Here is a 49,038-nt window from a genome sequence, read left to right on the forward strand (position 1 = left end):
CGCTCCACCGTGTTCGTGGTGTCCGACTTCATCAGCGAGCCCGGCTGGGAGAAACCGCTGGGCGAACTCGCGCGGCGCCACGACGTGGTGGCGGTGCGCCTGCTCGATCCGCTGGAGCTCGAACTGCCCGACCTGGGGCTGATCCCCATCCGAGACGCCGAAACCGGCGAACAGCTGATGGTGGACACCGCCGACAAGGGCTTTCGCCAGCGCTTTGCCCGCATCGCCGCGCAGCGCGAGGCCGTGCTGTTCGAAAGCCTGGGCCGTGCCGGTGTGGACACACTGGAGCTGTCCACCGGCGACGACCTGGCCGACGCCATCCTGCGTTTCGTGGACCTGCGCAAGCGCCGCAGCAGTCTGCGGCAGGGCCGCCCCGCCCACCTTGCGCCCACGCCTTCCGGAGCCGCCGCATGAAGGACCTGCCCGTCAACTTCCTCTGGCCGCAGCTGCTCTGGCTGCTGGCCGTGCTGCCCCTGCTGGTGCTGCTGTACTGGTGGATCTTGCGCCGCCGCAGGAAGGTGGCGCTGCGCTACGCCAGCCTGTCCATCGTGCGCGAGGCCATGGGCCGCACGGCCGGCTGGCGGCGCCATGTGCCGCCCGTCCTGTTGCTGCTCGCGTTCACCGCCATGCTGCTGGCCGCGGCGCGTCCGGTGGCCACCATCACGCTGCCATCGACCCAGCAGACCATCATCCTGGCCATGGACGTCTCCGGCAGCATGCGCGCCACCGACGTGCAGCCCAACCGCCTGGTGGCCTCGCAGAACGCGGCCAAAGCCTTTCTCCAGGAGCTGCCGCGGCATGTGAAGGTGGGCATCGTGGCGTTCGCCGGTTCGGCCCAGGTGGTGCAGCCGGTCACGCTCAGCCGCGAGGACCTCAACGCCGCCATCGACAAGTTCCAGATGCAGCGCGCCACCGCCATCGGCAGCGCCATCGTGGTGGCGCTGTCCGAGCTGTTTCCCGGCGAGGTGGACCTGGCCAGCGTGACCTACGGCCGCGCCAGCAACGACCCGTTTGCGCCGCAGGGCCGGGCGATCGACCAGCCGCAGACCGAGAAAAAGCCCTTCGAGCCGGTGCCACCCGGTTCCTACGGCTCGGCCGCGATCATCCTGCTCACCGACGGCCAGCGCACCACCGGGGTCGACACCGCCGAGGCGGCCAAGATGGCGGCCGACCGGGGCGTGCGGGTCTACACCGTGGGCGTGGGCACGGTGGACGGTGAGGTGATCGGTTTCGAGGGCTGGTCGATGCGGGTGCGGCTGGACGAGGACACGCTCAAGGCCGTGGCGCGCGACACCAAGGGCGAGTACTTCTACGCCGGCACCGCCGAGAACCTCAAGCAGGTGTACGAGTCGCTGAGCACTCGGCTGACGGTGGAAAAGAAGGAGACGGAGGTGTCGGGTCTGCTGGCGCTGGCGGCGGCTGTCCTCGTCCTGATGTCGGCGGGTCTCTCCCTGCTCTGGTTCAACAGAGTCCTGTAGATAACCCTGACCTTCGTCAACGTCGGCGGGTGGCGGGCCGGCACAATCGCCGCCATGAATCAAAAGGTCGTCGTCGCCGGTGGCGGCATTGGTGGGCTGGCGTGCGCGCTGGCCCTGTCGCGCGCGGGCGTGGAGGTGGACCTGCTGGAGCAGGCCAGCGCGTTCGGGGAGGTGGGGGCGGGCCTGCAGCTCGGCCCCAACGCCGTGCGGGTGCTCGATGCCTGGGGCCTGTCCCGCGCGCTGCACGCCTGCGCGGCGTTTCCCGAGTCGCTGCAGGTGCGCGATGCGCACAACGCGGTCCCGCTGGGCAAGCTGCGCCTGGGCGCCTTCAGCCGGGCCCACTACGGCGCGCCCTACGCCACCATCCACCGCGCCGACCTGCACGGTCTGCTGCTGGAAGCGGTGCAGCGCGAGCCCCGCGTGCGCCTGCACCTGGACACCCGGCTGGCCCGCTACGAGGAAACGACCTCGGGCCTGCGCGTGACATGCGAGAACGACGCCGGCTACGAGGCCGATGCCCTGGTCGGTGCCGACGGGCTCTGGAGCCGGGTGCGCATCGGACTGCTGGGCAACCGGCCGGCCCGGGTGAGCGGTCACCTGGCCTACCGGGGCATGGTGGCGGCCGAAGACCTGCCGGGCGTGATGCGCGAGCCGGTGGTCACTGCCTGGCTCGGGCCGCGCCTGCACGTGGTGCATTACCCCGTGCGGCGCGGCGAGTGGTTCAACGTGGTCGCGGTGGTCGAGGGCCTGCTCGGCCGCGGCCACGGCGGGCCACCGGGCAGCGACCCGCAAAGCTGGAGCCACGAGGCGCGGCAGGCCGACCTGCTGCGCGCGCTCGGTCCTGTCTGCCCGGACCTCAAGGCCATGCTCGACCGGGTGGGCGAATGGAAGCTCTGGGCGCTCAACGACCGCTCGCCGGTGGCCAGCCCGGAGGAACATGCCCGAGGGCGCGTGGCGCTGCTGGGTGATGCGGCGCACCCGCTGCGGCCCTACCTGGCCCAGGGCGCGGCCATGGCGATCGAGGACGCCTGGACACTGGGCCGGCTGGCAGAAGCGGCCCAGGGTGCCATCGACTGGACCGCGCTGTTCGCGCGCTACGCCCAGACCCGCTGGCAGCGCAACGCGCGCGTGCAGACCCGTTCCCAGCGCAACGGCACCATCTTCCACGCCAGCGGCGCGCTGCGCCTGGCACGCAACGCGGCCATGGCGGTGCTGGGTGAATCGCTGATGGACAATCCCTGGCTCTACAGCGGTCCACCCGACCCGCTGGCGTGACGTTCCAGGAGACACCATGTTCAAGCCTTTCCGCCGCCTCACCCTCGCCGCTGCCGCCGTGGCACTTGCCTGCGGTGTCTCGACCTCCCTGGCCCAGACAGGCAGCTGGCCCAGCCGGCCGCTGAAGATGGTGGTGGGTTTTCCGGCCGGGTCCTCGCCCGACCTGACCGCGCGACTGCTGGCCGAGCCGCTGTCGCAGGCGCTGGGCCAGCCGGTGATTGTCGAGAACAAGACCGGTGCTGGCGGCAACATCGGCGCCGACGCGGTGGCCCGCGCCACCGACGACCACACCATCGGCCTGATGATCAACGGCAACCTGACCATCGCCAAGATCCTCAACCCCGCCACCACCTACGACCCGCTCAAGGACCTGCAGCCGGTCTCGCTGATCGCCGTGTCGCCGCTGGTGCTGGCTGCGCCCGCGGGTGCTCCCGTCGGCAAGGCCTTTTTCGACCAGGCCAAGGCCCAGGGCGGCCAGCTCAACTACGGCACCCCCGGTGTGGGCACCGTGGCCCACCTGGGCATGGAACTGCTCAAGGCCAAGGCCGGCATCGCGCCGGTGCACGTGCCCTACCCGGGCAACCCGCAGGTGATCACGGCGCTGATCGGCGGCCAGATCCAGATGGCGCTGCTGCCGCCCGGGCTGGCCATGCCCCAGGTCCAGGGCGGCAAGCTCCGGGCCATTGGCGTCACGTCCACCGGCCGCAGCCCGGTGGTGCCCGAGGTGGCGAGCCTGGCCGACGCGGGTGTGCAGGGCCTGCAGCTGGAGATCTGGAACGCGGTGGCCGCGCCGGTGGGCATGCCCAAGGCCCATGTGCTGAAGCTGGCCGCGCTGCTGGCCGAGATCGTGCGACGCCCAGAGATCCGCCAGAAGATTCTCCAGCAGGGCTGGCAGGTGGCGGGCACCTCGCCGGAAGGTCTGGCCCGTCGCATCGCGCTGGATACAGCGGCGATGTCTGAAGTGATTCAGAAGAACAGCATCAAACCCAACTGACACCGAGACAGGCGGCCATGTCCGCCAGTTCGGCGTCCAGCGCCCGCCGGAAATCCCGGTCTTTCGGTGGTGTTCCGTTGACGTAGCCCAGGTCGGCGCGCAGCCGTCCGCCCGCCACCGACAGGTTGCCCCAGCCGATCACTTCGTCGCGCCAGAGCAGGGGCAGGGCGTAGTAGCCGCGCACCCGTTTGGCCGGTGGCGTGTAGGCCTCGAAGCGGTACGCCCAGCCCCAGAGGCGTTCGAAGCGGTCGCGGTCCCAGACCACGGGGTCGAAGGGGGCGAGCAGGCGCACCCGTTCATCGGTTTTCCAGCGGCGTGAGGCCGGGTCTTCGCCTTCCGGCCAGAACCAGCGCACACCGTCCAGCTCGGTATTCGGCAGGCGCTGTGTGGCGCGTTGCAGCGCGGCGCGCAGCTGGCCCTTCCACTGCGGCACCGCGTGCTGGAGCATGGCCACCAGCTGGCGCAGCCCGGGCTGGGGCAGCGGGGCGTATTTGTTGACCAATACGTCCACCAGGCGGTCCAGGGTCGCCGCCACGTCCTCGGGTGGGGTGTGCGGCTGGCGCGCGGCGTAGAGGCGGATGCCGTTGTCGCGCCGGGCCACGCGCAGCAGACCGCGGTAGTGCATGGCATCCAGCAACTCGGTGCTGGCCTTGGACCGGCCACCGAAGCCGTTGATGGTGTGGCCGTGGGCGAACTGGGCGTCGACCTCGCGCGGGTGGGCCGCGCCGCGCGCCTGCACGAAGTGCCAGACCGCCTCGGCCTGCGCCCAGCGGTCGGCCGGCCATTCGCGCAGCGCGCTGCGTGGGTGCATCAGCGCGTGCAGCTCGGGCGTGACGAAGCCGTAGTTGACGAAGAAGTCCTCTTCGACCGCGAGCCGGGTGTAACGCCGCTCCAGCTCGCCCACGCGGTAGTCCCGCACACGGTGGCGCAGCGTCAGGTCCTGCGCCCGCGCGGGCGCGCGGATCGGATCGGCCTGCACGAAGCCGAGCCGCGCAAGGGCCCGGGGCAGGGTGGTGGGTGTGAAGAGGCTGCGCGCCACGGCGTGGCGGCGCAGGTGGTCAAGGGTGATGGCGGCCATGCGCCATGATGCCGCAGCCCGTCGCAGGGCGCCGCCACCGCCCTCAGGCGGCCGTCGCCATCTCCCGGCAGGCACTGGCGCACGCGCGGCAGGCCTCGGCGCAGGCCTGGCAGTGGTCCATCTCGTGCCGCGCGCATTCGGCACCACAGGCGTCGCAGAGGTCGGCACACAGTGCGCAGAACGCTTGCGCGTGCTCACTGTCGCGGGCCATGGCGGCCGCGGCGAGTTCGCAGATCGCAGCGCAGTCCATGTCCAGCGCGATGCACCGTGCCATGTGCTTCACATCGTCCTCCTTCAGGCAGGCGGCCGAGCAGTGGTGGCAGGCCAGGGCGCACTTCACACAGGCGTCGATGCAGCTGGCGTAACGTTGGGGTGTCATGGGTCGTCCTTTCGGGGTTGTCGGGGGCAGGGAGTGCCCCGAGGCAATCCGGACGCCTGACCCGGAAATTCAGAGGTCTGTGCGAAGCTTCCAGATCTCCGGGAACAAAACCACGTCCAGCATTTTTCGCAGGTAGCTCACGCCGCCGGTGCCGCCGGTGCCGCGCTTGAAACCGATCACGCGTTCCACCGTGGTCACGTGGCGGAAGCGCCAGAGGCGGAAGGCGTCTTCCAGGTCGGTCAGTTCCTCGCCCAGCTGGTAGAGGTCCCAGTGCCGCTTCGGGTCGCGGTAGACCTGGAGCCAGGCCTGTTCGACCGCGTCGCTGGGCTCGTAGGGTTTCGTCCAGTCGCGCGCGGTGTGCGAGGCCGGCACGGCGATGCCGCGGCGCGCCAGCAGGCGCAGGGACTCGTCGTACAGGGAGGGCGCCTCGTAGGCCGCCTGCACCATGGCCGCGCGCTCCGGGTGGTGTGCGTGCGGCTGAAGCATGGCGGCGTTCTTGTTGCCCATCGAGAACTCGATGCAGCGGTACTGGAAGCTCTGGAAGCCGCTGGAGTGGCCCAGGTAGGGGCGGATGGCGCTGTACTCCGGCGGCGTCATGGTGGCCAGTACATCCCAGGCGTGCACCAGCTGTTCCATGATCTTGGACACGCGCGCCATCTGCTTGAAGGCCGGGTTGAGCTGGTCGTCCGCGATGTTGCGGATGGCCGCGGTCAGCTCGTGCAGCATCAGCTTCATCCAGAGTTCGCTGGTCTGGTGCTGCACGATGAACAGCAGTTCGTCGTGCGCGGGCGACAGCGGTTTCTGGGCGTTCAGGATGGCGTCGAGCTGCAGGTAGTCGCCGTAGCTCATGTCGCGGCTGAAATCCAGGCGCGCCTTCTCGTCGCGAACGATGGCTTCGGTGGCCGAGGTGGCGGGCTGGTCGTGGGGGGTGTGATGGGGGCAGGCCATGGCGTCTCCTCTCAGGTCACCGCGTGCTTCTGGTGGAACTCGGGGCGTTTCCACTCGCCCGATTCGAGCACCTGCTTCAGGTGTTCGACCGCGTTCCAGACGTCGACGAAACCGATGTAGAGCGGCGTGAAGCCGAAACGCAGGATGTCCTGGTGGCGCCCACCGTCTCCGGCGCGGAAGTCGCCGATCACGCCGCGCGCGATCAGGGCCTGCACGATGGCGTAGGCGCCTTCGTCGCGCGTGAGGCAGATCTGCGAGCCGCGCAGCGCATGCTCACGCGGCGTCGCCAGGCCCAGACCATGGCCGGCGCAGCGCTCTTCCACGAGCTGGATGAACAGGTCGGTCAGCGCCAGCGACTTGGTGCGCAGCGCGGCCATGCCGCCGAAGGGCTCGGCGCCCAGCACGGTGTCCACGCCGCATTCGAGCGCGGCCAGGCTGATCATGGGTTGCGTGCCGCACTGGTAGCGCGTGATGCCTGGGGCGGGCTGGTAGTCGGGCGTGAAGGCGAACGGCGCCGCGTGGCCCCACCAGCCGGCCAGCGGCTGCCAGAAGCGGTCGGCGTGCAGCGGGTTCACCCACACGAAGGCCGGTGCACCGGGGCCGCCGTTGAGGTATTTGTAGCCGCAGCCGACGGCAAAGTCGGCCTTGGCCATTTTCAGTTCCACCGGCACCGCGCCCGCGCTGTGCGCCAGGTCCCACACGGTCAGGATGCCCTCGGCGTGCGCAGCGGCCGTCACGGCCGCCATGTCGTGCATGGCGCCGGTGCGGTAGTTGACGTGCGTGAGCATCAGGATGGCGACCTCGGCGGTGAGCGCGTCGTCGATCTCTTCGGGCTCGACCAGCACCAGTTCCATGCCGTGCTGTTTGCACAGGGCCTCGGCGATGTAGAGGTCGGTCGGGAAGTTGCTGCGCTCGCTCACGATGCGTTTGCGCTGCGGCGCATCGGCGGCGGCGACGTTCATGGCCGCGCTCAGCACCTTGAACAGGTTGACCGAGGTGCTGTCGGTGGCCACCACCTCGCCGGGGCCGGCGCCGATCAGGCGCGCGATCTTGTCGCCCACCTTGCCCGGCATCTGGAACCAGCCGTGCTTGTTCCAGCTCTGGATCAGGTCGGTGCCCCACTCCTGCGTCACCACCTGGGCCACACGGCCGGGCGCGGCGCGCGGCATCACGCCCAGCGAGTTGCCGTCGAGGTAGATGGTGTCGACCGGCAGGTTGAACTCGTCGCGCAGGTCGCGCAGCGGGTCCTGGGTGTCCATCTGCAGGCAGTCTTCTTTTGTGGTCATCGGTGTCTCCTTGGGGTTCACACTTCACGCAGCACCGCGCGCACCGGGCTGGCGTCGGCGGTGGTCAGTTTCAGGGGCAGGGCGATCAACTCGTAGTCGCCCTCGGGCACGTCGTCCAGCAGCAGGTTCTCCAGCACGCGCAGGCCGCGGCGCCGGATGGTCTGGTGGCTGTCCAGGATCTTGCTGTCGGCCGGGTCGATGCTGGCGCTGTCGATGCCGATCAGCACCACGCCACGGTCGGCCAGCAGGGTCACGGTCTCGGGCGCGAAAGCGGGCAGGGCGTTGTCGAACGCGGCCTGCGGCATGTGTTCGTACACCCGCACCAGAACCCTGGGCGGGAGGTCGTTCATGGCGTGCGCCAGATGCTCAGGCTGCACGAGCGGCCCGCAGCCGATGGCGTGGATCACCCGGCACGGGCCGATGAAGGCCTGCAGGTCTACGGCGCCGATGGCCGCGCCGTCGGGGTCGTAGTGCAGCGGCGCGTCGGCGTGGGCGCCCACGTGAGGGCTCAGTGTGATGGCGCTGACATTGACCGGGCAGCCGGGCGAGATGTTCGCCACCCACTGCTGCTGGTAGGCCGTGTCGCCCGGAAACACGGGCGAGCCGGCGTGCACAGGAGGGGAAATGTCCCAGAGCTTTTTGGGGCGTGGGGGATTGCTTTTCATCGTCCGGGGAAGGTAGCACCCGCGAAAAAACCGTGGTGTCGGTTATTCCCAACGATCGGAAAATAATTCAGGCCTAAAGCAAATGGGTGCGATTGACGAAGAAATCGGTCGGACCTTGATCAAAAGCAAATGAGAAACACTCTCGTTTAGCTACATTGAAACCTTCCTTGTTTCAGGAGTCGGGTTTCACCATGTCCACCGCATCGTCCCCCACCTGTGCCGGCGCCTGTCCGGACGCCCGCGACACCACGCCCCGCACGCTCGATGCCTGGCCCCTGCGCACATCTGCGGTGTTGCAGGGCTTCGCGCCGGTGCACGACTCCGAAATCCGTCGTACCCTGCACCGCCTGGCGGAACTGGGTTTCCTGCCCGGCGAGGCGGTGGAGATCGTGGCGCGTGCCGGTGGCCGGGGCGGGCCCATCGCCGTGCGCGTGGGCGGCGCCACCTTTGCGCTGCGCGCCCACGAGGCGGCCCTGCTGCGCGTGCGGGAGCTCGCATGAACGACGCCGTGGCACTGCCCCGCCTGGCGTTGCTGGGCAACCCGAACTGCGGCAAGACCGCACTGTTCAACCTGCTCACCGGCGCTCGCCAGAAGGTCGCCAACTACGCGGGCGTGACGGTCGAGCGCAAGCAGGGCTGGCTGGAAACGCCGCAGGGCCGGCGCGCCCAGGTGCTGGACCTGCCGGGCACTTACAGCCTCGAACCGCTGAGCCAGGACGAGTCGGTCACGCGCGACGTGGTCACCGGCCGGCTGCCCGGCCAGGCGCGGCCCGACCTGCTGGTCTGCGTGGTCGACGCCACCCACCTGCGGCTGAACCTGCGCCTGGTGCTCGAAGCCCAGGCCCTGGGCCTGCCCATGGTGCTGGTGCTGAACATGGCCGATGTGGCGCAGGCGCGGGGCGTGCGCATCGACACCGGCCGGCTGGCCGAGGAGCTGGGCATGTCGGTGGTCCCGGCCGTGGGCGTGCAGCGCGACGGCGCGCAGGCCCTGTTGCGCCAGCTCGACGAACTGATGGCGGCCGGCCTGCCGCCACCCCGGCCGCCCGGCAACCTGGACGACGCCACCGATCCCGGGCAGCTGAACCTGCGGGTGCGCACGCTGCTGGCCGCGGTGCTGGACGAGCCGCAGCGCCGATGGACCGCCGACGACCGCATCGACCGCTGGGCGCTGCACCCGGTCTGGGGCTATGCGCTGCTCGCGGGGCTGTTGCTGCTGATGTTCCAGGCCGTATTCGCCTGGGCGGCCTGGCCCATGGACCTGATCGAGGCCGGCATGGGCTGGCTGGGCGAACAGGTGGCCGCGCACATGGCCGAGGGGCCGTTGCGCAGCCTGCTGGTGGACGGTGTGATTGCGGGCGTGGGCGGGGTGCTGGTGTTCCTGCCGCAGATCCTGGTGCTGTTCCTGTTCATCTTCCTGCTCGAAGACTCGGGCTACCTGCCGCGCGCGGCCTTCCTGATGGACCGGCTGATGGGCAGCGTGGGGCTCTCGGGCCGCTCGTTCATCCCGCTGCTGTCCAGCTTCGCCTGTGCGGTGCCCGGCATCATGGCCACGCGCACCATCAGCCACTGGCGCGACCGCTGGCTGACCATCCTGGTGGCGCCGCTGATGACCTGCTCGGCGCGGCTGCCGGTGTATGCGCTGCTGATCGGCGCCTTCGTGCCGCAGCGCACGGTGGCGGGCCTGTTCAACCTGCAGGGTCTGGTGCTGTTCGGCCTGTATGCGATGGGCATCGCCAGCGCGATGGCGGTGGCCTTCATCGTGTCCCGCCGCGGCGCCGGCCGCCGTTCGACGCCGCTGCTGATGGAGTTGCCGGCCTACCGCTGGCCCAGCGCGCGCAGCGTCGCTCGCGGGCTCTGGGAACGCACTCTGATCTTCGTGAAGCGTGTGGGCGGGATCATCCTGGCGCTGATGGTGCTGTTGTGGTTCCTGTCCAGCTACCCGGCGCCGCCCGAGGGCTTCACCGGTGCACCGGTCGAGGCCAGCTTCGCCGGCCGCCTGGGCCTGTTCCTGGCGCCGCTGTTTGCTCCCCTGGGCTTCGACTGGCGCATCGTCGTGGCGTTGATCCCGGCCATGGCGGCGCGCGAGGTCGTGGTTGCTGCGCTGGGCACGGTCTACGCGCTGAGCGCCACCGGGGATCAGGTGGCCGAGGCGCTGGGCGGCCTGATCGGCAGTCAGTGGTCCCTGGCCACGGCGTTGTCGCTGCTGGTCTGGTTCGTCTACGCGCCGCAATGCGTGGCCACGCTGGCCGCCATCCGCCGCGAGGCGGGCAGTTGGCGCCACGCCGGCATCGTCACAGTCTACCTGTTCGTCCTGGCCTGGGTGGCCTCGTGGCTCACCTACCGGCTGGTGCTGGCCTGGAGCGGTGCATGAACCTCCAGCTTGTGATCGTGTTGCTGTGCGTGGGGGCTGCGCTGATGTACCTGCTGCGGCCGTGGTGGGGACGGGTGCGCGCAAGGGCTGCGGTCGCCCGCACGGCAGGCGGCGAGACCTCGCAGCCCTCTGCCTGCGGCGCCTGCAGGGGCTGCAGTGGCCGCAGCAGCGGCTGCCACTGACGGACGTCAGGCCAGCGTCGGCAGCCGCGCCACCAGCACCTTGAGCGCGCGGTCGGAGGACAAGTCGGCGAAAGCGGCGGGGTTGGGCAGGCGCTGCTCCACCACCAGTTCGGGCGCTTCGGCGGCCAGCTGCTCGCGCAGGTACTGCTCGGGAATCTCGGGCGCGTTCAGGCAGAGCAGGGCGCGGCCACCGGGCTTGAGCAGGTCGGGCAGGCGGCGCAGCAGGCGCGGCCAGTCCTTGGTCGCGACGAAGCTGCCCTTCTGGTAGCTCGGCGGATCGGCGATCACCAGGTCGTAGGGCCCCATGCGCGTCACCTTGCCCCAGGAGCTGAACAGGTCGTGCGCGAGGAACCTGGCGCCGCCCGACAGTCCGTTGAGCTGGTGGTTCTGCTGGCCGGTGGTGAGTGCGCCCTGCGCCATGTCGAGGTTGACCACCTCTTTCGCGCCGCCCTGCAGCGCGGCCACCGAAAACGCGCAGGTGTAGGCGAAGAGGTTGAGCACCTTGGCGCCGTTCGCGTGCGCGCGCACCCAGCGCCGGCCTTCGGCCATGTCGAGGAACAGGCCGTGGTTCTGGCCGCGCAGCAGGTGGACGCGGTACTGCGCGCCGTCTTCACGCACCACGTGCGGCTCGGGCACGCTTCCGGCCAGCACGGTGGTTTCGCTGCGGCCCTCATGCCGCGTCTGCAACACGGCGTTCAGCGGCTGGTCGGGCGCGAGCTGTGCCTGCCGCACCCGCAGGGCCTCCGTCAGCTGCGCCCGTTCCTCTGGCGAGGCCAGACCGAACTTGGTGACCAGCCAGACTGGCGGGTAAGCGTCCAGCGCCCAGGCTTCGTGGCCCGGGAACAGGCCGCCGCGGCCGTGGAACAGGCGCTGTGCGTCGCTGGGCATGACGGCGGTGGCGAGGGTGTCGAGCAGGGCGTGCATGAAGTGACGTTTCAAAGGGGCAGGTCGTCGCCCAGGGCGGCCAGGCCGTGGCGGGCGCGGGCCTTGTCGCAGGCGTAGCTGCCTTCGGTCAGCTCGCGGCAGGGCGCGGGGCGCTGGCTGTACACGGTGCAGCCCACCGACACGCCGACCATGCCGGTGAGCGCCACGCAGCGGATTGGCACCTCGCCCGTGCCCCGCATGCGGCAGGTGGCGCCGTTGACCGGTTCGGTCATCGATGCCGGAACGGTGCCGCCGGCGTCGTCGAGCTCGTAGACGGAAAACTGCACGCGGTAGGCGGCGCAGCAGGCGCCGCAGGTCTGGCAGGCCGACATGGCGCTCAGAGCGCGGCCAGCCCGTGGCGGCGGCGGGCCTGCGCGCAGGCGTCGCTGCCTTCCTCGAACTCGCGGCAGGGGCTGGGACGCCACTCGTAGATGCCGCAGCTGGCCTTTTCGCCGACCGGGCCGTAGAGCGCGGCGCAGCGCGGGCGGCCGTGGTCGGTGCCGCGCATGCGGGCGGTGTGGTCGGTCACCGGCACCCACAGCCCGTCGGGCACGCTGCCGCCTTCGGACTGGGTCTCGAACACCGAGAAGTCCACACGGAAACTGGCGCAGCAGGCGCCGCAGGTCGTGCAGGCGCTCACGGCTTCGCTCAGGCCAGGTGGCCCAGCAGCAGGTACTCCATCAGCGCCTTCTGTACGTGCATGCGGTTCTCGGCCTCGTCCCAGACCACGCTCTGCGGGCCGTCGATGACCTCGGCGGTCACTTCCTCGCCTCGGTGGGCGGGCAGGCAGTGCATGAACAGCGCATCGGGCTGGGCCACAGCCATCATGGCCTCGTCCACGCACCACTGCTTGAAGGCCGCACGGCGGACTTCGTTCTCGGCCTCGTAGCCCATGCTGGTCCACACGTCGGTGGTCACCAGGTCCGCGCCCTTGCAGGCTTCCTTCGGGTCGCTGAACACCTTGTAGCAGGCCGGGTTGCCGATGCCGGCCAGCTGGGCGTCCACCTCGTAGCCGCTGGGCGTGCTCACGTGCACGGTGAAGCCCAGCAGTTCGGCGGCCTGCAGCCAGGTGTTGGCCATGTTGTTGCCGTCGCCCACCCAGGCCACCACCTTGCCACGGAGGGCGTCCAGCGGGTCGCCGCTGGCGGCCGGGCGGTACTCGGTCAGCGTGAACAGATCGGCCAGGATCTGGCAGGGGTGGAACTCGTTGGTCAGGCCGTTGATGACCGGCACCCGCGAGTACCTGGCGAACGTCTCCAGCTTGTCCTGGCCGAAGGTGCGGATCATCACGATGTCGACCATGCGGCTGATCACGCGCGCGCTGTCTTCGATGGGTTCTGCCCGCCCAAGCTGGCTGTCGCCGGTGGTCAGGTGCACCACCGAGCCGCCCATCTGGTACATGCCGGCCTCGAAGCTCACACGGGTGCGCGTGCTGGCCTTCTCGAAGATCATGGCCAGGGTGCGGTCCGGGTCGGCGAAGGGCTGGTACTTCTCGACCGCCTTGAACCTGGCCTTGATGAAGGCCGCGCGGCGCAGCAGGTAGCCGTATTCGGCGGCCGAGAAGTCCTTGAACTGCAGGTAGTGGCGGATGCTCATGCGGTGCGCTCCGGGCGGTCAGCCCTGTTCCTTGAGGAAGGTCTCGATGATCGGCAGCAGGCGGGCGACGATCTCGTCGGCCTCGGCGCCGCTGATGATCAGCGGCGGCACCAGTCGGATCACGTTGTCGGCCGTCACCGACAGCAGCAGGCCGGCGTCGGCCGCGCGCTGGGTGATCACGCCGCAGGGCTTCTCCAGCTCGACGCCGATCATCAGGCCCTGGCCGCGCACTTCCTTCACGCCCTTCTTGCCCATCAGCGCGGTGACCAGCCGGGTCTGGATCAGGGTGCCCATCTTGGCGGCGTTCTGCAGCAGGCCGTCCTCTTCCATGATGCGGATGGTCTCGATGCCCGCGCGCATGGACAGCGGGTTGCCGCCGAAGGTGGTGCCGTGGTTGCCCGGGCCAAAGATGGCGGCGGCCTTGGGGCCGGCGACGACGGCGCCGATCGGCACGCCCGAGCCGAGGCCCTTGGCCAGCGGCATGACGTCCGGCTGGATGCCGGCCCACTGGTGGGCGAACCACTTGCCGGTGCGGCCCATGCCGCACTGCACCTCGTCGATCATCATCAGCCAGTCGTTGGCGTCGCACAGCGCACGCACGCCCTGCAGATACTCGGCGCGCATGGGGTTGATGCCGCCCTCGCCCTGGATGGTCTCGAAGAACACGGCCACCACGTTCGGATTGCCCTCGGTGGCCTTTTTCAGGGCCTCCAGATCGTTGGCCGGCACACGGATGAAGCCTTCGACCAGCGGGCCGAAGCCGGCCTGCACCTTGGGGTTGCCGGTGGCCGACAGGGTGGCGATGGAGCGGCCGTGGAAGGCCTTCTCGTACACCACGATCTGCGGCTTCTCGATGCCCTTGTCGTGACCATACTTGCGCGCCAGCTTGAGCGCGGCCTCGTTGGCCTCCAGGCCGGTGGAGCAGAAGAAGGCGTTGGTCAGACCGGAGCGTTCCACCAGCAGCTTGGCCAGTTCCTCCTGGCCAGGCACGTGGTAGTAGTTGCAGCAGTGGATCATGTCCGCCACCTGCTGCTGCAGCGCCTTCACCAGCTTGGGGTGACCGTGTCCCAGGGTGTTCACGGCGATGCCGGCCAGCGCGTCCAGGTATTCCTTTCCGTTGACGTCCCAGACTCGGCAGCCCTTGCCGTGCGTCAGCGCGATCGGCAGGCGGCCGTAGGTGTTCATCACATGGGGCGAAGACGGGACGACGGGGGCGGCTTTCATGAGGCAACTCCAGAGGCCAGGGGCCGGAAAAAAGAAGCGGCTCAACGCAGGTTGAGCCGTTGAGCGGCGATTTTAGGGGCAGGCACCGGCATCTTCTTTGCTTGTTGTGCATCAGAGAGATGCGGCACAGTAGCGCTGCCGGCCCCCGGCCGGGTTAACCCTGAGCTCAAGTCTTATATAAGATAGAATACCGCCATCCGCAACGGCATTCCATTTCATGGTCGACCGCCCCACCACCAAGCAAGTGTTCATCCAGGGAATCACCCGGGGTGGGCGCACGTTCCGCCCCAGCGACTGGGCGGAGCGGCTGGCGGGCGTGATGAGCCAATTCGGCCCGGGCGGTGCATCCGGCCGCATCGGCAGCCACATTGCGTACTCGCCCTGGTGCGTGCCGACCGTGATGAACGGCACCAAGGTGGTGATCGTGCACACCGACCTGCGCGAGGCCGAACCCATGGCCTGGGACTTCGTGATGAACTTCGCCAAGGACAACGACCTGCAGGTCGTCGAAGGCTGCCTTCTCCCCGAGCCGCCCACCAAGGGCTGAGCCCGCTGTTCTTCGCGGGTATGCTCCCGCTCCGGATTTCTTCCCAACCGAATCAGGAGCGTGTTCCCATGGCAATGGACGTTGTTGACTACTACCTGCACGGCGACGACATGCAGTTCGTCGAAATCGAGCTGGACCCGGGTGAGGCCGCGATCGGCGAGGCCGGCAGCATGATGTACATGGAGGACGGCATCGCCATGACCACCGTCTTCGGCGACGGCTCCGCCGGCTCGTCCGGCGGCGGCCTGTTCGGCAAGCTGCTGGGCGCCGGCAAGCGCCTGATCACCGGCGAGTCGCTGTTCACCACGGTCTACACCAACCAGGGCAGCGGCAAGCGCAAAGTCGGCTTCGCTGCGCCCTACACGGGCAAGATCATTCCCTTCGACCTGTCCCAGATCGGCGGCACCCTGATCTGTCAGCGCGACGCCTTCCTCTGCGCGGCCAAGGGGGTGTCGCTGGGCATTGCCTTCCAGCGCAAGCTGGGCACCGGCTTCTTCGGCGGCGAGGGCTTCATCATGCAGAAGCTCGAAGGCGACGGGCTGGCCTTCGTGCACTCGGGCGGCACCGTGCTCAAGCGCGATCTGGCGCCGGGCGAGGTGCTGCGGGTCGACACCGGCTGCGTGGTGGCCTACACCACCGGCATCGACTTCGACATCCAGTTCGTGGGCGGTGTGAAAACCGCGCTGTTCGGCGGCGAGGGTCTGTTCTTCGCAACGCTGCGCGGCCCGGGCACGGTCTGGATCCAGTCGCTGCCGTTCGCCCGCCTGGCCTCGCGCATCTTCGCGGCGGCCCCGCGCACGCAGGGCGGCGGCGGCTCGGGTGGCGAGCAGGGCGGTCTGGCCGCGGGCATCCTGGGCGGCGGCCTGCTGGGCGGGCTCATCGGTGGGGACGACGACTGAAGCGTCCTGAGCGCCCAAAGAAAAACCGCCCCGAAGGGCGGTTTTCTTCTTTGCTGGCAGCGCACCGTTTCAAACGGCGGACCGGGTAAACCGGTCCGGGCTGGTGTTCGTCGCCCGGTCAGGCGGCGGCGGTGGCCAGGGCCTTGACCTTGGCGGACAGGCGGCTCTTGTCGCGCGAAGCCTTGTTCTTGTGGAAGATGCCCTTGTCGGCGACGCTGTCGACCACGGCCTGCATCTTGCCGAACAGCTCGGCGGCCTTGGTCTTGTCGCCGGCCAGAACAGCCTTCTCGACGTTCTTGACGGCGGTGCGGTACTTGGAACGCAGCGAGGTGTTGGCGGCGTTCAGTTTGACGTCCTGGCGGGCGCGCTTGCGGCCAGACGCCAGACGGGGGTTCTTTTTCTTCGGCTTGGTTGCCATGGGAATAATCCTTTACGTGTTTGGGGATGTTGCCAGCAAAGCTCGCGATTCTACCACGCACCCCAAGGCCAAGCCAGCCCGGGCCGCCGGGCGGTGGCCGGTGGTTACACTGCCGCGGTGTCGCTCTTCAAGTCCGCCTCCCTGGTTTCCCTGCTGACGCTCGCCTCGCGCATCACTGGTCTGGTGCGCGAGTTGCTGATGGCGTCCACTTTCGGCGCCAGCGCCCTGACCGACGCCTTCAACGTCGCCTTCCGCATTCCGAATCTGCTGCGCCGGCTGTTCGCCGAGGGCGCGTTCAGCCAGGCCTTTGTGCCGGTTCTGGCCGGCGCGCGCGCCAAGGACGGCGACGACGCCACCCGCGAACTGGTGAACCAGATCGCCACAGTGCTGGTCTGGGCCCTGGTGGCGACCTGCATCGTGGGCGTGGCGATCTCGCCGGTGCTGGTCTGGGCCATGGCCAGCGGCCTCAAGCAAAGCCCCCATGGTTTCGAGTCCGCGGTGCTGATGACGCGCTGGATGTTCCCCTACATCGGCTTCATGTCGCTGGTGGCGCTGTCGGCCGGCGTGCTCAACACCTGGAAAAAGTTCGCCGTGCCGGCCGCGACCCCGGTGCTGCTGAACGTGGCGATGATCGGCGCGGCATGGTTCGGTGCGCCCTGGTTCCAGTCGGTGGGCATCGAGCCGATCTACGCGATGGCGGCCGGCGTGATGCTCGGCGGCGCCCTGCAGCTGGGGGTGCAGATCCCGGCGCTGCTGCGCATCGGCATGCTGCCGCGCGTGGGTCTGCACTGGTCATCGCTCAAGGCGGCCTGGGCGCACCCCGGCACGCGGCGCGTGACGACCCTCATGCTGCCGGCCCTGCTGGGTGTGAGCGTGGCGCAGATCTCGCTGCTGATCAACACGCAGATCGCGTCGCACCTGGCCACCGGCAGTGTGAGCTGGCTCAGCTACGCCGATCGGCTGATGGAATTCCCGACCGCCATGCTGGGCGTGGCGCTGGGCGTGGTGCTGCTGCCGCAGCTGGCGGCCGCCCGCGCCTCCGAGGACAGCGAGCGCTACAGCAACCTGCTGGACTGGGGGCTGAGGCTGGTGGTGCTGCTGGCGGTGCCCTGTGCGGTGGCCCTGCTGACCTTTGCCAAACCGCTGGTGGCGGTGCTCTACCACTACGGCGCATTTTCCGAACGGGACGTGGCCCAGACCACGACCGCGCTCATGGGCTACGGCGCCGGCCTGCTGGGGCTGGTGGCGATCAAGGTGCTGGCGCCCGGCTTCTACGCCCGCCAGGACATCCGCACGCCGGTGAAGATCGCCATCGTCGTGCTGCTGCTGACCCAGGCCATGAACCTGCTGTTCGTGCCCTACCTGGCCCATGCCGGCCTGGCACTGGCCATTGGCCTCGGGGCGATGGTCAACGCGCTGTGGCTGCTGATCGGCCTGGTGCGGCGCGGCGCCTACCGGCCGGCCCCGGGCTGGGCCCGGTTCCTGATGCAGGTGCTGGCCGCCAGCGCGCTGCTGGCGGTGTTCCTGATGTGGAGCGCCGGGTCGGTGAACTGGGTGGCGTTCGAGGGTGGCGCGCTGCTGCGGGTCGGCCTGATGGCCGCGATCGTGGTGGGGGCGGCGCTGCTCTACTTTGTGGCCTTGATGCTATCGGGGTTAAAACTTCGGCAATTCGTCCGAAAATGAACCCATCATGCCTTCCGCCTTCGAACTTCCCTCGTCGACACCGCTGGCGTATTTCGCCTCGCTGGTGAAGGACGACGACAGCCTGCCCCTGCTGGAGGCGGCGGCCTCCATTGCCCAGGACGAGTACCCGGACCTGGATGTGCAGGAGGTGCTGGGCGAGGTCGACGTGCTGCTCTCACGCCTGCGCCGGCGCAGCCCGTCGGACGCCGAGCCCCTGCAGCGCCTGCGGGCGCTCAACCAGTTCTTCTTCCGCGACCTCGGCTTCGGTGGCAACGTCAACGACTACCACGATCCCGACAACAGCCACCTCAACGTGCTGCTCAAGACGCGCCGCGGCATTCCGATCTCGCTGGCGGTGCTGTGGCTGGAGCTGGCGCAGGGGCTGGGCCTGAAGGCGCGCGGCATCAATTTTCCCGGCCACTTCCTGGTCAAGATCAACCTGCCGGAAGGGCAGGTGGTGATCGATCCGTTCACCGGCCAGTCGCTCAGCCGCGAGGAGCTGTCCGAGCGGCTGGAGCCCTACAAGCGGCGCAACGGCCTGGTCGACGACTTCGACGTGCCGGTGGGTTTGTATCTGCAGGCGGCGCCTTCGCGCGACATCATTGCCCGCATGCTGCGCAACCTCAAGGAAATCCACCGCACCCAGGAAGACTGGCTGCGCCTGATCGCGGTGCAGGACCGGCTGCTGATCCTGCTGCCCGACGCCTGGGTGGAGTACCGCGACCGGGGCCTTGCCTGGGCCGAGATGGGCGACGCCGCCCTGGCCGCGCAGGACCTGGAGGTCTACATCGCCCACACCGACGACGCGCTGGACCGCGACGCCATCCAGTCGCGGCTGAACGAGCTGCGCCGCGCGCGGGGCTGATACCTCAGCGGGCGACCGCTCGCTGCGTTGTGCCCGGTGTGCCCGGCTGCCCATGGCGGTGCCAGGCGCGCCGCAACTGGGTGTCCGACCCGAAGCCCGAGATCTGGGCCGCCTGCGTGACGTTGTGGCCGCTGTGCAGCGCCGCCTGGGCCACCGCGAGCCGGATGCGCTGCAGGTAGTTCAGCGGCGACACCCCGGCGTGCTCTTCGAACAGGCGCGTGAGATGCCGCGCCGAGGTGTGGCCCCGGTCGGCCATGCGGGGCACGGTCCAGGCCTCCTGCGGTGCCTGGCTCACCGCGTCCTGCACCCGGTGCACGACAGGGTGCAGGTGGTCGCGGTGGTGCAGGAATGGCGACAGCTCCGGGTCCTGCGGGCCGCGGCGCAGCGCCACCACCATGGACTGCGCCACCTCGGCCGCCAGCGCCGGCCCCAGCAGGGCGGCGATGCGGTGCAGCGTGAGGTCGATGCCGGTGGTCACGCCCGCACTGCTGAACACAGGCGCGTCCAGCACGAACACCCGGTTGGCCAGCACCTCGCAGTCGGGCGCGGACTGGCGCAATTCGTCCAGGTGGTGGTGGTGCGTGGTGGCCTTGCGGCGAGCCAGCAGACCGGCGCGGGCGGCCACGACGGCGCCAGCACAGATGCACATCAGCTCCACCCGGCCTTCGGCCAGCCGCAGGCCACGCAGCCAGTGCAGCAGTTCGCGCGCGGCGGGGCTGTCCAGCTCGACCCGGTCCCCTGGCTGGCCCACCAGCACCACCCACTGCGGTCGCTGGGGTTGGGACAGGTCGGGCAGGGGAGCCAGCCGCGACACCCGGGCGCCCACCGAGCTGACCGTCTCGGCGCGCGGGCCGGTGAAGTGCAGTGCAAAGGCCGTGGGCCGGCCTCTGGCCAGCAGCGCCTGGTTGGCCATGCGCAGCGCCTCGGCCGGGCCCGCCCAGTCGAGGATCAGGCTGTCGTCCAGCAGCACGAAATGCACGTCCACCACGGAGGCGGGTGTCAGTCGGGCCGGCTCATCCATCGGTAATCCATCTGTCGTGCGGTGCGTTCGGCCAATTCGGGGCAGGTCAGGCGGGCGACGAGGTGCAGCGACAGGTCGATGCCGGCGCTGATGCCCGCCGAACTGAACACGCGGCCGTCCTCGACCCAGCGCACGCCGTCGACCACCTCCAGCGACGGCCATTGCCGGCGCAGATCGTCCAGATCCTCCCAGTGCGTCGTCACGCGGTGGGCGTTCACCACCCCGGCCGCGGCGAGCACGAACGCGCCCGTGCAGACCGAGGCGGTGAGCGATGCCTGGGCGCTGGCGCGCCGCACCCAGTCCAACGTGTCCGGGCAGCGGGCGGCTGCGTCCACCACACCACCGGGCACGATCAGCAGGTCCACCGGGGTCGGGTCGTTGAAGTCCCGGGTGGGCACCACCTGCAACCCGGCCCGGGCACGCACCGGTGCCAGGGTGCGCGCCACGCAGGCCACTTGCCAGCCCGCAGCGGTCGAGGCCCCGGCCCAGCCCGCGGCTTCGGGACGGGCCGCCATGCGGGCGGCGGTGGTGAACACCTCGTAAGGGCCGGCCAGGTCCAGCGCCTCGACATCGTCGAAGGCCAGGATGGCGATGCCGAACGGGCGGGTCACGCCGCTGCCCCGGCGCGCGCCAGTGCTTCGGCCACCGAGGTGAGGGTGCAGAAGCGACCCTGCAGCACGGTGGCGGTGCGGGCCTTGATTTCGGCCGCGGGCAACGGCGATCCGTCGGGTTGCGTCATGTCGAAGGTCAGCGTGGCGTCCGTCACGTAGTCCACTTCCCAGCCCAAATCGGAGGCGTGGCGCGTCGTGGTTTCACAGCACTGCTCGGTGCGGATGCCGCTGACGATCAGGCGGCGGATGCCGTGCTCCGTCAGCCAGACGTCCAGCCCGGTGCCGACCAGGGCGCTGTGCCGGCGCTTGACGAAGCTGGCGGAAGGATCAAAAACGGACAGTTCGGCCATCGGACGTACATGGCCGCTGGCGTGCGAAAACGGGTTGTCCGGTGTTTCCGGTCCGTCGCTGTGCAGGATGCGGACGACCGGGATGCCCTGCGCGAGGCAGCCATCGATCAGGGCGTTCTGGTCGGCCATGTAGGCGGGCAGCGCCGAGGCGTCGAAGTACGGGCGGTGGCGGAAGGATTCCTGGACGTCGATGACCAGCAGGGCGGTGTTCATGGGGCAGCTCCGTTGAAAAGGTGACTGCATTGTTTCCGCCCTGGAACCGCCTGTCCGCCACCGCGGCGGACAGGTTTCGATCAGATCAGGACATCAGGCCACGATCACCGACGCACCTTCGCCCTTGGCCGCGATGGCGCCGATCTCGTAGACCGTCTCGCCCAGTTCGCGCAGCGTGGCGGCGCAGGCGGCGGCTTCGGCGGCGTCGATCACCACCACCATGCCGATGCCGTTGTTGAAGGTGCGGTTCATCTCGATGTCGTCGATGCCGGCGACCTTCTGCAGCCAGGCGAACAGCTCGGTCTGCGGCCAGCTGCCTTTCTTGAGGTGGGCGGCCGTGCCTTCGGGCAGCACGCGCGGAATGTTCTCCAGAAGGCCGCCGCCGGTGATGTGGGCCAGGGCCTTGACCGGGTGCTTGGCGAGCGTGGCCAGTACGTTCTTCACGTACAGGCGGGTTGGGGCCATGATGGCTTGCTTGAACGGCTGGCCGTCCAGGGTGGCGGGCAAATCGCTGCCCGCGCGCTCGATGCACTTGCGCACCAGCGAGAAGCCGTTCGAGTGCACGCCGTGCGAGGCCAGGCCCAGCACCACGTCGCCGGGCTTGACGTTCTGGCCGGTCAGGATCTTGCTCTTTTCGACCGCACCGACGCAGAAGCCCGCCAGGTCGTATTCGCCGGCCGGGTACATGCCGGGCATTTCGGCGGTTTCGCCGCCGATCAGGGCGCAACCGGACAGTTCACAACCCTTGGCGATGCCGCCGACCACGGCTGCCGCGGTGTCCACTTCCAGCTTGCCGCAGGCGAAGTAGTCCAGGAAGAACAGCGGCTCAGCGCCCTGCACCAGCACGTCGTTGACGCTCATGCCCACCAAGTCGATGCCCACGGTGTCGTGCATGTTCCATTCAAACGCCAGCTTGAGCTTGGTGCCCACGCCGTCGGTGCCGCTCACCAGCACCGGCTCCTGGTAGCGCTTCGGCACTTCAAACAGCGCGCCGAAGCCGCCGATGCCGGCCAGCACGCCTTCGCGCATGGTCTTCTTGGCCAGCGGCTTGATGCGCTCGACCAGCGCGTCGCCCGCGTCGATGTCGACGCCGGCGTCTTTGTAGGAAAGGGGGGTGGTGCTGGAGTTCATAGGGGGAGGGCGGGGAGAGGGCCTGCACGGGCCGGGGACTAGAATTTGCGGCTGATTTTAAGGGTTCGCCCTCCGGCCCACACCACCACACCTTCCGCCCCATGACCCTTTCCCCCGCGCAGATCCGTTCCCTGACCTGGGCCGCCATCGCCGTGGCGATCTGGGCCCTGCTGACGGTGCTGGCGCCGGTGCTGATGCCCTTCGTGCTGGCCGGGGTGATGGCCTATGCGCTGCATCCCCTGGTGGAAAAGCTCAACGACCGGCGGATTCCCCGCTGGCTGGGCGCGGGTGTGGCGATCGCCCTGCTCATGCTGGTGCTGCTGGCCGTGGTGCTGCTGATCGTGCCGGTGATCACCAAGCAGGTGCCTCTGCTCAAGGAACAGGTGCCGGCGCTGCTGGACCGGGTCAACGACAGCCTCGTGCCGCTGGCCGGGCGCTTCGGCATCGACCTGCAGATCGACGTGGCCCAGGTGCGCGAGTGGCTCAAGGACCTGGTCACCGGGCACGAGCAGGAACTGATCAACGGCCTGCTGTCCTCGCTGCGCATCGGCGGCAGCGCGCTGGCGGCGGTGTTCGGCAACCTGGTCCTCACGCCCATCGTGGCCTATTACCTGCTGCTGGACTGGGCCGGACTGGTCGAGCGCAGCAAGCGGCTGATTCCGCCGCGCTGGCTGCCCTCGGTGCAGAGCTTCCTGGACGAAACCGACGAGGTGCTGGGCCAGTACCTGCGCGGCCAGCTCCTGGTGATGGGCGTTCTGGCCGTGTTCTATACGGTGGCGCTGGCGCTGATGGGCCTCAAACTCGCACTGCCCATCGGTGTGTTCACCGGTCTGGCGGTGTTCGTGCCCTACCTCGGGTTCGGGCTGGGGCTGGTGATGGGGCTGCTGGCCGCGGTGCTGCAATTCCAGAGCCTCACCGGCGTGGTGCTGGTCGGTGCGGTCTACACGGTGGGCCAGGTGGCCGAAAGCATGTATGTGACGCCGCGCCTGCTGGGCGAGCGCATCGGCCTACACCCCATCGCGGTCATCTTCGCCCTGATGGCCTTCGGCCACCTGTTCGGCTTTGTCGGTGTGCTGATTGCGCTGCCGGCCAGCGCCGTGCTGCTGGTGGCGATCCGCCGAGCCAAGGCCGGTTACCTGGCCAGCGACCTGTACCTTCCCGTACCGACCGCTGCCCCGGCCGCTTCGGTCCCGCCACAGGACGGTGCCGAATGAAACCGGTGCAGCCGCCCATGAAACAGATGGCGCTGGACATCGGGCTGGCGCCCGTGCCCACGCTGGACAACTTCGTGGCCGCGGGCAACGAGGCCGTGCTGGAGCACCTGCGGCTCTGGACCTACAACCCCCTGCGGTCGCCGGTGCCCACCTACCTCTGGGGCGAGCCCGGCAGCGGCAAGACGCACCTGCTGCGGGCGGTGCGCGAAACGTTGCGCGACTCGGGCGCCCGCACCGGCTGGATCGGCGCGGGCATCCTGCATCCGATCGAGTACGACGAGGGCTGGGACGCGGTGATCCTCGACGACTGCCACCTCTACACCGCCGAACAGCAGGCCGCGGCCTTCAACTGGTTCGTCAACGCCCAGACCCCGGCCCACGGCCCGGCGCGCTGGGTGCTGGCCGCGGCCGACCGGCCGCCGGCCGACCTGCGGCTGCGCGAAGACCTGCGCACCCGCCTGGGCTGGGGCCATGTGTTCCAGCTCAAGGCCCTGGGTGAAACCGAACGCCGCTCCGTGCTGCGGCGCGCCGCCGACGAGCGCGGCGTGTTCCTGGGCGACGAGGTCATGGACTTCATGCTCAACCGCTTCTCGCGCGACCTCTCCAGCCTGATGATGCTGCTGGACCAGCTCGACGCGTATGCGCTGCGCACGCAGCGAGCCATCACGATCCCGCTGATCAAGTCCATGCTGGACAACGAATGAAGAACTTTCCGAATGAGACTTGCGCTGTTTGACCTGGACCACACCCTGCTGCCGCTGGATTCGGATTACGCCTGGGGCCAGTTCACCGTGGAGCTGGGCTGGCGGGACGCCGAAACCCACACCCGCGCCAACGACGCCTTCTACGAGCAGTACAGGGCCGGTACGCTGGACATCCACGAGTACATCCGCTTCTCGGTCGCCCCGCTGGCCGAACACGGGGTGGACAAGTCGGACGCCGCGCATCGCCGCTTCATGGACCAGGTGATCCGTCCGGCCATCCGGCCGGTGGCGGTCGAGCTGGTGCGCCGCCACCAGGCGGCGGGCGACCAGGTCGTGATCGTCACCGCCACCAACGAGTTCGTCACCCGCCCCATCGCAGCGGCCTTCGGCGTCTCAGAGCTGATCGCCATCGACCTGGAGCGCGACCTTCGGGGCAACCCGACCGGCGCCATCCACGGCACGCCCTCGTTCCGCGAAGGCAAGGTCGCGCGTGTGGAACAATGGCTGGCGTCGCGCGGCCTGTCCTGGGCCGACGTGGCGCACAGCAGCTTCTACAGCGACTCCCTCAACGATCTCCCGCTGCTGGAGAAAGTGACCGAGCCGGTGGCGACCAACCCGGACCCCCGCCTCAGCGCCATCGCCACCGAGCGAGGCTGGCGCATCCTGAACCTATTCGAATGATCAAGAAATTCATCGACAAGCTGCTGGGCAAGGCCACTGGCAAAAGCACCAAGGCCAGCAAGTTCGGCAAGCGCGAAGACGTGCCGGCGTCCGTCCACGGCATCGACCCGAAGCTGGTCGACCAGCGCGCCCTGGACGTGGTGCGCACCCTCAAGCAGGCCGGCTTCGAGGCCTACATCGTCGGCGGTGCGGTGCGCGACCTGCTGCTGGGCCTGCGGCCCAAGGACTTCGACGTCGCCACCAGCGCCACGCCCGAACAGGTCAAGAACCTCTTCCGCCGCGCCTTCATCATCGGCCGGCGCTTCCGCATCGTGCACGTGATCTATGGCCGCGGCCGCGAACACGAGGTGATCGAGGTCTCGACCTTCCGCGCCTACCTCGACAGCGCCGACGCCGAGCAGGTCAGCGGCAACGAGCGCACCAGCAAGGGAGAGCTCTCGGGCATGAAGCACGCGGTGGACGCCAGCGGCCGGGTGCTGCGCGACAACGTGTGGGGCCCGATCGAGCAGGACGCCGCAAGGCGCGACTTCTCGATCAACGCCATGTACTACGACCCCGAAGCGCAGATCGTGGTGGATTTTCACCACGGCATCCGCGACGCGCAGAAGAAGACGCTGCGCATGATCGGCGACGCCGCCACGCGCTACCGCGAAGACCCGGTGCGCATCATCCGCGCCGTGCGTTTTGCGGCCAAGCTCAACGCCCTGGGTTTCAAGTTCGACGCCAAGACGCGCGAGCCCCTGGTGTCCTCGGTGGATCTGCTGAAGGAAGTTCCGCAAAGCCGCCTGTTCGACGAGATGCTCAAGCTGCTGCAGACTGGTCACGCGCTGGCCAGCGTCGAGGCGCTCAAGACCCACGGACTGGCCCGGGGCATCTACCCGCTGCTGGACCTGGTGGTCGAGCGGGCCGAGGACGACTTCGTCAAGCTGGCGCTGCAAGACACCGACCGCCGTGTCGGCGAAGGCAAGCCGGTGGCTCCCAGCTTCCTGCTGGCCTGCGTGCTCTGGGCCGACGTGCGCAAAGGCTGGGAGCGGCGGCTGCAACCGCGCGGCCACCAGCGCCCGCCCACCCCGTTCGCCGCGCTGCAGGAGGCCGTGGACGAGGCCTTCGACGCGCGCATCGGCGATGTGTCCGGCCGCGGCAAGCTGGGCACCGACATGCGCGAGATCTGGATGATGCAGCCGCGCTTCGACAAGCGCGTGGGCACCGGTCCGTTCAGCCTGGTCGAGCAGCCGCGCTTTCGTGCCGGCTTCGACTTCCTGCGCCTGCGCGCGCAGACCGGCGAGGTGGACGAGGAGCTGGCCCACTGGTGGGAAACCTTCAGCACCGCCGACGACGACCACCGCCAGGACATGGTGGACGCGCAGCGCAAGGCCAGCCAGTCCAAGGGCGCGGGTGGTGGCGGCAAGGCCCGCCGCGTGAAGAAAACCGACGCCGACCATCCGGCTTCCGGTGCCCGTGAGCCGGAGCCGCAGGACGACCCGCGCTTCCGCCCGGAGAATGACGGGGCCGATGCGGACGAGGAGGACGCCAGCCCCCGGCGGCCCGTGTTCTACGGCAGTGCTTTTGCACCCGACAGCGACCATGCGGATGACACCGCCGCGCGGGGTGACGGCGAGGCGCCCGCCCGCAAGCGCCGCCGTCGCCGCCGCAAGCCGTCCGGTGGCGGTGGCGAGGGCGCACCGCCTGCCCAGTCGGCAGGTTGAACGCCGCGGAGATGAGCAACGCCGGGCGCGCTGAGGTCACCGCGTATGTGGCCCTTGGCGCCAATCTCGGCGACGCCGCACGCACCCTGCGCGACGCGCTGCAGACACTGGGCGGGACGCCAGGCATCAGGATGACCAGGGCCTCGGGCCTCTACCGCACCGCCCCTGTCGATTCCAGCGGGCCCGACTACCTCAACGCGGTGGCCGAAGTGGCCACCACGCTCAGTGCGCCCGCGCTGCTGGCGGCCCTGCAGGGCATCGAGAACGCCGCCGGCCGCGAGCGCCCCTACCGCAACGCCCCGCGCACGTTGGACCTGGACCTGCTGCTCTACGGCGGTGCACGCATCGATTCGCCCGATCTCACCGTGCCGCACCCCCGCATGTGGCAGCGGGCGTTTGTGCTGGTGCCACTGGCGGAGATAGCGCCCGGTCTGGTGACCGGACACCACCTGTCAGCCGTGGCCGACCAGGCGATCGAACGCCTCTGAAGGGTTCACGGCGCCAGCCGCTCACGCAGCCAGTCACCGTCGGGCAGCAGCGAATAGCGCAGCCGGTCGTGCAGCCGGCTTTTGCGCCCTTGCCAGAACTGCCAGCTGTCGGGCCTGAGGCGGTAGCCACCCCAGTGCGGCGGGCGGGGCGGGCGCAGCATGAACTGGGCGCCGTACTTCGCCGCATTGGTCACCAGCACCGAGCGGCTCTCGATGACCTCGCTTTGCGGGCTGGCCCAGGCGCCAATGCGACTGTCCAGCGGGCGGCTGTGGAAGTACTCGTCGCTCTCTTGGTCGCTGACCTTTTCGACCAGACCCTCGATGCGCACCACGCGCTCGAGTTCGACCCAGTGAAACTGCAGCGCGGCGTACGGGTTGCCGGCCAGTTGCCGGCCCTTCTGACTGTGGTAGTTGGTGTACCACACGATGCCGCGCTCGTCGTAGCCCTTGATCAGCACCACGCGGGTGGTGGGTCGAAGGTCGGCGCCCACGGTGGCCAGGGTCATGGCGTTGGGCTCGGGCACTTCCCCGCTGATGGCCTCGTTCAGCCATTGGTCGAACTGCTTCAGCGGGTCGGCGTGCGAGGCGGATTCGCTCAGTTCGGCTTTTTCGTAGCTCTTGCGCAGGTCGGCGATGTTCATGACAGCAGTGTAGGCAAAGGGTTCAGGGCAGGTCCTTGACCAGGTTCAGCAACCGAGCCAGTGTGCGGTCTTCGATACCGTGGGCGCGCAGGCCCTGCAAGGTCTGGCGTGCGTAGTCCAGCGTGGTGCCGTAGCGGCCGCGCGAATGCATGAAGATGTCACGGTACTGGTCGTCGCTGAGCGGACCGGTGTGGTTGGGGCTGCGGGGCGACAGCGTGAAGGCCAGGGCGCAGACCGGCCCTTGCGTCGTCCGGCAGAGCAGCCAGCGCGGGTCGTACACCGGGTTGGGCATCTCGCGCGCCCACAGAGCGGGCATGGCCGCCTCGACCTGGTGGTGCGGCAGGCGCAGCGCCATGCCGGTGCAACTGCCGCCCGGCATCAGCGCGAACACCAGGCCCGGGCGTTCGGGGGTGCCGCGGTTGACCCGGCTGTACATGTTCAGGCAGCGGTGGTAGCCATGCACCTGGGCCAGGCGCTGCTCGGCGGCCTCGAACTCGGGCCGCCAGACCAGGGATGCGTAACCGAACACCCAGAGGTCGGCGCCCGGGCCGAGCGAACGCCATTGCGCCAGCGTGTCCGCCATCATCTGCCGACCGTCGCGTTGCGATGGCTCCCAGGTGCTCTGGGGGCGGTGGCGGGGCACGTTGGGCAGCGGTCGGGCGCGAGGGGCAGCCATTTACAATCTTGGGGTTTTTGCGCCCGCCGGACTCCTTCAGGGAGGAGCTACAGGGGGCTGACGTTCAATCCCTCATTATTCTTCACGGAGTGCTGCCCATGTCTTCCCAGGACGAACAACAAGAGACCCGCGTTGCGGCGGTGGTGCTGATCGCAGCGGTGCTGATGGCGGTCGGTCTGGCCATCGGCGTGGCGATCCAGAAAGTGCGTGGTGCAGGCGCGAAATCGGCGCCCGCAGCCGTGGCTGCGGTGGCGGGCGATGCCGCCGCTTCCGCCGCTGGTGACGCCAAAGCAGCACCGGCGGCGGTGGCTCCCGCCGCGGGCAACGACGATGCCAGCGTGGTGGTGGAAAACGGTGTGGTGAAGTTCTACTTCGCCTCGGGCAAGTCCGACCTTGCGCCTGGTGCCGTGGAAGCGCTGGCCGACGCCATCGCCGCTGGCAAGGCCGGTCAGAAGCTGGTGATCTCCGGCTTCCACGACGCCACCGGCGATCCGACCAAGAACGCCGAACTGGCCAAGCAACGGGCCTTTGCCGTGCGCGACGCACTCAAGGCCGCCGGCGTGGCCGAGTCGGGCATCGAACTCAAGAAGCCCGAGACCGCCACCGGCACCGGCAACAACGCCGAGGCCCGCCGCGTGGAAGTGGTGATCGCCCCGTAAGCGGTCCATCCGTTTCTCACAAAAAAGCCCGCGATCCGCGGGCTTTTTTGTGGGTGGTCCGCTTCAACGCAGGCCCTGGCCCGCATCCGAATCGGCGCGTTGGATGAGTTCGATCTTGTAGCTGATTTCTGTACTTGTTGTCATTTTTGAAACTCTTATAAATCAATAACTTATAGGTTGTTCGGTGCTTGGAGAGCGCCTCGAAAGCACCTGAAGACGCCACAAAATGGCGGCTGAAACTCGATCAGATTATGCGATGATCCATCTCGTTGACATGATGGAGATGTGGCATGGCAAAACCCCGACTCAAGCCATCCGGGAAGTGGGAAATAGGGCTGAGACACCCATCGCTTCCGAGCGGGCGCAAGTACTTCACCTTCGACACCCAGGCCGAGGCCATTGCCTACGGGCAGCAGTGGAAGCTGATGAAGCACGCGGACATCCCGCCGCCGGCAGAACTGACTGCCCCTACGTCTCCCGGCGACGGCGTGCGCTTGCTGCGCATTCTTGGTGAGTGGTCGGACAGCGGTTTTGCGGCGCCATCGCAAATTCTCACGCTCAAGACACTGACGCGCGAGGTGGGTTCGGTGCGGTTTTCGGATGCCAACTACAAATGGCTGACCGGTTATCTCCGTTCCCTGAAAGTAGAGAAGAACCTGTCCCCTTCGTCCATCAAGCACCGCATTCAGGCGCTGAGCCGGGCCATTGATGAGTACCTGCGGCACAACGTGAACGTCAAGATCAGCAACCCCGTGAAGTTGCTGCCCAAGGGCTATTCGACTTATACCGACGTCGATGCCCAGATGGCGAAAGCCAAGGGAGGCAAAGTGAAGGTGAACGTGGCGCGCGACAGGCGCCTGCTGCCCGGGGAGCACGAGAAGATCGTGGCGGTGCTGTCGGGCTACGAGCGGCCGGATCGCTCGCGTGGCCTCGAACTCAAGGGCGGCGATGCGCTGTTGACCTTGTACTTGCTGATCCTGAACACAGGACTGCGGCTCAGGGAGGCATACACCCTGACCCGGGGCCAGATTGACATGCAGAACAAGGTGATCCATGCCAAGGAGACCAAGCAGTGGCGTGGGAAGATTTCTTATCGAGATGTCCCGATGCGTCCCGAAGTGCATCAGGCGCTCTCCTCGTACTTTGCATCGCGGCCGCCGTTTGAACCCGACGCGAACCTCTTCCCGTTCCTCAACGAGGAGGGGGTCGAGGAAGGGAAAAAGAGCTTGGTGCGTACCAGTCAACGGCTGTCATTCCGTTTCAGGATCGCTTTCGAGTACATGGACATCGTTGGCCTCCGTGAACACGACCTGAGACACGAAGCGACATGCCGATGGCTGGAGCTGAAAGACAAAGACGGGCGCGATCTGTTCCGTCTGGAGGAGCTGAACAAGATCATGGGATGGAAGCCGGGCTCGGTGATGGCCCAGCGCTATGCCAGCTTCAGGGGCGTGGACCTTGCGCAAAGGCTTTGGCCGGCACCGGAAGCGGTGGAGGCGTCTGTCGCCGCGGCTTGATCGGTATGTCCAGGCGCGGCACCGACTTTCGTGCGTTGAGGTCCTGGCGCCGCTCTTCCGCCTCTTTCCGGGCGCGGTCGGCAATGTAGGCCAGCAGGTCAGCCTTCACGTAGATCCAGCCGCGGCCAAATTTCATTCCCGGCAGCTCGCCGGTTCGGGTCAGTTCCTCGATTCGTTGCTCGGTGCAGTGCAGGAGTTCGGCGCACTGTTCGGCGTTGATCGTTTCGTCGGTCATGCGGCACCGCCTTGCTGATGGTGCTCGCGGCGCTCGGGCGGATCGAACACCATGGAGCTGCCCACCCACGCGCCATTCTTGGCTTTGTGGTGTGCCGCGTTCTCGCTACAACCTAACCCAAGATGTGGCCAGATGGGCTCAAACGTTTTCACCAAGCAGTTCATTCCAGCGCCCTGCCGGCATCGGCCGACTTGGTCGACGCCAATGGAGTCTTACCTTTGGCAGTTCCTCGCCGGAATCCTCGGTCCCTGGCCATGAACGCCGCCAGCATGTGCGGAATCAGCGCCAGAGCATCCGTCGCCTCGCCATAGGTCTGAGCGTGCAGAGCGGCGTAACGATCCAGCTCGGCTTTCAGGTCGGACGGACAAGTGAAGGTCAGCTTGACGCTCTCAGTCTTGGGCAGGGGCCCCAGGCGTAGCCTTGTGCTCGTGCTCATCGTGGCGCTCCTCGAGCAAAGAACAGTGGCTGGTAGGGCCGCAGCACCAGGTCTCGGTTGACGATGACGCGCATGGGCAAGCCCGGTCGCGCGGTCAGTGTCGGTTGGATGTTCAGGTTGCGGCGGGTCACCTCCTGGCCGATCTGGTTCACGCTGTCCTGAAGGCTGTCGCGCCCAGCGATCACGATGCGGTTGCCGTCCTGCCGGTTCTCGGGTGCGGCCAGCTCGGCACCGATGCCCAGCAGCGAGGTCAGTGCGGCCCCTGCGAAGACGCGATCCCAGTGCCAGTCCACGCCATCTTCGAGCCCGGCCCGGCCGGCAGGGTCGGAACCCACCAGGTTGTCCAGTGTCAGTGACGACGTGTCGGGCAGGATCACCCGGTTCCACACCACCTGCACCCGGCTCTGGCCATAGCTCACCCGGCTGTTGTAGCGCCCGAGGATGCGAGATCCCTGCGGGATCAGCTGGTGTTTGCCGGTGGCGGTGTCGTAGACCGGCTCGGTGACCGTGGCGATCACGTCGCCGGGCAGGTCGGACTGGATGCCGGTGACCAAGGCGCCGGCGATCACCGTGCCAGCCATCAACTGGTACGGCGAGGCGGGCAGTTGCAGTGAACCGGAATTGCGAGTTTCCGTGGAAGCGGTTCTCTGGAAAGCCTCCTTCTGGTCTTGCCGGTTCTGTGACGCCGTGGCGTCGGCACCGCCGTCCTGCGCTGGCGTGGACGCCGGGCCAGCTGCCATGGGGTCGAAACCCGTCAGGCCGCTGGGCACCGATCTCGAGGTGTCAGGGGCCGCAGCGGTCGGCGCAGCAGTTGCCGCGCGCTGCGAACCATTGCGAAAAAACACCGATGCGGCTGCCGCCTGCTCGGACTCCTTGCGCCGGGCATCGCGCTCTGACGCGGCAGGGTCGTGTCCCGGCGGCGAATAGCTCGGCACCACCGGCTGTTGCGACTTGACGATGGCTGGGCCCAGGTCGCCGGGCAGGGGTGGCCCCAACTCCGGCACCGGCGCGGGTTGTTGCAGCTTGGAGTAATCCGCAGGCAACTGCCCCAGGCCCTCGGAGCGCGAGACGCGATCAACGTTGAACAGCTCGGCGTGCTCGTCGGACTCACGACGGGTCTTGGGCTGCAGTGACCAGACCGTTGCCCCCAGCACGCCCAAGGCCAGCAGACCCGCCAGCAGCGCGAGGCTGCGGCGATTGAGCCGGGTCACCGGTCGCGGCTGGGCGCGCAGCGCCATCGATTCGGGCGATACCTTGGCTGCAGCAGGGCGGCCGGGCGCAACGGACGGTGCCGGGTCGTGCATGGACATGTTCAGTTCCTCCGGGCGGTCGGTGGCCATCCGTCCGTGCGCTCGATGCGGACCATGTCGCCCTTGTCGGCGCCCAGCCGCAGTTCTGCCGCACCAAACAGGCGGTCGACGATGTAGTAGGGCGGGCGGAAGCGGTAGTTCACCAACTGCCCGTCGCCCTGCGCGCCGATGACGAACAGCGGCGGCAACTCGCCTTGCGCGATGCCGGCCGGGAACTGGATGTAGACCTTCTCGCCATCGTCAAAGGCCCGCAGAGGCTTCCAGGGCGGCGTGCTGCCGCTGATTGCGTAGCGGAAGCGCAGGCGCTCCAGTGATAGCCCGACATCCACCGGCGCTGCTGTCTGCGCCGCCTGAGCCTGGCGCTGCAAGGCCAGCATGCGGTCCTTGGGGTAGTCCCAGGACACCGAGGCCATCCACGCCTTCTCGGTCGAGGTCAGCTCGATCAGGTAGGTGCGCCGGTTGGTGGTGATGACCAGGTTGGTCTTCAGGCCGGTGCGTACTGGCTTGACCAGCACGTTCACGCGCAGTGCATCGCCGGCTCCGCTGGACGTGTCGCCCACGATCCAGCGCACCGTGTCGCCGGCTGCCACCGTGACCAGCTCTTCGCCCGCCTGCAGCGAAATCACCGTCACGCGCCCCGGCGCTGCGTAGACCTGGTACAGCGCACCGTCGGTGTAGGGCCAGACCTGGATCGCATTGACGTAGCCCTCCCGCGTCGGCGCCACCCGGGCTTCTTCGTTGGCCCGCGACACCCGCAGCCGTTCGTCCACGGGCTCGGACACGGGCGGCTTGTCCTGCGCTGCAGGCAGCGGCTTCATCTGCGAGGGCATGGGCAGCACCTGTGGCACCGCGACCACCTCCACCGGATTGGGCAGCTCGGGCAGGGGCTGCGCCATCACGGGCTCGTCCAGCGGGATCACGGGTGGCGGCGTGCCTTGCGACGCGCAACCCAACAGGGTGGCGGCAACGGCGATCGTGCTGAAGAGCAGGCGCGGGGTCGGGTTCGGGGTGTTCATGGTTTGCTTCCTTCGTTCGCATCCAGGTCGCGGCTCCAGGACAGGCCGTTGACGTAGATGCCCAGGGGGTTCTTGCGCAGGCGCTGCTCGGTGCGCGGGGTCTGCAGCACGGTCGAGACCACGGCCGTCCACCGCTCGGTGCCGGCCGGTGCGCCGTTGACGAAACGCTGCTCGGTCCAGCGCACGTTGAACGAGGCGTCGCTGGCCCGGACCACGCTGGTGATCTGCACCGTCGCCGACTCCTTGCCTACGCGCACGAACGGGTCGTTGGTGCGGGCGTATTCGTTGAGCACGGCGGCTCCGCGGTCGGTCGTGTAGTCGTAGGCGTCCAGCCAGTTCTGCCGCACCACGATCGGGTCGATGGACAGCGAACGCACCAGCGTAACGAAGCGGGCCAGGTGGTGCGCGATCTGCGCATCGCCGGGGCGGTAGGGTGAGGCGGCCTCGCCCACGGTGCGCACCTGGCCGGCCTGATCCACCTCCACCACGTAGGGCGTCACGATGGACTGCGCCGAGCGCCAGACCAGACCACCGGCCATCAACAAGGCCAGCGACAGACAGCCAAAGGCCATCAGGCGCCAGTTGCGGGCCTGCACGCGGGCCGATCCGATGCGCTCGTCCCAGGCCTGCGCGGCCGATTGGTAGGGGGTGGCAGGCTGCGGCGTGTCGGCATAGCGCACCTGCGGTCGTTTGAATCGCATGCTGGGTTCTCCTCAGGAATCCGAATCACGAAGGCTGGGCCCGCTGCCCGAGCCGCCCCCATCGCCACCGCGCAGGGTGTGCGCGGCCGTCGTGGCGGCGTGCCCCATCTGCTGGCGCCGGCGCATGCGCTGTGCCCAGGCGGGCTCGGTGGCAGGGGTCGGGCTGGAGGAGCCTGTGGCGGCCGAGTCGGCACCGGCAGCCGCTGGCGCGGTAGCGTCCGCCACGAAGCCCGAGACCTTGTCCTTCACGGCCTTGGCGCCTTCGGCCAGCTTTTGGCCCACCGCGCTGGCGCCTGTGCGGGCCACGTTGGCCACGCCGGCACCGGCGGCGCGCAGCGGACCGCCCGAGGACACGGCAGCGCCGGCGTCGTAGGCGGACTTCGCACCAGCCGCCAGGCCACTGGCCGAACGGGCCGCCGAAGCGCCGCTGCCGATCGCGGCGCGTGCAGCACCGGGCGCCATACGTGCGCCAGCGGCCACGGCCGCACCTGCACCCGCCACGGCAGCGCCTCCGGCCACCGCCAGACCCGTGGCCCCCAGCGCCGTTCCGGTCGCCGCGCCTGCGCCCAGTTGCGGCGCGCCCGACACCAGGCCGGTGGCGATGCCTGGCCCGAAGATGCCCAGACCCAGCAATGAGAGTGAGGCCAGCATCACCACCAGCGCGTGGTCGATGGAAGGCTCTGCCGGCACCGTCTGAAACTGAGCGAACAGTCCCGTTCCGATGCCCACGATCACCGCGAGCACGAGCACCTTGATGCCCGAAGACACCACGTTGCCCAGCACCTTCTCGGCCAGGAAGGTGGTCTTGTTCCACAAGGCAAAGGGCACCAGCACGAAGCCGGCCAGCGTCGTCAGCTTGAACTCCAGCAGCGTCACGAAAAGCTGCACGGCCAGCACGAAGAAGCTCACGATCACCGTGAGCCAGGCCAGGAACAGCACCACGATGGGTGCGATGTTGATGAACACCTCCGGAAAGCCGGACAGGTCGCTGATCTGCTGCAGGATCGGGGCTGCTGCATCGATGCCAGCTTTTGCCAGGTGGCCCGGCTGCAGGAAGGTGGCCAGGCTCATGCCCGAGCCACTGGCCTGCAGGCCCAGACCGGCGAATGAGCGAAACACGATGCCCGAGAGGCTGTTGAAGTTGCCAATGATGTAGGCGAAGGCGCCCACGTAAAGCACCTTGCGGATCAGCTTCGCCATCACGTCCTCGCCCTGGCCGGTGGCGTGACTCATGGCCCAGAACAGGCCGGCCAGGGTCATGTCGATGGCCACCAGCGTGGCGGTGAGGAAGGCGACCTCGCCGTTCAGCAACCCGAAACCCGAGTCGATGTAAGTGGAGAAGGTGTTCAGGAAGCGGTCGATGACGGCGACGTCGTCCATGGCTGGGCTTATATGGACACCTCCCGTGTGGCAAGTGAGTTTTTGAAGTTCTGACTCGGCGGATACGACTGCGGTCTTATATCCGGCCTGTTGATGCAGATCGGACCGAAGCCCGCCGCTGGCCTTGATGGTCATTCGCGGGGTCGGTGCTCATCTCCTGCGGCGGGCTTCGCTTGACGCTTGCCCTGCCAGCCATACAGCTCTACCCGACCCGCGGTCCGACCGCTTTGCCATCACTTCGTCAACTCGACTCGCGCACTCTTTGCGGCATCCACTCCTATTGTTGGGGTTGATCTACGCGGCAGCCGCTTGCGCGGTGCTGCACCCGGGCTTGGCGCTTTGCCAGTCCCGTTGGTAAGCACGTCCGTGGGCCACCAAGGCCCAGGCCGTGCGCGCCATCTTGTTGGCCAGCGCCACCACCACCACGTTCGGTGGCCGGCGCGCCAGCATCTGCTGCAGCCACTTGGGCTTGTCCTTGGCATGCTCGATCACCGAGCGCGCCCCGTGGATCAGCAGCGTGCGCAGGTAGGAGTCCCCTCGCTTGGAGATGTGCCCCGTGTGCACCTTGCCGCCCGTGCCGCTGTGGGCGGGCACCAGGCCCAGGCTGGCGGAGAACTCGCGCCCGCTGCGCCAGGCCCGGCCATCGCCCAGCGTGGCCGCCAGCGCTGTTGAGCCCAGCACGCCGATGCCCGGCACCTGGCGCAGCTCTCTGGCCTTGCTCAACTGCTTTTGCACCGCCGCGATCTCATGCTCCAACTGATCAATGCGCTGCTGCACCTGGCTCAGCGTCTGCAGCTGCCCATCCACCAGGGCGCGCATGACCTGCGGCAGTTGCTCATCGATCTGCGCGCGCTGCTCGCTCAGCGCCTTCAGCCCGGCCTTGCGGCCGCCGCGCAGCACCACGCCGAATTCGTACAGCAGCCCGCGCAAGGCATTCATCGTGGCCGTGCGCACGCTGATCCAGTGCGAGCGCGTGCGGTGCAGCGCCAGCACGGCTTGCTGCTCGGTGCTCTTTTGCGGCACGCGCCGGATGTCCCTGTGCTGCGCGGCCAGCCAGATCGCTCGCGCGTCGGCCGCGTCGTCCTTGTTGCTGCGCACGAACGGCCGCACCTGCGCCGCCGGCAGTAGTTCGACCTCGTGGCCCAGCTTGCCCAGCACGCGCGCCCAGTGGTGCGCGCTGCCGCAAGCCTCCATCACCACCCGCGCCGGCCGCAACTTCGCGAAGTACTCGGCCAGCTTGGCTCGCGCCAGCTTCTTGCGGCCGATCTCGCCTGTCTCAGCATCAACCCAGTGCAGTTGCATGACGTTCTTTGCAATGTCCAAGCCGTAAGTCGTACTATCCATTTGGGGCCTCCGATTCGAGGAGTTGATCAATGCAACTCCACTTTGGCACTCGATGCCGTTCGACGCGAGGCCCCACCCCGCCAACGAACTCTTCTCCTTGGTCAGCGGAATTTGTCTTCAGCTCTCGCGCCGCCTGGGCGCCAGTTCAGCGGGTGGGAGGTGTCCATACCATCTCCTGGTGGTTCAGTGGCCGTAGAAGCTCACGCCCTGCGGCGTGTAGCCCGTGCCGCTGCCGATGAAGCGGCGCGTCACCTCGCGACCACGCTCGATGGCCGCAGCCTGCCGGGCCAGTTCCAGCGAGGCGGCACGGTCCTGCGTCAGCATCAGTTGCTGCGACTGGATGGACTGCTTGGCCTGCAGGGCCAGCAACTGGTTGGTGGCCTGCATGGCCTGCAGCGCGCCGGTGGCCGACTGGCTCTGGCTGACCAGGTCGGCCAGCACGCCTTCGTCCAGGCTCAGGTTCTGCGACACCTGGGCCTGCATCTGCATGGCGGTCTGCAGGCCGGTGAGCGTGTTCTTCCAGCGCTGGCGCGCGTCCTGGAACATCTGGTTGCCGCTCACGGTGGCGGCGTACTGCTCGGGGTAGAGGCGGGCGAACTCGGCATCGAGGTTCGACACCTGGTAGGCCAGGCCTTGGGCCTGGGCGATCAGTTGCCGCGTCGTGTCCAGCGTCGAGCGCAGGCGGTTGACCACGTTGAACGGCAGGCTCGCCAGATTGCGTGCCTGGTTGATCAGCATCTGCGCCTCATTCTGCAACTGGCGGATCTGGTTGTTGATCTGCTCCAACGTGCGCGCGGCGGTCATGGTGTTCTGCACCAGGTTGACCGGGTCCAGCACGATGTCGCCCACGCCGAAGAGTGCGTGCGCGGGCTGCATGACGCCCAGCGTCAGCGCGGCGGCGGTGGCCAGCGCCGTCAGGCGGGTCTTGAGGGCCCGGGTGGGGAACTGAAAGCTCATGGCGTTTCTCCTGAAGGTCGGGCATGCCCGGGTTGGTGGTGGGTGTGTTGGTGAAAGAGATCGGCCGCCCAGTCCAGGCCACGGCGGTGCAGCCAGGCAGGGGCGAAGCCCTCGGGCGGGTGCGAAGCCAGCACCTCGTCGATCAGACGCTGGTCCTGCGGTGTGGAGGCCCCGGCGAAGGCCAGGGCCACAGGTCCGAGGTCTAGGTCGAACAGGCGGTTGCCCAGCCTCGACTGGTAGTAGTAGTCGCGCTTGGGCACGGCGGTGGCCACGATCTCGATCTGGCGGCGGTTCAGGCCAAAGGCCTCGTAGATCGAGCGCACCTGTGGTTCGGTGGCTTGCGGGTTGGGCAGGAAGATGCGGCTCGCGCAGCTCTCCACGATGGCCGGAGCAATGCTTGAACCCTGGATGTCGGCCAGGCTTTGCGTGGCGAACAGCACCGACACGTTTTTCTTGCGCAGCGTCTTGAGCCACTGGCGGATGCGCGCCGCGAACACCGGGTCGTCCAGGAACAGCCAGGACTCGTCCAGCAACAGCAGGGTGGGTGCCCCGTCGAAGCGCGCCTCGAAGCGTGCGAACAGGTAACCCAGCACGGCCATCACCGCGGCGCGGCTGCCCATCAGCTCTTCCATCTCGAAGCACTGCACGTCTGCCGTGCCCAGCCGGTCGATGTCAGCATCCAGCAGTTTGCCGTGCGCGCCGCCCAGCACGTAGGGGGCGAGCGCCTGGCGCAACGCGTTGGACTGCAGCAGCACCGACAGACCGGTGAGCGTGCGCTGCTCGCGCGGCGCGCCCGCCAGACTGCCCAGTGCCGACCAGATCGCGGCCTTCTCGTCCGGCCCGACGGCCACGCCCTCGTGCACCAGCCGGCCTTCGACCCACTCGGCGGCCCAGCTGCGGTAGCCCTCCTGGTCTATGCCCGCCAGCGGCTGGAAGGCGATGTCGCCATCGCTGCCCAGGTCGTAGTGCTCGCCGCCCAGGCCCAGCACCGTGGCCCGCATGGAACGGCCCATGTCGAATGCAAAGATGCGCGAGCCGGGATAGCGCCGGAACTGCAGGGCCAGCAAGGCCAGCAGCACCGACTTGCCCATGCCGGTTGGTCCCACCACCAGGGTATGGCCCACGTCACCGACGTGGGTCACCAGCCGGAACGGCGTGGAGCCTTCGGTGCGGGTCACAACCAGCGGCGGACCGTCCAGGTGCCGGTTGCGCTCCGGTCCGGCCCACACCGCCGACACCGGCATCAGGTGCGCCAGGTTCAGTGTCGAGACGATGGGCTGGCGCACGTTGGCGTAGGCATTGCCCGGGATCGACGACAGCCAGGCCTCCACGGCGTTCAGCGTCTCCGGGATGGTGACGAAGCCACGCCCCTGGATCACGCGCTCGGCCATGCGCAGCTTCTCGTCGGCAGCGGTCGCGTCGGCATCGAGCACCGTGACCGTGGCGGTCACGTAGCCAAAGGCCACCTGGTCGCTGCCCAGCTCCTGCAGGGCCGCGTCCGCGTCGGCGGCCTTGTTGCCGGCGTCGGTGTCCACCAGCGGCGACTCCTGCTGGAATATCGTCTCGCGCAACAGGGCCAGCACGTTCTTGCGCTTGGCAAACCACTGCCGGCGCAGGCGGCCCAGCTCCTTCTCGGCTTCGGCCTTGTCCATGCACAGGAAGCGCGTGGACCAGCGGTAACCGAAACCGAGCCGGTTCAGGTCGTCCAGCACACCGGGCCAGGTGGACGTCGGAAACCCACGCACCGTAGTCACCCGCAGATGCGCGTCACCCAGCATGGGCGCCAGACCGCCCAGCAGGGGCGCATCGACCAGCAGCGCATCCAGGTGGAAGGGCACCTCGGGCACGGCCACGGGGTAAGTGCGTGGCGACACCGTGGTGTGCAGGTAGCTCAGCGTTTCAGCGTCCTGTAGCCAGGCGATCTCCGGCATCACGCCGTCGAGCAGGTCGAACACGCGGTCGGTCTCGGCGATGAAGGCGGCCAGCCGTTCCCGCCAGTCCACCCCGGTGCTGGAGCGGTTTTCGTAGAGCAGGCTGGCGGCCCGCGCGCGGGACTCTTCGGGTGGCAGGTACTGCAGCGTGAAGTGGTAGCGGCTCTCGAAGTGACTGGCCGATTCCTCGAAGGCTGCGCGCCGTTCTTCATCCACCAGCCACGACAGGGCTTCTGGAAAGGACGAATGCGGGTAGTCGGCCGCCGGTCGGCGCTCGGCGTCCACGTACAGCGCCCAGCCCGAGCCCAGGCGGCGCAGTGCGTTGTTCAGGCGTGCGGTGGTGGCCACCAGTTCGCCCTGCGTGGCGCTGTCCAGGTCAGGGCCCCGGAAGCGCGCGGTGCGCTGGAATGAGCCGTCCTTGTTCAGCACTACGCCGGGCGCCACCAGTCCGGCCCAGGGCAGCCAGTCGGCCAGCAGGGCGGGGCGTTGCCGGTACTCGGAGAGGTTGAGCATGGCGTCGTCCTCACACATCCAGCAACGGCTTGTGCTTCAGGTGCCGGGCAAACACCGCCATGAACTGCGGATCGGCCCGCGCGCCCCAGACCGCCAGCGAATGCCCCACGATCCACAGCACGGCACCCGGAATCCACAGCTGCAGCCCCAGGCCCACGGCGGCGGCCAGCGTCCCGTTGGCGATGGCCACCGTGCGCGGCGCGCCGCCCATCAGGATGGGCTCGGTCAGCGAGCGGTGCAGCGGAATCTCGAAGCCGCTGGCCAGGGAAGTGGCTTGCTCGGCACCGCCGCTCATACCAGGGCCCCACCCGAGAAGCTGAAGAAGCTCAGGAAGAAAGACGAAGCCGCGAAGGCGATCGACAGACCGAAGACGATCTGAATCAGCTTCCGAAAGCCGCCCGACGTGTCACCGAAGGCCAGGGCCAGGCCGGTGGCAATGATGATGATCACGGCCACGATGCGGGCCACCGGACCCTGGATCGAATCCAGGATGGACTGCAGCGGCCCTTCCCAGGGCATGCTGGAGCCGGCCGCCTTGGCCGTGCCGGCCAGGCTCAGCATGATGGAGGCGGTGAGCAGCCCCTGGCGGGCGGGTTGCATCAGCCGGTTCAAGCGGTGCAGGCTGGCGACCCACGAGGACACCAGCAGGCGGGTGAACGGTCGCGCAAAGGAGCGCAGGGCAGTCGAAGGGGTCATGAAAGATCTCCGGGTGGGGTTGATGAAAGGGTGTCCGCCGCTGAGGGTGGGGAGGGCGTTGGCAGTTCAGGCAATGGCTCGTTGACCGACACCAGGTGGTAGCCGGTGCTGTCGTGTCCGGTGACGTGGGCAATCGTCTCAATGCGGCGCTTGCGTCCGCGACCGGCGATGTAGACCACCACGTTGATCGCCTCGGCGATCAGGGCGCGCGGTGGGTTCACCGCGACCTCCAGAATCAGCTGCTCCACCCGCAGCAACGCTCCGAGCGCGGAGCCGGCATGAATGGTGGCGATGCCGCCAGGGTGGCCGGTGCCCCAGACCTTGACCAGATCCAGCGCTTCGCCACCGCGTACCTCGCCCACCACCACGCGGTCGGGCCGCAGCCGCATCGTGGCGCGCACCAGCTCGGTCATCGAGACGGCACCCGCGCGTGTGCGCAGCGGCACGTGGTCGCGCGCGGCGCACTGCAGCTCAATCGTGTCTTCGAGCACCAGCACCCGGTCGCCGGTGGCGGCGATCTCGGCCAGCAGCGCATTGGCCAGCGTGGTCTTGCCCGTGCTGGTGCCACCCGCGATCAGGATGTTCTTCCGCTCGTGCACGGCCTGACGCAGGAAGTCCGCCTGCTCGGCGCTCATCATCCCGTCGGCCACGTAGCGGTCCAGGGGGATCACACCCACGGCCCGCTTGCGCAGCGCGAAGGCCGGCCCCGGTGCGGCAGGCGGCAGCACACCTTCGAAGCGTTCGCCTGTCTCGGGCAGCTCGGCGGTGAGCAGCGGCTGGCCCCGGTGGACCTCGGCACCCACGTGGGCCGCCACCAGGCGAATGATGCGTTCACCATCGGCCGCCGACAGCGTGATGCCCGTCGGTGCACGCCCGTTGGAGAGCCGGTCGATCCAGAGCGTGCCATCGGGGTTGAGCAGCACCTCCACCACGTCCGGGTCTTCGAGCGCGGCCGCGATCACCGGCCCCATGGCCGTGCGCAGCATGCGGACACGGCGATCGAGCGTGGTCTTTTCGGGGCTGGGTGGCGGGGTCGTCATGGGGTTGGGCCTTCCTCGGGAGGCGGCGGATTCACGCGGCCCATCTCTGCGGCCTCGTCCAGTTGCCGGTTCAGGCCTTGCTCCTGCGGATGCAGCTCCTCAATCACGTCGCGCACCAGGCTGCGACCGCGCAGCAGGTGGCGGCCCAGTTGTTCGACGAACTGTTCGAATCGCGCCTTGCCCTGTGCGCGGGCCGCATCCTGGTGGCCTTCCGGTACTGGTGTGCTCACCGTCAGGTAGTAGCGGATGAACAGAGCCAGGGTCTCGATCTCGATGTTCTGGTCGCGTTCCAGTCGCTCGAACTGGCGCGACAGCCGGCCCAGCCGCTTGGCGATGGCAGCCTCCCGCTGATCGCCCGAGTCCGGCGACAGCCAGGAGGCCAGCGCCGCCGCGACGATGGATGACTTGGACACGCCTTTCTTGGCCGCCACTTCTTCTAGGCGGCGCGCATGTTCGGGTGGAATGAACAGGTTCAGGCGGTATTGGCTCATAGCGTGATCCCGTCGTCTGGGTCGAGGGCGGCCAGACGTGCGGTGCGCTGCAGGGCCGGGTCGAACTGGTGGGGGAGGGGCAGGGGCGAGTCGTCGTCATCGAGCAGCGCCAGGTCATTGGTCAACGCGCCGAGTTCGGGTTGCGGCGTGGCCACTTCAATCAGCTCCGGCTGCAGGCGGGGACCGCCTGCATCGGCGGCCATGCCGGCCATGAACGCGGGTCTTGGTGCAGTCGTCGCCATCGGTACCGCCAGTCCGCGCCAGTCGTCCGCCCGCAGCGGTGGCGTATCGGGGTAGGACCCCGCCGTCAACACGGGTGGAGGCAATACGCGGCGGCGGAAGTTGGCGTCGGCGTAGTAGCGCAGCTTGCGTGCCTTGACCGGCGGCATGCTAGAAACCATCACCACCGCTTCGTCGGGCGGCAACTGCATCACTTCACCGGGGGTAAGCAGCGGGCGCGCCGTCTCCTGGCGCGAGACCATCAGGTGACCCAGCCAGGGTGCCAGCCGGTGGCCGGCGTAGTTGCGCTGGGCGCGCAGTTCGGTGGCCGTGCCCAGCGTCTCGGAAATGCGCTTGGCGGTGCGTTCGTCGTTGGTGGCGAAGGTCACCCGCACGTGGCAGTTGTCCAGGATCGAGTGGTTCTGGCCGTAGGCCTTGTCAATCTGGTTCAGGCTCTGCGCAATCAAAAAGCTGCGGATGCCGTACCCCGCCATGAAGGCCAGCGCGGTCTCGAAGAAGTCCAGCCGGCCCAGCGCCGGGAACTCGTCGAGCATCAGCAACAGCTTGTGTCGTCGCACGATGCCGTCCGATCCGTCCAGAGACTCGGTCAGCCGCCGTCCCACCTGATTCAGGATCAACCGGATCAACGGCTTGGTGCGGCTGATGTCCGAGGGTGGAACCACCAGGTACAGTGACACCGGGTGAGCGGTCGAGATTAGGTCGGCGATGCGCCAGTCGCAGCGCGAGGTGACTTCCGCCACCGTTGGGTCGCGGTACAGGCCCAGGAAGCTCATGGCCGTAGACAACACGCCCGAGCGCTCGTTCTCGCTCTTGTTGAGCACCTCGCGGGCGGCCGAGGCGACGACGGGGTGCGGGCGCCCTACTTGCTCGCCCGCCAGATGCGGCGTGCTCATCATCCGGTGCAGCGTCACCTCGAAAGGGCAGGCCGGATCGGACAGGAAATTGGCCACACCACGCAGCGTCTTGTCCTCGCCCGCATAGAGTACGTGCAGGATGGCGCCGACCAGCAGCGCGTGCGAAGTCTTCTCCCAATGATTGCGGCGCTCCAGTGCGCCTTCCGGGTCCACCAGGATGTCGGCGATGTTCTGCACGTCGCGCACCTCGTGCACACCACGCCGCACTTCCAGCAGCGGGTTGTAGGCGGCCGACCGGGCGTCCGTCGGGTTGAACAGCAGGCAGTGCGAGAAACGTGAGCGCCAGCCGGCCGTCAACTGCCAGTTCTCGCCCTTGATGTCGTGGATCACGGCCGAGCCGGGCCAGGACAGCAGCGTGGGCACCACCAGGCCGACACCCTTGCCCGAACGTGTGGGCGCAAACGCGAGTACGTGCTCCGGCCCGTCATGGCGCAGGTACTGCCAGCCATGTTGTCCAAGCAACACGCCGGACGGGCGGTTCAGCCCGGCACGCCGAACGTCATCGACTGTTGCCCAGCGGGCAGTTCCGTAGGTGGTGACCAGTCGCGACTGCCGCGAGCGCCAGACCGACATGCCCACCGCTACGCCCACTGAGGCCAGGCCGCTGCCGCCTGCTATCGCGCCGCCCACGTCGAAGACATCGGGTGCGTAGGCGTCGAAGAAGAACCACCATTCGAACAGACGCCAGGGGTGGTAGACCGGCGAGCCGAAGACCTCGAACCACGGAGTGCCCAGGCGTGCCTGATGGCCCAGCGCCGCAGCGGTCCACTGGGTCGCACCCCACACGCCGATCACGACGACGCCCAGCACCGCCGCGATTTGACCGTAGAGAACCCCCTGGTGGCTTGCGCCTTGAGCCTGCACCTTGACCTCCGATCCAGTGGCCCGCCATACGGGGCCGTTCGCGCGGCACGAAGCTGTGTCGCACGCATGAGGATCAAGGCTGGCTATCGGTGGGTCAAAGTCCGAAATCGACAGGCTCGCAGCTCGGCCTGCAAGAATGCAAGTGGCAGCGTGCCGCCGCGTGTCAGGGCCCCTTGCCGCGCTGCAAGTAGTACAGCGCCTATGCACGAAATACGCGTCACCGAGTGTGGCGACGAGCGCAAGTTCAGAACTTGGGCGATTCCTTAGGTGGGTTGTACGGCACCTTGCCGTCCCCGAAAAATCGCCGTTTCGTGGCCTCGGCCACGCGGTCGCAAAGTTCGTCGCCCAGCTTGGTGCGCTCGGTCTTGCACTGCTCTCGCAGCAGCTTCAACCGTTCTGGATCGGCCATCAACGATTCCAGCGAATCGGTGGGCTGCGGCTTGCCGCAGGCCGACAGCAGCAAAGCTGCGGCGGCGACCACCAAGGTTGCGGTCAAGTTTTGAAGCTTTCTCATGTGCTACTCCCTGGCAATCTGTCCAACGCGTCGTCAGTCGCCCGACCGGGCGCAGCGACACGGGCTCTTTCCACGAAACGTCGCAAGGTCTCAGACGGGGTGCCGATGCGGTGGATCAGGTAGGTGGTCAACATCGGTGTGCGGCCAGCCAGCGGCCTTGTGACGATCTCCGGATGGCTGCAGGTCGAAACATGAGCCTCGGTCGAGAAGCCCAGACCGTAGCCTGCTGCTACCAGGGTCACCATCAGCTCTTGGCTGGTGACCTTCTCGGCTACGATGGGTTCGCGATCCGTTGCGCGCAGCACGCGTGCCATCTGGCGGCTGCAGCCCTCGCACACCTCGGGGTCGCAAAGCACCAGCGGATAGCGCAGCACTTCATCCAGAGGCAGCGTCTTGTGAGCCAACAGCGGGTGGCGCGATGGCACGGCCACGACCATCGGATCGTTCCACACTGGTATGGCAAGGAGTGTTTCACCAACTTCCGATGAGTGGGAGAACCCGGCGTCGTACAAGTCGGCTTCGAGGCCTCTGATCTGCTGTGACAGCGGAACCTCGTAAAGCCGGATCTCCGTATCTGGTTCTTCCTCACGGCAACACGATAGCAATGCTGTGAAGCGGGCCTGCGAGATGCCTTCGGACAAGGCGATGCGTAGCTGCCCTTGATACCCGGCCGACACGGCCCGAACACTGTCGCGCGCCTGGGTCAGCGCTACGAACACGCGCGGCACGTGATCCATGAAGACCTGACCCGCACGGGTCAGACGCGTGCTGCGCGTGTTGCGGTCGAAGAGGCGGACCCCCAGCTCTCCTTCCAGTTCCTTGATCGCTCTCGAAAGTGGCGATTGCTCAATGTGAAGCTTCTCGGCGGCTCTGGCGAAATGCAGTTCCTGAGCGACCGCCAAGAAGCACCGAAGGTGCCTCAGTTCCATGGATTTCCCTGAATGTTTTCATTTTTCTCAAATGCCTGTTGCTCCGACAGTGATGTGGCCCACCAGAGGACTACATCAAACACGTCTGGTTTGAGTACGCAGCAGCCTCGCGGAAGTTCGCGTTCTTGGCGTCCTTGGGCCAAGCTGAGCGCACTACAACGGGACTGAATGCGCAGTCATCACGGTTGATGGCTGTCCTTTCTGATCGTGACCGCGTCTGAATTGGACAGTGCTCAGATGATGCCGAAGTCATTTCATGTGTCACCTGCGTTCGTGGCCACGGTCTTTGAGACGAGATAGAGGACCAGCGGACGTACCAAGACGACGCATGCGAAGGCCACTGGCATGGCGATTACGTAGGTACTCAGTACCCGTTGAATGAACTGGGTGTCAACTCCGGTGTTGATGGCCGTTAGGAGCAGACACATCATGAAGGCAATGATGGTTGCCATGTAGAACGCAAACGCGAGAGAACTAAATTTGTATGGAAGCTTTCTCATGCTGTAGAGGGCCTTCGCCCTAGGTGGTTGCTGAGACAAAGAGACTGGCAGAGGCAGTGGTAAGGGATAACCCTTGAAAAAATACTTAGATATCGAAGTATACTTCAACGCAGTGCCTCCTTGCACTTTCCCATCCTTACAGGAGATTTCCATGATTACGCATGAAGAAAACGATCTGCTGTGCCGTGTTGAAAACGGTGCACCCATGGGGCAACTGATGCGCCGGCATTGGGTTCCTATCTGTCTAATCGAAGAGGTCTCCGAGCCAGATGGGACGCCCGTCAAAGCCCGCATCCTCGGAGAAGATCTCGTGGTTTTCCGAAACACGGACGGCGAAGTTGGTGTGATGGATGAATACTGTCCTCACCGCAGGGCATCGCTCGTGTTTGGCCGCAACGAAGAGGGTGGTCTTCGCTGTCTCTATCACGGATGGAAGATGGATGTGAGCGGCAACGTAACGGAAATGTCTTCCGAGCCCGAGGCCAGTGGCATGCTGGAGAAGGTCAAGCACAAGGCCTATCCGACCAAGGAGTGGGGTGGTTTCGTCTGGGCCTACATGGGGCCGGCTGAGACCATGCCGGAGTTCGAGCCTCCCCGTTGGGCGCCCACGGCGGACACGCGTGTGAGCGTTGCCAAGGTGATCATTCCTGTGAACTGGGCTCAGATCCTTGAAGGTGCGATTGACTCTGCCCACAGCTCGAGTCTGCACAGCTCGGACATGGTCCCTGCGCGTGTCGATGGTGCCAAAGCCACGGACAAAAACTGGTTGCGCCCCTCGACCGACAAAGCGCCGCGGATGCAAGTGCAGCGCGCCAGCTTCGGATTCCGTTACGCTGCGGTGCGACGGCCGATCTTCAACGCGCAGACGCACGACTATGTGCGTACGACGGTTTTCGTTGCGCCATGGACGGTGCTGATCCCGCCCAACAACTTGTACAACGTGGCGAACGTGAATGTGCCGGTGGATGACACCAATACCTGCTTCTACTTCATTGGTTGGGGTCATCCGTCGCAGACCCCGGAGACGGCGACCTGGCGCAAGTTCCTGGGCCAGACCGTGGGGGTGGACCTGGATGAGCAATACCGTCCGCTGCGCAACTACGAGAATCGCTTCTGGCAAGACCGTCAGGCGATGAAGAGCGGAAACTTCACGGGCATCTCCGGCATTCCGAATCAGGATATGGCCATGTGGATCACCATGGGGAAAATCGCCGATCGAAGCCACGACCGGCTGGGTGCCAGCGACATGGCCATCGTCGAGTTTCGCAAACAGATGGTGGACGCTGTTCAAGCTTTCCAGGCGACAGGCGAGGCCATCGGAACCGGAGAGAAGCGCATCCCGAAAGAAGTGTGTTCGTTCCAGGGCGTCATTCCCAAGACAGTCGACTGGCGTACCCATGAAGTGAGCTACGTATGGCTTGAAGGTCAGGACAGTCCAGAGATGGATCGCTCCTACGTGGTGACAGAGGGGGCGAACGCTTGATGTCAAAGCTGCACATATCGGTCGCCATGGGCGACTACGACCGAAACCGTGCTCTGTACGACGGGCGTGTCCAGATCGATGGATGCGACCCGGTGTACATGTTGCTGAATCCCGAGGAGATGTTTTTTCGGGCCATGCGGAGCCGGGATTTCGACATTACCGAGCTCTCCTTTTCAAGCTACCTGGTCAAGCACGCCAAAGGCGAGAGCCCTTATATCGCCGTGCCGGTTTTTCTGTCACGCGCCTTCCGGCATACCTCTATCTATGTTCGGAAGGACCGCATCAAAAAGCCTGAAGACCTCAAGGGCTGCCGTATTGGCGTGCCGGAGTATCAACTGACTGCGGTGGTTTGGGCACGGTCGATCTTGCAGGACGACTATGGCGTGAATCCCGAGGACGTGACCTGGGTCAGAGGCGGAATCGACACGCCCGGACGTCCGGAGAAGATCAAACTGGATCTTCCTCCGGGCGTGACCATTGAGGCCGCTCCGGCAGGGCATACCATCTCCGACCTGCTCGACAAAGGTGAGATCGATGCTTTCATCGCACCACGACCACCCAGCGGAGCGGCGTTGAGTAACCCAAATGTGGCTTGGCTGTTCGATGATCCGACTACGGTGGCAAAGGACTACTACCGGCGGACAGGCATCTTTCCCATCATGCACGTGGTGGGCATTCGCAAAGAGCTCGCAGAGCAGAACCGCTGGTTGCCGGCAGCCGTTTTCAAGGCCTTTGGTGAATCCAAGGCGAAGGCCTTGGAGCTCCTGGCGGATACCTCTGCCACCAAGGTAACGCTGCCGTTTGTGGAAGAACAGCTCAAGGCGGCACGTGAAACGCTTGGAAACGACTTCTGGTCATACGGGGTGGAGCCCAATCGAAAGACGATTGAAGCGTTCTTGCATCACCACCATGCGCAAGGCTTGTCGTGCAGAAAAGTGGGTTTGGATGAGCTCTTTCACCCGTCTACCTACGAGAGTTACAGCATCTGAGGCGCTCTTGCCCATGCAAGCAACCGAAGATTGGTGACCTACTGCGCTTCAGTCGTATCCGTCCGGTCAACCCATCTTGAATGTGAGTTGAGAAGCGGGCATCGTCCCCACGATTGGAGGATCGTGGAGAC

The 49,038-nt window shown here is 67.4% G+C and carries 54 protein-coding genes (1 of these 54 running past the window's edge); 20 read left to right on the forward strand and 34 right to left on the reverse strand.

Annotated features, from left to right (window positions below; all coding sequences use genetic code 11):
- The 4 genes in view from RCO38_RS20945 to RCO38_RS20960 are tightly spaced (at most 54 nt apart) and all read left to right on the forward strand, a layout consistent with a single transcriptional unit that may run on beyond the window.
- On the forward strand, positions 1-414 hold the end of the coding sequence (locus RCO38_RS20945; protein WP_308330383.1) for a DUF58 domain-containing protein. 666 nt of this gene lie to the left of the window's left edge; 414 of the gene's 1,080 nt are visible here — the last part of the coding sequence; its start codon lies off the left edge, out of view; it ends in the stop codon at positions 412-414.
- The gene (locus tag RCO38_RS20950) at positions 411-1,478 is read left to right on the forward strand and encodes a VWA domain-containing protein (protein ID WP_308330384.1); all 1,068 of its coding nucleotides are present in this window, start codon (positions 411-413) and stop codon (positions 1,476-1,478) included. Before RCO38_RS20945 ends, RCO38_RS20950 begins: the two co-directional genes overlap by 4 nt.
- A 54-nt stretch (positions 1,479-1,532) precedes the next feature.
- Positions 1,533-2,753 (forward strand): FAD-dependent monooxygenase, encoded by a 1,221-nt coding sequence (locus RCO38_RS20955; protein ID WP_308330385.1) that lies wholly within the window; start codon positions 1,533-1,535, stop codon positions 2,751-2,753.
- A gap of 16 nt (positions 2,754-2,769) precedes the next feature.
- Complete coding sequence (locus RCO38_RS20960; RefSeq protein WP_308330386.1) at positions 2,770-3,747, forward strand: Bug family tripartite tricarboxylate transporter substrate binding protein; 978 nt, start codon at positions 2,770-2,772, stop codon at positions 3,745-3,747.
- On the opposite strand, the gene RCO38_RS20965 is transcribed toward RCO38_RS20960, so the two are convergent.
- From RCO38_RS20965 to kynB, 5 genes are all read right to left on the reverse strand, one after another.
- The gene (locus RCO38_RS20965) at positions 3,734-4,825 is read right to left on the reverse strand and encodes a DNA glycosylase AlkZ-like family protein (protein WP_308330387.1); all 1,092 of its coding nucleotides are present in this window, start codon (positions 4,823-4,825) and stop codon (positions 3,734-3,736) included. The two genes, RCO38_RS20960 and RCO38_RS20965, sit on opposite strands and share 14 nt — an antisense overlap.
- 43 nt (positions 4,826-4,868) lie before the next feature.
- A complete protein-coding gene (locus tag RCO38_RS20970) occupies positions 4,869-5,204 on the reverse strand; it encodes a four-helix bundle copper-binding protein (protein ID WP_308330388.1) in 336 nt (111 codons plus the stop codon).
- A gap of 69 nt (positions 5,205-5,273) precedes the next feature.
- A complete protein-coding gene (gene kynA / locus RCO38_RS20975) occupies positions 5,274-6,152 on the reverse strand; it encodes a tryptophan 2,3-dioxygenase (protein ID WP_308330389.1) in 879 nt (292 codons plus the stop codon).
- Positions 6,153-6,163: 11 nt separating this feature from the next.
- The gene (gene kynU / locus RCO38_RS20980; protein ID WP_308330390.1) at positions 6,164-7,438 is read right to left on the reverse strand and encodes a kynureninase; all 1,275 of its coding nucleotides are present in this window, start codon (positions 7,436-7,438) and stop codon (positions 6,164-6,166) included.
- Positions 7,439-7,455: 17 nt separating this feature from the next.
- Positions 7,456-8,103 carry an arylformamidase gene (gene kynB, locus RCO38_RS20985; protein WP_308330391.1) on the reverse strand — a complete coding sequence of 216 codons (648 nt, stop codon included), beginning with the start codon at positions 8,101-8,103 and terminating at the stop codon, positions 7,456-7,458.
- Between the two features lie 191 nt (positions 8,104-8,294).
- Here kynB and RCO38_RS20990 point away from each other — a divergent pair, with 191 nt between their 5' ends.
- Genes RCO38_RS20990 through RCO38_RS21000 form a run of 3 tightly spaced genes read left to right on the forward strand, consistent with a single transcriptional unit; the run spans position 8,295 to position 10,656 of the window.
- Entirely contained in the window at positions 8,295-8,603 is a 309-nt protein-coding gene (locus RCO38_RS20990) for a FeoA family protein (protein ID WP_308330392.1), read from the forward strand.
- Positions 8,600-10,474, forward strand: a complete 1,875-nt coding sequence (gene feoB, locus RCO38_RS20995) for a ferrous iron transport protein B (protein WP_308330393.1) — start codon at positions 8,600-8,602, stop codon at positions 10,472-10,474. Before RCO38_RS20990 ends, feoB begins: the two co-directional genes overlap by 4 nt.
- The gene (locus RCO38_RS21000) at positions 10,471-10,656 is read left to right on the forward strand and encodes a hypothetical protein (RefSeq protein WP_308330394.1); all 186 of its coding nucleotides are present in this window, start codon (positions 10,471-10,473) and stop codon (positions 10,654-10,656) included. The genes feoB and RCO38_RS21000 overlap by 4 nt, the downstream gene beginning before the upstream one ends.
- A 6-nt stretch (positions 10,657-10,662) precedes the next feature.
- Here the strand turns inward: RCO38_RS21000 and RCO38_RS21005 are convergent, their stop codons facing one another.
- From RCO38_RS21005 to RCO38_RS21025, 5 genes are read right to left on the reverse strand one after another with little or no spacing between them, the layout of a single operon-like run.
- Entirely contained in the window at positions 10,663-11,580 is a 918-nt protein-coding gene (locus RCO38_RS21005) for a class I SAM-dependent methyltransferase (protein WP_308330395.1), read from the reverse strand.
- 11 nt (positions 11,581-11,591) lie between these two features.
- Complete coding sequence (locus tag RCO38_RS21010) at positions 11,592-11,912, reverse strand: YkgJ family cysteine cluster protein (RefSeq protein ID WP_308330396.1); 321 nt, start codon at positions 11,910-11,912, stop codon at positions 11,592-11,594.
- Between the two features lie 5 nt (positions 11,913-11,917).
- Complete coding sequence (locus RCO38_RS21015; RefSeq protein ID WP_308330397.1) at positions 11,918-12,220, reverse strand: YkgJ family cysteine cluster protein; 303 nt, start codon at positions 12,218-12,220, stop codon at positions 11,918-11,920.
- 8 nt (positions 12,221-12,228) lie between these two features.
- Complete coding sequence (gene argF, locus RCO38_RS21020) at positions 12,229-13,176, reverse strand: ornithine carbamoyltransferase (protein ID WP_308330398.1); 948 nt, start codon at positions 13,174-13,176, stop codon at positions 12,229-12,231.
- Between the two features lie 18 nt (positions 13,177-13,194).
- Positions 13,195-14,400 carry an aspartate aminotransferase family protein gene (locus RCO38_RS21025; protein ID WP_308330399.1) on the reverse strand — a complete coding sequence of 402 codons (1,206 nt, stop codon included), beginning with the start codon at positions 14,398-14,400 and terminating at the stop codon, positions 13,195-13,197.
- Between the two features lie 217 nt (positions 14,401-14,617).
- Between RCO38_RS21025 and RCO38_RS21030 the strand changes: the two genes are divergently transcribed.
- Together RCO38_RS21030 and RCO38_RS21035 are read left to right on the forward strand one after the other, a co-directional pair.
- Positions 14,618-14,947, forward strand: coding sequence for a DUF3579 domain-containing protein (locus RCO38_RS21030; protein WP_308330400.1), 330 nt, complete (start codon positions 14,618-14,620; stop codon positions 14,945-14,947).
- Between the two features lie 68 nt (positions 14,948-15,015).
- On the forward strand, positions 15,016-15,846 hold the full coding sequence (locus RCO38_RS21035; RefSeq protein ID WP_308330401.1) for a TIGR00266 family protein: 831 nt from the start codon (positions 15,016-15,018) through the stop codon (positions 15,844-15,846).
- 118 nt (positions 15,847-15,964) lie between these two features.
- On the opposite strand, the gene rpsT is transcribed toward RCO38_RS21035, so the two are convergent.
- Positions 15,965-16,264, reverse strand: a complete 300-nt coding sequence (rpsT, locus tag RCO38_RS21040) for a 30S ribosomal protein S20 (protein WP_308330402.1) — start codon at positions 16,262-16,264, stop codon at positions 15,965-15,967.
- A 117-nt stretch (positions 16,265-16,381) separates the two neighbouring features.
- Here rpsT and murJ point away from each other — a divergent pair, with 117 nt between their 5' ends.
- Together murJ and RCO38_RS21050 are read left to right on the forward strand one after the other, a co-directional pair.
- Entirely contained in the window at positions 16,382-17,947 is a 1,566-nt protein-coding gene (gene murJ, locus RCO38_RS21045) for a murein biosynthesis integral membrane protein MurJ (RefSeq protein ID WP_308330403.1), read from the forward strand.
- 7 nt (positions 17,948-17,954) lie between these two features.
- The gene (locus tag RCO38_RS21050) at positions 17,955-18,812 is read left to right on the forward strand and encodes a SirB1 family protein (protein WP_308330404.1); all 858 of its coding nucleotides are present in this window, start codon (positions 17,955-17,957) and stop codon (positions 18,810-18,812) included.
- Between the two features lie 4 nt (positions 18,813-18,816).
- Here RCO38_RS21050 and RCO38_RS21055 read toward each other — a convergent pair whose 3' ends face one another.
- The 4 genes from RCO38_RS21055 to purM all read right to left on the reverse strand — a co-directional run bounded on the left by RCO38_RS21055 (position 18,817) and on the right by purM (position 22,138).
- Positions 18,817-19,833 carry a GlxA family transcriptional regulator gene (locus RCO38_RS21055; protein ID WP_308330405.1) on the reverse strand — a complete coding sequence of 339 codons (1,017 nt, stop codon included), beginning with the start codon at positions 19,831-19,833 and terminating at the stop codon, positions 18,817-18,819.
- Entirely contained in the window at positions 19,812-20,444 is a 633-nt protein-coding gene (locus RCO38_RS21060; protein ID WP_308330406.1) for a DJ-1/PfpI family protein, read from the reverse strand. Before RCO38_RS21060 ends, RCO38_RS21055 begins: the two co-directional genes overlap by 22 nt.
- A complete protein-coding gene (locus RCO38_RS21065) occupies positions 20,441-21,007 on the reverse strand; it encodes an isochorismatase family protein (protein ID WP_308330407.1) in 567 nt (188 codons plus the stop codon). The genes RCO38_RS21060 and RCO38_RS21065 overlap by 4 nt, the downstream gene beginning before the upstream one ends.
- Positions 21,008-21,100: 93 nt before the next feature.
- Positions 21,101-22,138, reverse strand: coding sequence for a phosphoribosylformylglycinamidine cyclo-ligase (gene purM / locus RCO38_RS21070; protein WP_308330408.1), 1,038 nt, complete (start codon positions 22,136-22,138; stop codon positions 21,101-21,103).
- A 101-nt stretch (positions 22,139-22,239) separates the two neighbouring features.
- On the opposite strand from purM, the gene RCO38_RS21075 reads away from it, so the two are divergent.
- From RCO38_RS21075 to folK, 5 genes are read left to right on the forward strand one after another with little or no spacing between them, the layout of a single operon-like run.
- Positions 22,240-23,352, forward strand: a complete 1,113-nt coding sequence (locus RCO38_RS21075) for an AI-2E family transporter (RefSeq protein WP_308330409.1) — start codon at positions 22,240-22,242, stop codon at positions 23,350-23,352.
- A 17-nt stretch (positions 23,353-23,369) separates the two neighbouring features.
- Positions 23,370-24,056 (forward strand): DnaA regulatory inactivator Hda, encoded by a 687-nt coding sequence (gene hda / locus RCO38_RS21080; protein WP_308330436.1) that lies wholly within the window; start codon positions 23,370-23,372, stop codon positions 24,054-24,056.
- Positions 24,057-24,068: 12 nt separating this feature from the next.
- The gene (locus tag RCO38_RS21085) at positions 24,069-24,737 is read left to right on the forward strand and encodes an HAD family hydrolase (RefSeq protein WP_308330410.1); all 669 of its coding nucleotides are present in this window, start codon (positions 24,069-24,071) and stop codon (positions 24,735-24,737) included.
- Entirely contained in the window at positions 24,734-26,443 is a 1,710-nt protein-coding gene (gene pcnB, locus RCO38_RS21090; protein WP_308330411.1) for a polynucleotide adenylyltransferase PcnB, read from the forward strand. Before RCO38_RS21085 ends, pcnB begins: the two co-directional genes overlap by 4 nt.
- Before the next feature lie 11 nt (positions 26,444-26,454).
- Complete coding sequence (folK, locus tag RCO38_RS21095) at positions 26,455-26,931, forward strand: 2-amino-4-hydroxy-6-hydroxymethyldihydropteridine diphosphokinase (protein WP_308330412.1); 477 nt, start codon at positions 26,455-26,457, stop codon at positions 26,929-26,931.
- 5 nt (positions 26,932-26,936) lie between these two features.
- Here the strand turns inward: folK and pdxH are convergent, their stop codons facing one another.
- Positions 26,937-27,572 carry a pyridoxamine 5'-phosphate oxidase gene (gene pdxH, locus RCO38_RS21100; RefSeq protein WP_308330413.1) on the reverse strand — a complete coding sequence of 212 codons (636 nt, stop codon included), beginning with the start codon at positions 27,570-27,572 and terminating at the stop codon, positions 26,937-26,939.
- A gap of 22 nt (positions 27,573-27,594) precedes the next feature.
- On the reverse strand, positions 27,595-28,158 hold the full coding sequence (locus tag RCO38_RS21105) for a gamma-glutamylcyclotransferase (RefSeq protein WP_308330437.1): 564 nt from the start codon (positions 28,156-28,158) through the stop codon (positions 27,595-27,597).
- A 188-nt stretch (positions 28,159-28,346) separates the two neighbouring features.
- Here RCO38_RS21105 and RCO38_RS21110 point away from each other — a divergent pair, with 188 nt between their 5' ends.
- Both RCO38_RS21110 and RCO38_RS21115 read left to right on the forward strand, forming a co-directional pair.
- Positions 28,347-28,907, forward strand: coding sequence for an OmpA family protein (locus RCO38_RS21110; protein WP_308330414.1), 561 nt, complete (start codon positions 28,347-28,349; stop codon positions 28,905-28,907).
- A gap of 290 nt (positions 28,908-29,197) precedes the next feature.
- Complete coding sequence (locus tag RCO38_RS21115; protein ID WP_308330415.1) at positions 29,198-30,424, forward strand: tyrosine-type recombinase/integrase; 1,227 nt, start codon at positions 29,198-29,200, stop codon at positions 30,422-30,424.
- On the opposite strand, the gene RCO38_RS21120 is transcribed toward RCO38_RS21115, so the two are convergent.
- The 17 genes from RCO38_RS21120 to RCO38_RS21200 form a co-directional block, all read right to left on the reverse strand.
- Positions 30,351-30,659, reverse strand: coding sequence for a helix-turn-helix domain-containing protein (locus RCO38_RS21120; RefSeq protein WP_082321908.1), 309 nt, complete (start codon positions 30,657-30,659; stop codon positions 30,351-30,353). The two genes, RCO38_RS21115 and RCO38_RS21120, sit on opposite strands and share 74 nt — an antisense overlap.
- Positions 30,660-30,819: 160 nt before the next feature.
- A complete protein-coding gene (locus RCO38_RS21125; protein WP_308330416.1) occupies positions 30,820-31,095 on the reverse strand; it encodes a DUF2274 domain-containing protein in 276 nt (91 codons plus the stop codon).
- Positions 31,092-32,405 carry a TrbI/VirB10 family protein gene (locus RCO38_RS21130; RefSeq protein ID WP_445297933.1) on the reverse strand — a complete coding sequence of 438 codons (1,314 nt, stop codon included), beginning with the start codon at positions 32,403-32,405 and terminating at the stop codon, positions 31,092-31,094. Before RCO38_RS21130 ends, RCO38_RS21125 begins: the two co-directional genes overlap by 4 nt.
- A 2-nt stretch (positions 32,406-32,407) precedes the next feature.
- Positions 32,408-33,421 carry a P-type conjugative transfer protein TrbG gene (gene trbG, locus RCO38_RS21135; protein WP_308330417.1) on the reverse strand — a complete coding sequence of 338 codons (1,014 nt, stop codon included), beginning with the start codon at positions 33,419-33,421 and terminating at the stop codon, positions 32,408-32,410.
- Positions 33,418-34,122 (reverse strand): conjugal transfer protein TrbF, encoded by a 705-nt coding sequence (gene trbF / locus RCO38_RS21140; protein ID WP_308330418.1) that lies wholly within the window; start codon positions 34,120-34,122, stop codon positions 33,418-33,420. The genes trbG and trbF overlap by 4 nt, the downstream gene beginning before the upstream one ends.
- 12 nt (positions 34,123-34,134) lie before the next feature.
- On the reverse strand, positions 34,135-35,502 hold the full coding sequence (gene trbL / locus RCO38_RS21145; protein ID WP_308330419.1) for a P-type conjugative transfer protein TrbL: 1,368 nt from the start codon (positions 35,500-35,502) through the stop codon (positions 34,135-34,137).
- Positions 35,503-35,796: 294 nt separating this feature from the next.
- Entirely contained in the window at positions 35,797-36,846 is a 1,050-nt protein-coding gene (locus tag RCO38_RS21150) for an IS110 family transposase (RefSeq protein ID WP_308330420.1), read from the reverse strand.
- Positions 36,847-37,029: 183 nt separating this feature from the next.
- Complete coding sequence (gene trbJ, locus RCO38_RS21155; RefSeq protein WP_308330421.1) at positions 37,030-37,803, reverse strand: P-type conjugative transfer protein TrbJ; 774 nt, start codon at positions 37,801-37,803, stop codon at positions 37,030-37,032.
- Positions 37,800-40,247, reverse strand: coding sequence for a conjugal transfer protein TrbE (gene trbE / locus RCO38_RS21160; RefSeq protein WP_308330422.1), 2,448 nt, complete (start codon positions 40,245-40,247; stop codon positions 37,800-37,802). Before trbE ends, trbJ begins: the two co-directional genes overlap by 4 nt.
- A gap of 10 nt (positions 40,248-40,257) precedes the next feature.
- The gene (locus RCO38_RS21165) at positions 40,258-40,542 is read right to left on the reverse strand and encodes a VirB3 family type IV secretion system protein (protein WP_308330423.1); all 285 of its coding nucleotides are present in this window, start codon (positions 40,540-40,542) and stop codon (positions 40,258-40,260) included.
- Positions 40,539-40,943 (reverse strand): TrbC/VirB2 family protein, encoded by a 405-nt coding sequence (locus tag RCO38_RS21170; protein WP_308330424.1) that lies wholly within the window; start codon positions 40,941-40,943, stop codon positions 40,539-40,541. Before RCO38_RS21170 ends, RCO38_RS21165 begins: the two co-directional genes overlap by 4 nt.
- Complete coding sequence (gene trbB / locus RCO38_RS21175) at positions 40,940-41,983, reverse strand: P-type conjugative transfer ATPase TrbB (RefSeq protein ID WP_308330425.1); 1,044 nt, start codon at positions 41,981-41,983, stop codon at positions 40,940-40,942. Before trbB ends, RCO38_RS21170 begins: the two co-directional genes overlap by 4 nt.
- Positions 41,980-42,474 (reverse strand): CopG family transcriptional regulator, encoded by a 495-nt coding sequence (locus RCO38_RS21180; RefSeq protein ID WP_304835688.1) that lies wholly within the window; start codon positions 42,472-42,474, stop codon positions 41,980-41,982. The genes trbB and RCO38_RS21180 overlap by 4 nt, the downstream gene beginning before the upstream one ends.
- Positions 42,471-44,492, reverse strand: a complete 2,022-nt coding sequence (locus RCO38_RS21185) for a conjugal transfer protein TraG (protein WP_308330426.1) — start codon at positions 44,490-44,492, stop codon at positions 42,471-42,473. The genes RCO38_RS21180 and RCO38_RS21185 overlap by 4 nt, the downstream gene beginning before the upstream one ends.
- Before the next feature lie 244 nt (positions 44,493-44,736).
- A complete protein-coding gene (locus tag RCO38_RS21190; protein WP_056277470.1) occupies positions 44,737-45,006 on the reverse strand; it encodes an EexN family lipoprotein in 270 nt (89 codons plus the stop codon).
- On the reverse strand, positions 45,003-45,935 hold the full coding sequence (locus tag RCO38_RS21195; RefSeq protein WP_308330427.1) for a LysR family transcriptional regulator: 933 nt from the start codon (positions 45,933-45,935) through the stop codon (positions 45,003-45,005). Before RCO38_RS21195 ends, RCO38_RS21190 begins: the two co-directional genes overlap by 4 nt.
- Before the next feature lie 254 nt (positions 45,936-46,189).
- Complete coding sequence (locus RCO38_RS21200) at positions 46,190-46,642, reverse strand: DUF2798 domain-containing protein (RefSeq protein WP_308330428.1); 453 nt, start codon at positions 46,640-46,642, stop codon at positions 46,190-46,192.
- On the opposite strand from RCO38_RS21200, the gene RCO38_RS21205 reads away from it, so the two are divergent.
- Positions 46,587-47,918 carry a Rieske 2Fe-2S domain-containing protein gene (locus RCO38_RS21205; RefSeq protein WP_308330429.1) on the forward strand — a complete coding sequence of 444 codons (1,332 nt, stop codon included), beginning with the start codon at positions 46,587-46,589 and terminating at the stop codon, positions 47,916-47,918. The two genes, RCO38_RS21200 and RCO38_RS21205, sit on opposite strands and share 56 nt — an antisense overlap.
- Positions 47,918-48,907, forward strand: a complete 990-nt coding sequence (locus RCO38_RS21210) for a hypothetical protein (protein WP_056277459.1) — start codon at positions 47,918-47,920, stop codon at positions 48,905-48,907. Before RCO38_RS21205 ends, RCO38_RS21210 begins: the two co-directional genes overlap by 1 nt.
- The last annotated feature ends 131 nt before the right edge of the window (positions 48,908-49,038 follow it).

The organism is Hydrogenophaga pseudoflava (assembly GCF_031020795.1).
GTDB classification, from domain to species: domain Bacteria; phylum Pseudomonadota; class Gammaproteobacteria; order Burkholderiales; family Burkholderiaceae_C; genus Hydrogenophaga; species Hydrogenophaga pseudoflava_A.

Coding starts and splice junctions, on each gene's coding strand:
- hda (WP_308330436.1), top strand. CDS start 23,370: ATGAAACAGATGGCGCTGGACATCGGGCTGGCGCCCGTGCCCACGCTG.
- RCO38_RS21120 (WP_082321908.1), bottom strand. CDS start 30,659: ATGACCGACGAAACGATCAACGCCGAACAGTGCGCCGAACTCCTGCAC.
- RCO38_RS21165 (WP_308330423.1), bottom strand. CDS start 40,542: ATGAGCGGCGGTGCCGAGCAAGCCACTTCCCTGGCCAGCGGCTTCGAG.
- trbF (WP_308330418.1), bottom strand. CDS start 34,122: ATGCGATTCAAACGACCGCAGGTGCGCTATGCCGACACGCCGCAGCCT.
- RCO38_RS21050 (WP_308330404.1), top strand. CDS start 17,955: ATGCCTTCCGCCTTCGAACTTCCCTCGTCGACACCGCTGGCGTATTTC.
- kynB (WP_308330391.1), bottom strand. CDS start 8,103: ATGAAAAGCAATCCCCCACGCCCCAAAAAGCTCTGGGACATTTCCCCT.
- RCO38_RS21200 (WP_308330428.1), bottom strand. CDS start 46,642: ATGGGTGCACCGTTTTCAACACGGCACAGCAGATCGTTTTCTTCATGC.
- folK (WP_308330412.1), top strand. CDS start 26,455: ATGAGCAACGCCGGGCGCGCTGAGGTCACCGCGTATGTGGCCCTTGGC.
- RCO38_RS21035 (WP_308330401.1), top strand. CDS start 15,016: ATGGCAATGGACGTTGTTGACTACTACCTGCACGGCGACGACATGCAG.
- RCO38_RS21030 (WP_308330400.1), top strand. CDS start 14,618: ATGGTCGACCGCCCCACCACCAAGCAAGTGTTCATCCAGGGAATCACC.
- RCO38_RS20950 (WP_308330384.1), top strand. CDS start 411: ATGAAGGACCTGCCCGTCAACTTCCTCTGGCCGCAGCTGCTCTGGCTG.
- kynU (WP_308330390.1), bottom strand. CDS start 7,438: ATGACCACAAAAGAAGACTGCCTGCAGATGGACACCCAGGACCCGCTG.
- trbE (WP_308330422.1), bottom strand. CDS start 40,247: ATGCTCAACCTCTCCGAGTACCGGCAACGCCCCGCCCTGCTGGCCGAC.
- RCO38_RS21125 (WP_308330416.1), bottom strand. CDS start 31,095: ATGAGCACGAGCACAAGGCTACGCCTGGGGCCCCTGCCCAAGACTGAG.
- RCO38_RS20955 (WP_308330385.1), top strand. CDS start 1,533: ATGAATCAAAAGGTCGTCGTCGCCGGTGGCGGCATTGGTGGGCTGGCG.
- RCO38_RS21005 (WP_308330395.1), bottom strand. CDS start 11,580: ATGCACGCCCTGCTCGACACCCTCGCCACCGCCGTCATGCCCAGCGAC.
- trbB (WP_308330425.1), bottom strand. CDS start 41,983: ATGACGACCCCGCCACCCAGCCCCGAAAAGACCACGCTCGATCGCCGT.
- RCO38_RS21170 (WP_308330424.1), bottom strand. CDS start 40,943: ATGACCCCTTCGACTGCCCTGCGCTCCTTTGCGCGACCGTTCACCCGC.
- feoB (WP_308330393.1), top strand. CDS start 8,600: ATGAACGACGCCGTGGCACTGCCCCGCCTGGCGTTGCTGGGCAACCCG.
- RCO38_RS21110 (WP_308330414.1), top strand. CDS start 28,347: ATGTCTTCCCAGGACGAACAACAAGAGACCCGCGTTGCGGCGGTGGTG.
- RCO38_RS21065 (WP_308330407.1), bottom strand. CDS start 21,007: ATGAACACCGCCCTGCTGGTCATCGACGTCCAGGAATCCTTCCGCCAC.
- trbJ (WP_308330421.1), bottom strand. CDS start 37,803: ATGAGCTTTCAGTTCCCCACCCGGGCCCTCAAGACCCGCCTGACGGCG.
- RCO38_RS20960 (WP_308330386.1), top strand. CDS start 2,770: ATGTTCAAGCCTTTCCGCCGCCTCACCCTCGCCGCTGCCGCCGTGGCA.
- RCO38_RS20970 (WP_308330388.1), bottom strand. CDS start 5,204: ATGACACCCCAACGTTACGCCAGCTGCATCGACGCCTGTGTGAAGTGC.
- RCO38_RS21055 (WP_308330405.1), bottom strand. CDS start 19,833: ATGGATGAGCCGGCCCGACTGACACCCGCCTCCGTGGTGGACGTGCAT.
- RCO38_RS21010 (WP_308330396.1), bottom strand. CDS start 11,912: ATGTCGGCCTGCCAGACCTGCGGCGCCTGCTGCGCCGCCTACCGCGTG.
- RCO38_RS21195 (WP_308330427.1), bottom strand. CDS start 45,935: ATGGAACTGAGGCACCTTCGGTGCTTCTTGGCGGTCGCTCAGGAACTG.
- RCO38_RS21130 (WP_445297933.1), bottom strand. CDS start 32,405: ATGTCCATGCACGACCCGGCACCGTCCGTTGCGCCCGGCCGCCCTGCT.
- trbL (WP_308330419.1), bottom strand. CDS start 35,502: ATGGACGACGTCGCCGTCATCGACCGCTTCCTGAACACCTTCTCCACT.
- pdxH (WP_308330413.1), bottom strand. CDS start 27,572: ATGAACATCGCCGACCTGCGCAAGAGCTACGAAAAAGCCGAACTGAGC.
- pcnB (WP_308330411.1), top strand. CDS start 24,734: ATGATCAAGAAATTCATCGACAAGCTGCTGGGCAAGGCCACTGGCAAA.
- argF (WP_308330398.1), bottom strand. CDS start 13,176: ATGAGCATCCGCCACTACCTGCAGTTCAAGGACTTCTCGGCCGCCGAA.
- RCO38_RS21205 (WP_308330429.1), top strand. CDS start 46,587: ATGATTACGCATGAAGAAAACGATCTGCTGTGCCGTGTTGAAAACGGT.
- RCO38_RS21000 (WP_308330394.1), top strand. CDS start 10,471: ATGAACCTCCAGCTTGTGATCGTGTTGCTGTGCGTGGGGGCTGCGCTG.
- RCO38_RS21180 (WP_304835688.1), bottom strand. CDS start 42,474: ATGAGCCAATACCGCCTGAACCTGTTCATTCCACCCGAACATGCGCGC.
- RCO38_RS21075 (WP_308330409.1), top strand. CDS start 22,240: ATGACCCTTTCCCCCGCGCAGATCCGTTCCCTGACCTGGGCCGCCATC.
- RCO38_RS21190 (WP_056277470.1), bottom strand. CDS start 45,006: ATGAGAAAGCTTCAAAACTTGACCGCAACCTTGGTGGTCGCCGCCGCA.
- purM (WP_308330408.1), bottom strand. CDS start 22,138: ATGAACTCCAGCACCACCCCCCTTTCCTACAAAGACGCCGGCGTCGAC.
- kynA (WP_308330389.1), bottom strand. CDS start 6,152: ATGGCCTGCCCCCATCACACCCCCCACGACCAGCCCGCCACCTCGGCC.
- RCO38_RS21115 (WP_308330415.1), top strand. CDS start 29,198: ATGGCAAAACCCCGACTCAAGCCATCCGGGAAGTGGGAAATAGGGCTG.
- RCO38_RS20990 (WP_308330392.1), top strand. CDS start 8,295: ATGTCCACCGCATCGTCCCCCACCTGTGCCGGCGCCTGTCCGGACGCC.
- RCO38_RS21025 (WP_308330399.1), bottom strand. CDS start 14,400: ATGAAAGCCGCCCCCGTCGTCCCGTCTTCGCCCCATGTGATGAACACC.
- trbG (WP_308330417.1), bottom strand. CDS start 33,421: ATGAACACCCCGAACCCGACCCCGCGCCTGCTCTTCAGCACGATCGCC.
- RCO38_RS21150 (WP_308330420.1), bottom strand. CDS start 36,846: ATGGATAGTACGACTTACGGCTTGGACATTGCAAAGAACGTCATGCAA.
- RCO38_RS20965 (WP_308330387.1), bottom strand. CDS start 4,825: ATGGCCGCCATCACCCTTGACCACCTGCGCCGCCACGCCGTGGCGCGC.
- RCO38_RS21210 (WP_056277459.1), top strand. CDS start 47,918: ATGTCAAAGCTGCACATATCGGTCGCCATGGGCGACTACGACCGAAAC.
- rpsT (WP_308330402.1), bottom strand. CDS start 16,264: ATGGCAACCAAGCCGAAGAAAAAGAACCCCCGTCTGGCGTCTGGCCGC.
- RCO38_RS21105 (WP_308330437.1), bottom strand. CDS start 28,158: ATGATGGCGGACACGCTGGCGCAATGGCGTTCGCTCGGCCCGGGCGCC.
- RCO38_RS21085 (WP_308330410.1), top strand. CDS start 24,069: ATGAGACTTGCGCTGTTTGACCTGGACCACACCCTGCTGCCGCTGGAT.